Source organism: Bacillus salipaludis (assembly GCF_030938565.1).
In the GTDB taxonomy this organism is placed as follows: Bacteria; Bacillota; Bacilli; order Bacillales; family Cytobacillaceae; genus Neobacillus; species Neobacillus salipaludis_A.
This window is the reverse complement of record NZ_JAVGVR010000001.1, coordinates 4,954,955-5,012,625: the sequence shown is the minus strand read 5'-3', so window position 1 is coordinate 5,012,625 and position 57,671 is coordinate 4,954,955. Positions and strand designations below refer to the sequence as shown.

66 protein-coding genes and 2 pseudogenes (2 of these 68 running past the window's edge) are annotated in these 57,671 nt (G+C 37.7%); 61 read left to right on the top strand and 7 right to left on the bottom strand.

Annotation, left to right across the window (positions count from 1 at the left end):
• From RCG21_RS24915 to RCG21_RS24825, 19 genes are all read left to right on the top strand, one after another.
• On the top strand, positions 1-353 hold the 3' portion of the coding sequence (locus RCG21_RS24915; RefSeq protein ID WP_133335781.1) for an NUDIX hydrolase. It extends 199 nt beyond the left edge of the window; the window shows 353 of its 552 coding nt (coding positions 200-552); its start codon lies off the left edge, out of view; it ends in the stop codon at positions 351-353.
• Positions 353-1,519, top strand: a complete 1,167-nt coding sequence (locus RCG21_RS24910) for an endonuclease Q family protein (protein ID WP_133335783.1) — start codon at positions 353-355, stop codon at positions 1,517-1,519. The genes RCG21_RS24915 and RCG21_RS24910 overlap by 1 nt, the downstream gene beginning before the upstream one ends.
• Positions 1,520-1,640: 121 nt before the next feature.
• The gene (gene spoIIM / locus RCG21_RS24905; RefSeq protein WP_133335785.1) at positions 1,641-2,288 is read left to right on the top strand and encodes a stage II sporulation protein M; all 648 of its coding nucleotides are present in this window, start codon (positions 1,641-1,643) and stop codon (positions 2,286-2,288) included.
• A gap of 108 nt (positions 2,289-2,396) precedes the next feature.
• Positions 2,397-2,861 (top strand): ferric iron uptake transcriptional regulator, encoded by a 465-nt coding sequence (gene fur, locus RCG21_RS24900; protein ID WP_133335787.1) that lies wholly within the window; start codon positions 2,397-2,399, stop codon positions 2,859-2,861.
• 137 nt (positions 2,862-2,998) lie between these two features.
• Complete coding sequence (locus RCG21_RS24895; protein ID WP_026573361.1) at positions 2,999-3,226, top strand: YqzK family protein; 228 nt, start codon at positions 2,999-3,001, stop codon at positions 3,224-3,226.
• Between the two features lie 7 nt (positions 3,227-3,233).
• On the top strand, positions 3,234-4,127 hold the full coding sequence (gene xerD, locus RCG21_RS24890; RefSeq protein WP_133336195.1) for a site-specific tyrosine recombinase XerD: 894 nt from the start codon (positions 3,234-3,236) through the stop codon (positions 4,125-4,127).
• 210 nt (positions 4,128-4,337) lie between these two features.
• On the top strand, positions 4,338-5,522 hold the full coding sequence (gene deoB, locus RCG21_RS24885) for a phosphopentomutase (protein WP_133335789.1): 1,185 nt from the start codon (positions 4,338-4,340) through the stop codon (positions 5,520-5,522).
• A gap of 14 nt (positions 5,523-5,536) precedes the next feature.
• Complete coding sequence (locus tag RCG21_RS24880; protein ID WP_133335791.1) at positions 5,537-6,355, top strand: purine-nucleoside phosphorylase; 819 nt, start codon at positions 5,537-5,539, stop codon at positions 6,353-6,355.
• A 37-nt stretch (positions 6,356-6,392) separates the two neighbouring features.
• Positions 6,393-7,697, top strand: a complete 1,305-nt coding sequence (locus tag RCG21_RS24875; RefSeq protein ID WP_308913876.1) for a pyrimidine-nucleoside phosphorylase — start codon at positions 6,393-6,395, stop codon at positions 7,695-7,697.
• Positions 7,698-7,818: 121 nt separating this feature from the next.
• Positions 7,819-8,991, top strand: coding sequence for a D-alanyl-D-alanine carboxypeptidase family protein (locus tag RCG21_RS24870; RefSeq protein WP_133335795.1), 1,173 nt, complete (start codon positions 7,819-7,821; stop codon positions 8,989-8,991).
• A gap of 128 nt (positions 8,992-9,119) precedes the next feature.
• Positions 9,120-9,470, top strand: coding sequence for an anti-sigma F factor antagonist (gene spoIIAA / locus RCG21_RS24865; RefSeq protein ID WP_133335796.1), 351 nt, complete (start codon positions 9,120-9,122; stop codon positions 9,468-9,470).
• 2 nt (positions 9,471-9,472) lie between these two features.
• The gene (spoIIAB, locus tag RCG21_RS24860; RefSeq protein ID WP_308913875.1) at positions 9,473-9,913 is read left to right on the top strand and encodes an anti-sigma F factor; all 441 of its coding nucleotides are present in this window, start codon (positions 9,473-9,475) and stop codon (positions 9,911-9,913) included.
• A gap of 12 nt (positions 9,914-9,925) precedes the next feature.
• Complete coding sequence (gene sigF / locus RCG21_RS24855; RefSeq protein WP_026573353.1) at positions 9,926-10,684, top strand: RNA polymerase sporulation sigma factor SigF; 759 nt, start codon at positions 9,926-9,928, stop codon at positions 10,682-10,684.
• A gap of 103 nt (positions 10,685-10,787) precedes the next feature.
• Entirely contained in the window at positions 10,788-11,408 is a 621-nt protein-coding gene (locus RCG21_RS24850; RefSeq protein WP_133335797.1) for a stage V sporulation protein AA, read from the top strand.
• Complete coding sequence (locus tag RCG21_RS24845; protein WP_133335799.1) at positions 11,398-11,820, top strand: stage V sporulation protein AB; 423 nt, start codon at positions 11,398-11,400, stop codon at positions 11,818-11,820. The genes RCG21_RS24850 and RCG21_RS24845 overlap by 11 nt, the downstream gene beginning before the upstream one ends.
• A 32-nt stretch (positions 11,821-11,852) precedes the next feature.
• Positions 11,853-12,425, top strand: coding sequence for a stage V sporulation protein SpoVABEA (spoVAEA, locus tag RCG21_RS24840; RefSeq protein WP_133335801.1), 573 nt, complete (start codon positions 11,853-11,855; stop codon positions 12,423-12,425).
• Positions 12,415-13,893 carry a spore germination protein gene (locus RCG21_RS24835; RefSeq protein WP_133335803.1) on the top strand — a complete coding sequence of 493 codons (1,479 nt, stop codon included), beginning with the start codon at positions 12,415-12,417 and terminating at the stop codon, positions 13,891-13,893. Before spoVAEA ends, RCG21_RS24835 begins: the two co-directional genes overlap by 11 nt.
• Positions 13,894-14,055: 162 nt before the next feature.
• On the top strand, positions 14,056-15,360 hold the full coding sequence (gene lysA, locus RCG21_RS24830; protein ID WP_133335805.1) for a diaminopimelate decarboxylase: 1,305 nt from the start codon (positions 14,056-14,058) through the stop codon (positions 15,358-15,360).
• A 367-nt stretch (positions 15,361-15,727) separates the two neighbouring features.
• On the top strand, positions 15,728-16,078 hold the full coding sequence (locus tag RCG21_RS24825) for a GNAT family N-acetyltransferase (protein ID WP_133335807.1): 351 nt from the start codon (positions 15,728-15,730) through the stop codon (positions 16,076-16,078).
• Between the two features lie 19 nt (positions 16,079-16,097).
• On the opposite strand, the gene RCG21_RS24820 is transcribed toward RCG21_RS24825, so the two are convergent.
• Together RCG21_RS24820 and RCG21_RS24815 are read right to left on the bottom strand one after the other, a co-directional pair.
• Positions 16,098-16,625, bottom strand: a complete 528-nt coding sequence (locus RCG21_RS24820; protein ID WP_133335809.1) for a DUF309 domain-containing protein — start codon at positions 16,623-16,625, stop codon at positions 16,098-16,100.
• A gap of 137 nt (positions 16,626-16,762) precedes the next feature.
• Positions 16,763-16,849: a YjcZ family sporulation protein gene (locus tag RCG21_RS24815; protein ID WP_133336197.1), complete on the bottom strand. Its 87-nt coding sequence runs from the start codon at positions 16,847-16,849 to the stop codon at positions 16,763-16,765.
• A 203-nt stretch (positions 16,850-17,052) separates the two neighbouring features.
• Here RCG21_RS24815 and RCG21_RS24810 point away from each other — a divergent pair, with 203 nt between their 5' ends.
• The 17 genes from RCG21_RS24810 (at position 17,053) to RCG21_RS24730 (ending at position 33,376) form a co-directional block, all read left to right on the top strand.
• Entirely contained in the window at positions 17,053-17,826 is a 774-nt protein-coding gene (locus tag RCG21_RS24810; RefSeq protein ID WP_133335811.1) for a segregation/condensation protein A, read from the top strand.
• Positions 17,813-18,400 (top strand): SMC-Scp complex subunit ScpB, encoded by a 588-nt coding sequence (gene scpB, locus RCG21_RS24805; RefSeq protein ID WP_133335813.1) that lies wholly within the window; start codon positions 17,813-17,815, stop codon positions 18,398-18,400. The genes RCG21_RS24810 and scpB overlap by 14 nt, the downstream gene beginning before the upstream one ends.
• 91 nt (positions 18,401-18,491) lie before the next feature.
• Positions 18,492-18,905, top strand: coding sequence for a hypothetical protein (locus tag RCG21_RS24800; protein WP_133335815.1), 414 nt, complete (start codon positions 18,492-18,494; stop codon positions 18,903-18,905).
• Positions 18,906-18,931: 26 nt separating this feature from the next.
• Positions 18,932-19,420 carry a YpuI family protein gene (locus RCG21_RS24795; RefSeq protein ID WP_133335817.1) on the top strand — a complete coding sequence of 163 codons (489 nt, stop codon included), beginning with the start codon at positions 18,932-18,934 and terminating at the stop codon, positions 19,418-19,420.
• A 120-nt stretch (positions 19,421-19,540) separates the two neighbouring features.
• Positions 19,541-20,431 (top strand): superoxide dismutase, encoded by an 891-nt coding sequence (locus RCG21_RS24790; RefSeq protein WP_133335819.1) that lies wholly within the window; start codon positions 19,541-19,543, stop codon positions 20,429-20,431.
• Between the two features lie 355 nt (positions 20,432-20,786).
• Positions 20,787-21,929, top strand: a complete 1,143-nt coding sequence (locus RCG21_RS24785; protein WP_208025373.1) for a D-alanyl-D-alanine carboxypeptidase family protein — start codon at positions 20,787-20,789, stop codon at positions 21,927-21,929.
• Positions 21,922-22,509 (top strand): nucleoside recognition domain-containing protein, encoded by a 588-nt coding sequence (locus tag RCG21_RS24780; RefSeq protein WP_133335821.1) that lies wholly within the window; start codon positions 21,922-21,924, stop codon positions 22,507-22,509. The genes RCG21_RS24785 and RCG21_RS24780 overlap by 8 nt, the downstream gene beginning before the upstream one ends.
• Before the next feature lie 7 nt (positions 22,510-22,516).
• A complete protein-coding gene (locus RCG21_RS24775) occupies positions 22,517-23,053 on the top strand; it encodes a spore maturation protein (protein ID WP_026573338.1) in 537 nt (178 codons plus the stop codon).
• A gap of 428 nt (positions 23,054-23,481) precedes the next feature.
• Positions 23,482-24,219: a 23S rRNA pseudouridine(2605) synthase RluB gene (rluB, locus tag RCG21_RS24770; RefSeq protein ID WP_133335823.1), complete on the top strand. Its 738-nt coding sequence runs from the start codon at positions 23,482-23,484 to the stop codon at positions 24,217-24,219.
• 100 nt (positions 24,220-24,319) lie between these two features.
• Positions 24,320-24,844 carry a thiol-disulfide oxidoreductase ResA gene (gene resA / locus RCG21_RS24765; protein WP_026573336.1) on the top strand — a complete coding sequence of 175 codons (525 nt, stop codon included), beginning with the start codon at positions 24,320-24,322 and terminating at the stop codon, positions 24,842-24,844.
• Between the two features lie 20 nt (positions 24,845-24,864).
• Positions 24,865-26,496, top strand: a complete 1,632-nt coding sequence (gene resB / locus RCG21_RS24760) for a cytochrome c biogenesis protein ResB (RefSeq protein WP_133335825.1) — start codon at positions 24,865-24,867, stop codon at positions 26,494-26,496.
• Complete coding sequence (gene ccsB / locus RCG21_RS24755; protein WP_133335827.1) at positions 26,497-27,681, top strand: c-type cytochrome biogenesis protein CcsB; 1,185 nt, start codon at positions 26,497-26,499, stop codon at positions 27,679-27,681. It abuts the gene before it with no gap.
• Positions 27,682-27,854: 173 nt separating this feature from the next.
• Positions 27,855-28,571 (top strand): response regulator transcription factor, encoded by a 717-nt coding sequence (locus tag RCG21_RS24750; RefSeq protein WP_133335829.1) that lies wholly within the window; start codon positions 27,855-27,857, stop codon positions 28,569-28,571.
• Entirely contained in the window at positions 28,568-30,361 is a 1,794-nt protein-coding gene (locus RCG21_RS24745; RefSeq protein ID WP_133335831.1) for an ATP-binding protein, read from the top strand. The genes RCG21_RS24750 and RCG21_RS24745 overlap by 4 nt, the downstream gene beginning before the upstream one ends.
• A 396-nt stretch (positions 30,362-30,757) precedes the next feature.
• Positions 30,758-31,309: an RNA polymerase sigma factor SigX gene (gene sigX, locus RCG21_RS24740; RefSeq protein WP_133335833.1), complete on the top strand. Its 552-nt coding sequence runs from the start codon at positions 30,758-30,760 to the stop codon at positions 31,307-31,309.
• Positions 31,284-32,468, top strand: coding sequence for an RsiX family anti-sigma factor (locus RCG21_RS24735; protein WP_133335835.1), 1,185 nt, complete (start codon positions 31,284-31,286; stop codon positions 32,466-32,468). The genes sigX and RCG21_RS24735 overlap by 26 nt, the downstream gene beginning before the upstream one ends.
• A gap of 170 nt (positions 32,469-32,638) precedes the next feature.
• Positions 32,639-33,376 (top strand): peptidoglycan DD-metalloendopeptidase family protein, encoded by a 738-nt coding sequence (locus RCG21_RS24730; protein WP_133335837.1) that lies wholly within the window; start codon positions 32,639-32,641, stop codon positions 33,374-33,376.
• A gap of 88 nt (positions 33,377-33,464) precedes the next feature.
• Here the strand turns inward: RCG21_RS24730 and RCG21_RS24725 are convergent, their stop codons facing one another.
• A complete protein-coding gene (locus tag RCG21_RS24725) occupies positions 33,465-33,713 on the bottom strand; it encodes a ferredoxin (RefSeq protein WP_026573327.1) in 249 nt (82 codons plus the stop codon).
• 253 nt (positions 33,714-33,966) lie between these two features.
• Here RCG21_RS24725 and RCG21_RS24720 point away from each other — a divergent pair, with 253 nt between their 5' ends.
• From RCG21_RS24720 to RCG21_RS24700, 5 genes are all read left to right on the top strand, one after another.
• Entirely contained in the window at positions 33,967-35,013 is a 1,047-nt protein-coding gene (locus RCG21_RS24720) for a YpbB family protein (protein WP_308913874.1), read from the top strand.
• Positions 35,004-36,512: a RecQ family ATP-dependent DNA helicase gene (locus RCG21_RS24715; protein WP_133335841.1), complete on the top strand. Its 1,509-nt coding sequence runs from the start codon at positions 35,004-35,006 to the stop codon at positions 36,510-36,512. The genes RCG21_RS24720 and RCG21_RS24715 overlap by 10 nt, the downstream gene beginning before the upstream one ends.
• On the top strand, positions 36,509-37,111 hold the full coding sequence (locus RCG21_RS24710; RefSeq protein ID WP_026573324.1) for a CPBP family intramembrane glutamic endopeptidase: 603 nt from the start codon (positions 36,509-36,511) through the stop codon (positions 37,109-37,111). Before RCG21_RS24715 ends, RCG21_RS24710 begins: the two co-directional genes overlap by 4 nt.
• A complete protein-coding gene (locus RCG21_RS24705) occupies positions 37,108-37,821 on the top strand; it encodes a LysM peptidoglycan-binding domain-containing protein (RefSeq protein WP_133335843.1) in 714 nt (237 codons plus the stop codon). The genes RCG21_RS24710 and RCG21_RS24705 overlap by 4 nt, the downstream gene beginning before the upstream one ends.
• Before the next feature lie 93 nt (positions 37,822-37,914).
• Positions 37,915-38,370 (top strand): YpbF family protein, encoded by a 456-nt coding sequence (locus RCG21_RS24700; protein WP_026573322.1) that lies wholly within the window; start codon positions 37,915-37,917, stop codon positions 38,368-38,370.
• Between the two features lie 29 nt (positions 38,371-38,399).
• Here RCG21_RS24700 and cotJC read toward each other — a convergent pair whose 3' ends face one another.
• The 3 genes from cotJC to RCG21_RS24685 are packed head-to-tail and all read right to left on the bottom strand — an operon-like array spanning position 38,400 to position 39,481.
• Positions 38,400-38,969 (bottom strand): spore coat protein CotJC, encoded by a 570-nt coding sequence (gene cotJC / locus RCG21_RS24695; protein WP_026573321.1) that lies wholly within the window; start codon positions 38,967-38,969, stop codon positions 38,400-38,402.
• Between the two features lie 24 nt (positions 38,970-38,993).
• Entirely contained in the window at positions 38,994-39,254 is a 261-nt protein-coding gene (locus tag RCG21_RS24690) for a spore coat protein CotJB (RefSeq protein WP_026573320.1), read from the bottom strand.
• Complete coding sequence (locus RCG21_RS24685) at positions 39,251-39,481, bottom strand: spore coat associated protein CotJA (RefSeq protein ID WP_026573319.1); 231 nt, start codon at positions 39,479-39,481, stop codon at positions 39,251-39,253. Before RCG21_RS24685 ends, RCG21_RS24690 begins: the two co-directional genes overlap by 4 nt.
• 147 nt (positions 39,482-39,628) lie before the next feature.
• On the opposite strand from RCG21_RS24685, the gene RCG21_RS24680 reads away from it, so the two are divergent.
• The 17 genes and pseudogenes from RCG21_RS24680 (at position 39,629) to RCG21_RS24600 (ending at position 54,756) form a co-directional block, all read left to right on the top strand.
• Positions 39,629-40,264: a CBS domain-containing protein gene (locus tag RCG21_RS24680; protein WP_133335845.1), complete on the top strand. Its 636-nt coding sequence runs from the start codon at positions 39,629-39,631 to the stop codon at positions 40,262-40,264.
• 57 nt (positions 40,265-40,321) lie between these two features.
• Positions 40,322-40,687 carry a hypothetical protein gene (locus tag RCG21_RS24675; RefSeq protein ID WP_133335847.1) on the top strand — a complete coding sequence of 122 codons (366 nt, stop codon included), beginning with the start codon at positions 40,322-40,324 and terminating at the stop codon, positions 40,685-40,687.
• 25 nt (positions 40,688-40,712) lie between these two features.
• Positions 40,713-41,478 (top strand): annotated as a pseudogene (locus RCG21_RS24670) (metallophosphoesterase).
• Positions 41,479-41,563: 85 nt separating this feature from the next.
• A complete protein-coding gene (locus RCG21_RS24665; RefSeq protein WP_133335851.1) occupies positions 41,564-42,145 on the top strand; it encodes a genetic competence negative regulator in 582 nt (193 codons plus the stop codon).
• Between the two features lie 228 nt (positions 42,146-42,373).
• Positions 42,374-43,651 (top strand): Glu/Leu/Phe/Val family dehydrogenase, encoded by a 1,278-nt coding sequence (locus tag RCG21_RS24660; protein ID WP_133335853.1) that lies wholly within the window; start codon positions 42,374-42,376, stop codon positions 43,649-43,651.
• A 260-nt stretch (positions 43,652-43,911) separates the two neighbouring features.
• A complete protein-coding gene (locus RCG21_RS24655; protein ID WP_133335855.1) occupies positions 43,912-44,880 on the top strand; it encodes a YpdA family putative bacillithiol disulfide reductase in 969 nt (322 codons plus the stop codon).
• A gap of 85 nt (positions 44,881-44,965) precedes the next feature.
• Positions 44,966-45,655, top strand: coding sequence for a glutamic-type intramembrane protease PrsW (gene prsW, locus RCG21_RS24650; RefSeq protein ID WP_133335857.1), 690 nt, complete (start codon positions 44,966-44,968; stop codon positions 45,653-45,655).
• A 357-nt stretch (positions 45,656-46,012) separates the two neighbouring features.
• Positions 46,013-46,714, top strand: coding sequence for a spore cortex-lytic enzyme (gene sleB, locus RCG21_RS24645; RefSeq protein WP_235824836.1), 702 nt, complete (start codon positions 46,013-46,015; stop codon positions 46,712-46,714).
• A gap of 12 nt (positions 46,715-46,726) precedes the next feature.
• A complete protein-coding gene (gene ypeB / locus RCG21_RS24640) occupies positions 46,727-48,076 on the top strand; it encodes a germination protein YpeB (RefSeq protein ID WP_133335861.1) in 1,350 nt (449 codons plus the stop codon).
• 63 nt (positions 48,077-48,139) lie between these two features.
• A complete protein-coding gene (locus tag RCG21_RS24635) occupies positions 48,140-48,319 on the top strand; it encodes a YpfB family protein (RefSeq protein ID WP_133335863.1) in 180 nt (59 codons plus the stop codon).
• A 365-nt stretch (positions 48,320-48,684) separates the two neighbouring features.
• Positions 48,685-49,362: a (d)CMP kinase gene (gene cmk, locus RCG21_RS24630; RefSeq protein WP_133335865.1), complete on the top strand. Its 678-nt coding sequence runs from the start codon at positions 48,685-48,687 to the stop codon at positions 49,360-49,362.
• Between the two features lie 2 nt (positions 49,363-49,364).
• Positions 49,365-49,946 (top strand): lysophospholipid acyltransferase family protein, encoded by a 582-nt coding sequence (locus tag RCG21_RS24625; RefSeq protein WP_133335867.1) that lies wholly within the window; start codon positions 49,365-49,367, stop codon positions 49,944-49,946.
• 157 nt (positions 49,947-50,103) lie between these two features.
• Positions 50,104-51,243 carry a 30S ribosomal protein S1 gene (gene rpsA, locus RCG21_RS24620; RefSeq protein WP_133335869.1) on the top strand — a complete coding sequence of 380 codons (1,140 nt, stop codon included), beginning with the start codon at positions 50,104-50,106 and terminating at the stop codon, positions 51,241-51,243.
• A 12-nt stretch (positions 51,244-51,255) separates the two neighbouring features.
• Positions 51,256-52,314, top strand: coding sequence for a type 2 isopentenyl-diphosphate Delta-isomerase (gene fni / locus RCG21_RS24615; RefSeq protein WP_133335871.1), 1,059 nt, complete (start codon positions 51,256-51,258; stop codon positions 52,312-52,314).
• 306 nt (positions 52,315-52,620) lie between these two features.
• A pseudogene (locus RCG21_RS24610) lies at positions 52,621-52,800 on the top strand (transposase); the annotation flags it as partial.
• 165 nt (positions 52,801-52,965) lie between these two features.
• Complete coding sequence (locus tag RCG21_RS24605; RefSeq protein WP_268884105.1) at positions 52,966-53,724, top strand: pyridoxal phosphate-dependent aminotransferase; 759 nt, start codon at positions 52,966-52,968, stop codon at positions 53,722-53,724.
• Positions 53,725-53,754: 30 nt separating this feature from the next.
• Positions 53,755-54,756 (top strand): C-terminal binding protein, encoded by a 1,002-nt coding sequence (locus RCG21_RS24600; RefSeq protein WP_133335875.1) that lies wholly within the window; start codon positions 53,755-53,757, stop codon positions 54,754-54,756.
• Between the two features lie 317 nt (positions 54,757-55,073).
• Here RCG21_RS24600 and RCG21_RS24595 read toward each other — a convergent pair whose 3' ends face one another.
• Positions 55,074-55,217, bottom strand: a complete 144-nt coding sequence (locus RCG21_RS24595) for a YpzI family protein (protein WP_081810677.1) — start codon at positions 55,215-55,217, stop codon at positions 55,074-55,076.
• 109 nt (positions 55,218-55,326) lie between these two features.
• On the opposite strand from RCG21_RS24595, the gene RCG21_RS24590 reads away from it, so the two are divergent.
• The 3 genes from RCG21_RS24590 to RCG21_RS24580 all read left to right on the top strand — a co-directional run.
• On the top strand, positions 55,327-55,935 hold the full coding sequence (locus tag RCG21_RS24590) for a YphA family membrane protein (protein ID WP_133335877.1): 609 nt from the start codon (positions 55,327-55,329) through the stop codon (positions 55,933-55,935).
• Positions 55,936-56,118: 183 nt separating this feature from the next.
• The gene (gene der, locus RCG21_RS24585; RefSeq protein ID WP_133335879.1) at positions 56,119-57,429 is read left to right on the top strand and encodes a ribosome biogenesis GTPase Der; all 1,311 of its coding nucleotides are present in this window, start codon (positions 56,119-56,121) and stop codon (positions 57,427-57,429) included.
• A gap of 18 nt (positions 57,430-57,447) precedes the next feature.
• Positions 57,448-57,671, top strand: partial view of an NAD(P)H-dependent glycerol-3-phosphate dehydrogenase gene (locus tag RCG21_RS24580; protein ID WP_133335881.1) — the 5' end (the start) only. Its footprint extends 826 nt past the window's final position; 224 of the gene's 1,050 nt are visible here — the first part of the coding sequence; its start codon is at positions 57,448-57,450; its stop codon lies off the right edge, out of view.

Below are 57,671 nucleotides of genomic sequence, written 5' to 3'. Positions count from 1 at the left end.
TGGAAAGAACGATTGTTGAAATTCCTGCGGGAAAGCTTGAAAAAGGAGAAGACCCGGCCCTTTGTGCCCACAGGGAACTTGAGGAAGAAACAAGCTATGTATGTGAAAGCCTTGAACTGCTGACATCTTTTTATACTTCACCAGGTTTTGCCGATGAAATCATTCATGTTTACCTTGCAAAAGGACTTTCGAAAAAAGAGAATTCAGCTGCTCTCGATGAAGATGAATTTGTAAATATTGAAGAATTGACCCTCGATGAGGCCATTCAATATATGAAAGATCAAAAAATCTACGATGCCAAAACAATTTATGCCATTCAATATTTGCAATTACAAGAGGCTCTAGCAAAATAATGAAAAATTATTATGTGGATTTACATATTCATATTGGCAGAACCTGGACGGGTAAGCCTGTCAAAATTACTGGTGCCAAATCGTTAACCTTTACAAATATCATTGAACATGCGAGGCATGAAAAGGGTTTGAATATGGTGGGGATTATTGACAGCCATTCCCCGGAGGTTATTTTAGAGATGGAAAACCTCATTGAAAGCGGAGATCTTGTCGAGCATCCTGATGGCGGTTTAGTATTTGGAGATTTAACAGTGATTCCTGGGTCAGAGTTGGAAATTTATGATGAGGGATGCAACGGGCCAATCCATTTACTAGGTTTTTTTCCGACTCTAGCCATCATGAGGGAATTTTCATCCTGGCTTTCAAAAAATCTAAAAAATGTTCAGCTAAGCTCACAGCGGGTATATGTAACGGGCCTCGAACTGCAAAAAAAGATTAAAGACTTAGGAGGGATTTTTATCCCCGCCCATGTTTTTACTCCGTTTAAAAGCTTATATGGGAAAGGGGTTAACCGTTCCTTAACAGAGGTATTTGACCCAAACCTAATTGATGGGATTGAGCTTGGTTTAAGTTCAGATACTGACATGGCGGATCAAATTGGGGAAATTCACAAATATACGTTTGTAACAAACTCGGATGCCCATTCCCTCGCAAAGATTGCCCGAGAATATCAAGTAATCGCGATGGAAGAGCCGACCTTTAAGGAATTGCAAAAAGCATTAAACGGTGAGGATGGTCGTGGAGTTGTTGCCAATTACGGGCTTGATCCGCTCCTAGGCAAATACCACAAAACTGTTTGTGCAGAATGCTTAAATCCGGCGGGTGAAGATGATCAAATATGTACACTTTGCGGGAACAAAAAAATCATTAAAGGTGTAGCAGATAGGATTTTAGAATTAAAAACAGCAGAGGAGGGTCCTTCAAACAGACCGCCATATGTTCACCAAGTACCGCTGGAGTTTATCCCAGGGTTAGGGCCGAAGCTGCTTGAAAAACTTGTCAATCATTTCGGAAGTGAAATGGCGATTTTGCATGAAGTCCCGGCAGAATCATTAAAAGAAGTCGTTCCGCCCAAAATTGCTGAATTAATTATGAAGGCGAGAGAAGGAGAAATTCACCTATCTGCAGGCGGCGGTGGCAAATACGGGAAAATCGCGGATCAATAATAATTAGGGTTTGACTCCATAGAGTCAGACCCTTTTATATTATCTATTAATTTTTGGTCATAGAAAAGATAGACAAGCATAGTATGTAATAACTGATTGTCCGAATAGGGAGGAAACGCAAATGAAGAAACGATTGTACCAGTCCGATGCCGCCAGTTATTTCCGTGAGCATTCCTCAATTTTTTTATTTATTATCGTGTTATTTTTAATGGGTGTTATTTTTGGAGCTATTGTCGTAAATAGCATGGGAATTACGCAAAAAGAAGATCTATTCTACTATTTGTCGCAATTTTTTGGCCAGATTTCTAATGGAAAAGTGGCAGAAACAAATGATTTATTTTTCCAAAGTTTCTTTCATAACAGCAAATTTATTGGACTGATGTGGATTCTGGGGATTTCCATTATTGGTTTACCAATTATTCTTATTCTTTTATTTTTAAAGGGTATGGTAGTTGGTTTTACGGTTGGTTTTTTAGTCAGTCAAATGGGCTGGAATGGATTTTTACTTGCATTTGTATCCATCCTTCCGCAAAATTTGATTATCATTCCGGTATTTATCATAATGGCGGCATTTTCAGTTATTTTTTCAATTAGGATGATTAAAAAGCAGTTCTTAAAAAAGTATGGGCAGCCGATTATGCCCTTTTTCAAACGCTATATTTTTGCTTTACTGGCAGCTGTCATTTTCATCTCCGCCGCTTCTGGAATTGAAGCTTATATGTCGCCATGGTTAATGAAAACAATCATCAGTACTGCTAATTTAAAATAATTATATAATAATAATTAATATAAACCCTTGTTTATAATGATTTTATTTTGAATCTCTTTTCCCATCTGTTATAATGAGAATTAACAGTGGCGAGGGAGGGACTTCGGGATGGAAACTAGAATAGAAAGAATAAAAAAACAGTTGCACTCATCGAGCTATAAGCTTACACCTCAACGAGAAGCAACCGTTCGAGTTTTACTTGAAAATGAAGAGGATCATTTGAGTGCGGAAGATGTGTACCTCCTCGTTAAAGAAAAATCGCCGGAAATTGGCTTAGCAACTGTTTATCGGACTTTGGAACTTCTAACGGAATTAAAAATTGTCGATAAAATTAATTTTGGTGATGGAGTATCACGCTATGACCTTCGTCAGGAGGGGGCAGCACACTTTCATCATCATCTAGTATGTATTGAGTGCGGTGCAGTGGATGAAATTCAAGAGGATCTTCTTGAAGATGTTGAAGAAACGGTTGAACGCAGATGGAATTTTAAAATTAAAGATCATCGCCTCACCTTTCATGGCATTTGCTATCGCTGCCAAGATAAAAAAACGGAACAAGAAGAAACAGAATAAGAATAAACGAGTCCTTTTTTATGAAAAGGACTTTTTCTATTATAAATAAATTTCCCCTTTTCTTACTGTAAAGGTATAAAACTTGTACAATTTGGCATACCTTTTACTATTATGAAGCAATTTGGGGGAAGAAGAGAATGGTTTCTTTTATAAAAGTCGCACTTCAAACCATAAAGGTTTTTATCATTTTCACTGGATGCACGATTCTCTTTTATTATGGTATTATGTGGGTAAGTCAGGAATACCAAAGTTACCATCGCTATGATGCGCCGGAGGGAGCTGCGTTAAAGGTATCCAGCGAGGTAAAGGATGAAAATCCAGGCTGGTTAAACCGGTTGATTTTGTTTTATTTAAATGGGGAGTAAATAGATGATGGAGAATCAATTAAAAGATTTTATAGAATTTTTAATAGTAGAAAAAGGCTTGGCTAAGAATACGATTATGTCTTATGAACGAGATTTGAAGAGTTATATCCGCTTTTTACAACATGTTGAAAGGATCTCCTCTTTTAATCTTGTCCAGCGTGTGCATATTGTTCAATTTCTGGGTTTTTTAAAAGAACAAGGGAAATCATCAAAAACCATTGCGAGACATATTGCCTCCGTAAGAGCCCTGCATCAATTTCTATTAAGGGATAAAGCAACAGACCAAGACCCCTCTGTGCTAATCGAAACTCCAAAATTAGAAAGGTCGCTTCCGAAAGTATTAAGTCTGAAGGAAGTAGAAAAATTGTTGGATTCGCCTAAGGAAAATAATCATTTTGGAATAAGAGATAAGGCCATGCTGGAACTCCTCTATGCAACCGGGATCCGTGTCAGTGAACTGATTAATCTTGATATTGACCATGTTCATTTAACAATGGGATTTGTTCGATGCATCGGAAAAGGGGAAAAAGAACGGATTATACCAATCGGCAAAACAGCTGCAGAAGCTATTAAGCGTTACCTAGAATATGGGAGAGGGCATTTTGTTACCCCAAAAAATCAGGATAGCGCATTATTTTTAAACCATCAAGGGAAACGATTAACACGGCAGGGTTTTTGGAAAATATTAAAAAAGCTCACAAAAGAAGCGGGAATTGAGAAAGAGTTAACCCCTCATACACTTAGACATTCTTTTGCAACACACCTGCTTGAAAATGGTGCAGACTTAAGAGCGGTGCAGGAAATGCTCGGACATGCTGATATATCCACCACACAAATTTATACAAATGTAAGTAAAACAAGATTAAAGGATGTTTATAGTAAATTCTTTCCCCGTGCATAATAGAATTATAGTTTCATGTTCAAAAAACTGTCTAATTTTAGGCAGTTTTTTTTCTTGTATTTTCCTAATCTTTTAGTAAAATAGAGATGTCAGACTTCTGACAAATGAATGTGCTTTCATGGTTAATCTGGATGAAAAGGGGCAACATATGATTGCTTATTATTTTGTTTTGAGTGTAACCGTTTACCACGAAACAAGGAGGAAAAATTTATGAATGCAAATACATATAAACGGATATTTTTAATCGTGATGGATTCAGTAGGAATTGGCGAAGCTCCCGATGCCGAACGGTTTGGCGACAAAGGGGCTGACACCTATGGTCATATTGCAGAAAAAATGAACGGTCTTCATATGCCAAACATGGCAAAGTTGGGTTTAAGCAACATCCGCGAAATCAAAGGTATCCCAAAAGCGGAAAAACCACTTGCTTTTTATACAAAGATGATGGAAGCTTCTAACGGTAAGGATACGATGACAGGACATTGGGAAATCATGGGCTTAAATATACAAACCCCCTTCCGTGTATTTCCTGAAGGTTTTCCTGATGAACTTGTTTCAGAACTAGAAAAACGAACCGGAAGAAAAGTAATTGGAAATAAACCTGCAAGCGGAACAGAAATTTTAGTTGAACTTGGGGAAGAGCATATGAAAACGGGAGCATTAATTGTCTATACCTCTGCTGATTCCGTGCTTCAAATAGCTGCCCATGAAGAGGTGGTTCCTCTTGAAGAATTATATAAAATTTGTAAAATTGCCCGCGAATTAACTCTCGATGAAAGATATATGGTGGGCCGGGTCATTGCTCGTCCGTTTATAGGCGAACCTGGTAATTTTAAGCGTACCGCAAATCGCCATGACTATGCATTAAAACCATTTGACCGAACCGTGATGAGTGAGTTAAAAGACTCTGGGTTTGACGTAATTGCAATTGGGAAAATTTCCGATATTTATGACGGGGAAGGAGTAACTCAATCCTTAAGGACCATTTCTAACATGGATGGAATGGATAAGTTAGTTCAAACCCTGGATATGGAATTTACCGGAATTAGTTTTTTGAATTTAGTTGATTTTGATGCCCTTTTTGGACACCGCCGTGACCCTGAGGGATACGGTAAAGCATTAGAAGAGTATGATACACGTCTGCCTGAAGTGTTTGCCAAAATGAATGAGGGGGATTTGCTCATCATTACAGCAGACCATGGAAATGATCCAACAGCACCCGGAACAGACCATACAAGGGAATATGTCCCATTACTTGTATACGCTAAGAACATGGAACAAGGAAGGGAACTTCCATTAAGGAAAACATTTGCAGATATTGGGGCTACGGTTGCTGAAAACTTCAATGTGAAAATGCCGAAGTATGGTCATAGCTTTTTAAGCGAATTGAAATAGAAGGGGAATGAAAAATGGAATTTGAAAAGATTCAAAATGCAGCAGGATTTTTAAAAGGAAAATATTCAAAAACCCCAAAAATTGGCCTTATTTTGGGTTCAGGTCTTGGTGTATTAGCAGATGAAATCGCCGAGCCGGTTAAAATACCCTATCATGAGATTCCAGATTTTCCGGTCTCGACGGTTGAGGGGCATGCAGGACAATTAGTTTTTGGTTCCCTAAGCGGGGCAGAGGTTGTCGCCATGCAGGGTCGTTTTCATTTTTATGAAGGATACAGTATGGATAAAGTGACATTTCCAGTGAGGGTGATGAAAGAACTTGGAGTGGAAATGCTGATTGTGACAAATGCAGCGGGTGGTGTCAATGAAAGCTTCTCCCCAGGAGACTTAATGATTATTACGGATCATATTAATTTTATGGGAACAAATCCGTTAATTGGTCCGAATGACTCCAAGCTTGGGGTTCGTTTCCCGGATATGTCTGAGGCTTACACAAAAGAATTAAGGGCGATTGCAAAGGAAATTGCTCGAGGCCTAAACATCGAGGTCAAGGAAGGTGTTTATGTTGGCTTTACTGGCCCTGTCTATGAAACCCCTGCCGAAATAAGAATGGCTAGGGTGCTTGGCGGTGATGCAGTTGGAATGTCGACAGTTCCAGAAGTAATTGTGGCACGCCACGGCGGCTTAAAGGTTTTGGGAATTTCTTGTATTACTAACATGGCATCAGGAATCCTAGATCAGCCATTAAGCCATGATGAAGTAATTGAGACGACTGAAAAGGTAAAAGCAAACTTTCTTTTATATATAAAGGAAATTGTGAAAAGGATCGCTTAATTTCCTGAAATTTAAACTGGTAAAGTGGTGATGAATAATGAGAATGGTCGACTTAATTGAAAAAAAACGCGATGGGCATGAATTATCAACAGCAGAAATTAAATTTATTATAAATGGCTACACGGATGGCTCTATCCCCGATTATCAAATCAGTGCATGGACAATGGCCATCTATTTTCAAGGAATGACGGAAAAAGAACGAGCAGATTTAACCATGGCGATGGTGGAATCCGGTGATCAAATTGATTTATCGAAAATAGAAGGAATTAAAGTAGATAAACACTCCACTGGCGGTGTTGGTGATACCACGACACTCGTCCTTGGTCCGCTTGTGGCTGCCCTTGGAGTACCGGTTGCCAAAATGTCCGGGCGTGGCCTTGGCCATACAGGAGGAACCATTGATAAATTGGAGGCCGTTAAGGGTTTCCATGTGGAAATTGAAAACAAGGAATTTATTGATCTCGTCAATCATAATAAAATCGCGGTAATTGGTCAAAGTGGAAATCTGACCCCTGCTGATAAGAAGCTGTATGCTCTTCGGGATGTAACAGCTACAGTCGACAGCATTCCTCTTATTGCAAGTTCCATAATGAGTAAGAAAATGGCGGCAGGTGCTGATGCGATCGTCCTTGATGTAAAAACAGGTGCAGGCGCATTCATGAAAACACTGGATGATTCCAGAGAATTGGCCAAAGCAATGGTTCGAATTGGAAATAATGTTGGTAGAAGAACAATGGCAGTTATTTCAGACATGAGTCAGCCGCTTGGATATGCCATTGGAAATGCGCTTGAAGTAAAAGAAGCCATTGATACGTTAAAAGGGGAAGGTCCTGATGATTTAACAGAACTTTGTTTAACACTTGGAAGCCATATGGTTTATTTGGCTGAAAAGGCAGATTCTTTGGCAGAAGCTCGGGCCATGCTTGAAAACGTGATTAAAAATGGAGAGGCACTTGAAAAATTAAAGGTATTTTTAAGTTCCCAAGGCGGGGATGCATCCGTCGTAGATGACCCTTCCAAATTACCTCAGGCAAATTTTACTTTTGAATTGGAAGCAAAAGAAGATGGATATGTATCCGAAATTATTGCTGATGAAGTTGGAACAGCTGCGATGCTGTTAGGTGCCGGCAGAGCAACAAAAGAATCTGTAATTGATTTAGCCGTCGGGCTAGTCTTAAGGAAAAAAATCGGCGACCAGGTGAAAAAAGGTCAATCCTTGGTTACGATTTACAGCAATTTTGAAGATGTGCGTGAAGTGAAAGATAAACTTTACGAAAATATCAAGATTTCATCTTCAATAATAGAAGCGCCAATCCTGATTCACGAAGAGATTACTGAATAATGAATGCTTTGAAAAGTCCGGGGGAACCCGGACTTTTTTTATTGTATTCATAGGAAATTATTGTATAAAGTTGTTTGATTTGGAAAAAATGTTATCTATATAAAGAATGGAGGGTTATGCGATGAAACGAATCGTCTCATTAATGATGATATCTTTTTTAGTTACAAGTTTATGGATTCCTTCCGCTTTTGCGGCTGAAGAAAAGAATAGCACCGAGCTCGTTAATAATGTTAGATCAGCAGTATTAATTGAACGCGATACGGGGAAAGTCCTTTTTGAGAAAAATAGTCAAGAAGAACTACCGCCGGCAAGTATGACAAAAATCATGACAATGCTGTTAATTATGGAAGCAATTGATCAAGGAAAATTGAGCTGGAATGAAAAAATTCGAGCAAGTGAATATGCTGCCTCTATGGGAGGTTCACAAATTTTTCTTGAGCCAGGCGAAGAAATGACTACAAAGGAAATGTTGAAAGGAATTGCAATTGGTTCCGGAAATGATGCTTCTGTAGCAATGGCCGAAAGAATCGGAGGGTCTGAAGAAGCATTTGTGGATATGATGAATAAAAAAGCTAAAGAGTTAGGTTTAAAACATACTTTCTTTAAAAATACCACGGGGCTTCCAGTAAGCGGTCATTATAGTTCAGCACATGATATGGCTATTATGGCAAAAGAACTATTAAAATATGAGGACATCACGAAGTTCACGGGAATGTACGAGGCATACCTTCGCGAAAATACGGACAAAAAATTTTGGCTCGTTAACACGAACAAACTAGTCCGCTTTTATCCCGGCGTGGATGGCTTAAAAACTGGCTTTACCGGAGAAGCAAAGTATTGTTTAACAGCAACAGCCCAAAAGGATGGAATGCGCGTCATAGCCGTTGTATTTGGTGCTCCAACATCGAAGGATAGAAATGCTCAGGTAACAAAAATGCTAAATTATGCTTTCAATCAATATCAAACCCATCCAATGTATAAGCGGAATCAGGTTATAAGCAAAACACATGTAAGCAAGGGAAAGGAAAAGACGGTGGATGCCGTTACAAGTGAACCACTTTCTTTATTGACGAAAAAGGGTGAAAAAACGAAAGATGTAAAACAAAAAGTCATTCTAGAGAAAGGTTTAGATGCTCCTATCCATAAAGGTGACAAAATAGGAACCATTAAACTGATTAAGGATGGAAAAGTAGTTTTGGAAAGTCCATTAGTGGCTAAAACGGATGTTAAAGAAGCAAGTTGGTGGACCCTTTATAAACGTGCATTTGGGATGTTTACAAAATCCGGTAAATAAACATATGTCGAAAATAAAGAATTATTCACTAGTTTTGGCGAATTACGACTAGTTTTGTCCCGATAGGAGGAAATGTATGCCCCTCCATCGAATTGACTCACTATACCAGATTAAGGAGGCCAGGGATAGTGAGTCTTAACATTGAATTAGAAATAAAACATGATGTTTTATGTATTCGATTAAGCGGTGAGCTAGATCACCATACAGCAGACGAACTCCGTGAGCAGGCTGCAAATGCGATTGATAGAAATGAAATTCGTCATATTGTTTTAAATTTAGAACAGTTGACCTTTATGGATAGCTCAGGACTTGGAGTTATTTTAGGAAGATACAAACAAATTAAGCAGGTGCACGGTGAAATGGTTGTTTGTGCAATCTCCCCTGCAATACAAAGGTTATTCGATATGTCGGGTTTATTTAAGATTATTAAAATGGAACCGACTGAAAACTGCGCATTGCAAAAATTGGGGGTTGCATAAAAATGAAAAATGAAATGAATCTTCAATTTAGTGCGTTAAGTCAAAACGAATCTTTTGCGCGTGTAACGGTTGCCGCGTTCATTGCTCAGCTTGACCCGACAATGGATGAACTGACTGAAATTAAAACAGTTGTATCAGAAGCGGTAACAAATGCAATTATTCATGGATATGAAAATGATTCAAAAGGAATTGTCTATATTGACGTTAGTATCGAGGATAATGTAATTGATATGACGATTCGAGACGAAGGAATTGGAATTGTAGATGTGGAGGAAGCTCGTCAGCCATTATTTACAACAAAACCGGACTTGGAAAGATCCGGTATGGGATTCACCATCATGGAAAATTTCATGGATGAGGTCGAGGTTCTCACGCAGCCAGGTAAAGGAACCGAAGTAAGATTACGAAAGCATTTACAATCTCGCAAAATGCTGTGCAATTAAGGAGACTTGCCGATGGATGTGGAGGTCAAAAACGATAAAAGCAGGCCGTATTTAAAGGATCACGAAGTAAAAGAACTGATTAAAAAGAGCCAAGATGGGGACCAGGTATCCAGGGAGTTAATTGTTGAAAAAAATATGCGTCTTGTCTGGTCTGTTGTTCAGCGTTTCTTAAATCGGGGCTATGACCCGGACGATCTTTTCCAAATTGGTTGTATTGGCTTATTGAAGTCAGTAGATAAATTCGACCTTTCTTATGATGTAAAGTTTTCAACTTATGCTGTTCCGATGATTATTGGCGAGATTCAACGATTTATCCGCGATGATGGAACGGTTAAAGTGAGCCGATCATTAAAAGAAATGGGCAACCGAATTCGAAAGGCAAAAGACGAATTATCAAAGACGCTTGGAAGGATTCCGACCGTAAATGAAATTTCGGAATATCTTGAATTATCACCGGAGGACGTCATTCTTGCCCAAGAGGCCAGCAGAACACCATCTTCCATTCACGAAACGGTCTATGAAAATGATGGTGATCCCATTACGCTTTTAGATCAAATTGACGATGGCAATGACGGTAAATGGTTTGATAAAATCGCTTTAAAAGAAGCGATTCGGGAATTGGATGAACGTGAAAGATTAATTGTTTATTTAAGATATTATAAGGATCAAACTCAATCGGAAGTCGCATTAAGGCTGGGAATCTCTCAGGTTCAAGTTTCAAGGCTCGAGAAAAAAATATTGATGCAAATGAAAGACCGAATGGATCTATGATTCATCCGGTCTTTTTTTTGTACCATTTTTTGGGTTTCATTAAAAGGATAACAATTAACCATACTACTTATACGAGGAAATCAATGTGTGGGAAGTGAATGTTTTGGAAAAAACAATCTACATCCGCATGCGGAATCGTGTGAAAACTAATCCTGAAGATGTGATTATGCTGAAAGATGTGGCTCAAATCATTGCCCCGGAAACTGATATGACTAAATTGGAAAATACCGTCATACATCGAATATCTGATAAAGATCGGAATATCGTCGTTATTGATGTAATGAAAGTGATTTCTAAAATAATGGCAAAATTTCCTGAAATGGAAGTCCAAACTGTCGGACCAGCACAAACGATTATCGAAGTGATTACAAAGAAAAAAGGAGTGTCTCTTCCTTTATTTCTGTTAATTTGGTTTTTATTATTCTTTGGTTCAGCCATGGCCATCATGAATTTTCATGATGATGTCAGCATGAGAAGTGTTCAGGAAAAAATTTATACCATTATTACCGGTAGAAAAGTGGCAAAGCCATGGTTATTTCAAATTCCTTATTCCATTGGTTTAGGATTGGGGATGATTTTATTTTTTAATCATGTGTTTAAAAAGCGAATCAATGATGAGCCCAGTCCACTTGAAGTCGAAATGTTTAATTATCAAATGGATTTAGATAATTACTTAGTCATTCATGAAAACAAAGAAAGTATGAAGAAACTTGATGACAATTAAAATTTTAGCCATACTCTTTTTTGGTTTAGCAAGCGGATTGGCTGTGGGTTCGGGCTTTGTAGCCTTTTTAACTGTACTTGGGATTATTCCAAGATTAACACAATTATCAAAAACACAAAAAATGATACAACAATATGAATGGGCTGTTGTCATCGGTGCCCTTGTAGGGGTTGCTATAAGTCTCAGAGATCCAACTTTAGGAATTTCAGCTTATTTTTTGATTCCTCTTGGTTTAACTGAGGGAGTCTATGTGGGAATGCTTGCAGGTGCATTAACTGAAGTATTAAATGTGCTTCCAATTCTTGCAAAAAGAATCCGGTTGGATGAAGAAATTATCTATTTAATAATGGCTATAGTTCTTGGGAAAGTTGCAGGCTCCCTATTTCAATGGGTTTATTTTATTCATCATTAACATGAATCTAGCCATGAAAGGACATCACAATCATGAGCATTCGGAGGCGTGTCATTTTAATTACTGATGGAGATGATTATGCGAGAAGAGCTGTCGAGCATGTTGCTAAGGAAGTGGGCGGTCGCTGCATTTCTATGTCTCATGGGAATCCTTCCAAATTAAAAGGTCCTGAACTTATCCATTTAATAAAAAAAGCTCCAAATGATCCGGTGTTGGTGATGTTTGATGATAGTGGAATTGTGGGTGAGGGTGCGGGTGAAAATGCCCTGAAATTTGTTGCATTACATAAGGATATTGAGGTACTGGGTATTATCGCAGTAGCTGCAAAGTCAAGACATGAAGAATGGGCGAGGATTGATGTAAGTATTGACCGCGATGGTGAAATAACTCCCTATGGGGTAGATAAATTTGGTATACCGGAACTTGAAATTGGCAGAATAAATGGAGATACCGTTTACTGTCTTGACGAATTGGATGTCCCGCTAATTGTTGGAATCGGCGATATCGGAAAAATGGCAAGGCGGGACGACTACAGGATCGGCTCACCGATTACGAAAAAAGCGGTGGATCTTATTCTCGAAAGGAGTGGTTTTCATGACAAATAGTACGGAGCAACAATGGCCAATCCCAAAATCAGTGAGTGAAGTTGAACATTATATGAAACAAAAGGTTGGTTTAGGAGTAAGCTTCGATTTAAATATTCGAAAGTTAAAGGTTTTGAAAAAAGATGTACACATATATTCTGTAAGTGGATTGGTTGATACCCGATTTGCGATTGAATTGGTTGAAGAATTAGTTGAAATTAATGACCATGAAAAATTATCTACAGATCTTTTTAAAATTATTGAAAACAGACTCGTTAACCAATCGGTACAACCAATCACATTACTAACCGAAATGGTCGACTATATCCTTTCTGGATTAATTGTTGTAGTAATCGATGGGGAAAGTACCGGATTTGTTGTCGATGTAAGAAGTTACCCTGGACGCTCTCCGCAGGAGCCAGATACAGAAAAGGTTGTAAGGGGAGCACGGGATGGCTTTGTCGAAAATATTATTCTTAATACTGCTTTAATTAGAAGGAGAATAAGGGACGAACGTCTTCGATATGAAATGATTAAGGTTGGGAAACGTTCAAAAACAGATGTTTCTTTATGCTATTTAGAAGATGTGGCAGACTCTGATTTATTAAATATTCTTAGAAAAGAATTAAAGTCGATTGACGTAGATGGAATCCCAATGGCTGATAAAACGATTGAAGAGTTTATCTTAAAGCAGGGGTGGAACCCTTTTCCACTTGTACGGTATACTGAGAGGGCTGATGTGGCTGCTGCACATGTATTAGAAGGTCATGTAATTATTATTGTAGATACATCACCTAGTGTAATCATAACGCCAACTACTTTTTTTCATCATGTGCAGCATGCTGAAGAATTTCGCGAATCTCCTGCTATGGGTACCTTTTTAAGGTGGACCAGGTTCTTAGGTGTCCTGACATCTATTTTCTTACTGCCTTTGTGGCTGCTTTTCGTACTGGAGCCATCATTATTGCCTGAAAAGCTTTCGTTTATTGGTCCCAATGATCAGACCAATATTCCAGTAATTATTCAAATATTTTTAGCGGATTTTGGGATTGAATTTTTAAAGATTGCTGCCATACATACTCCGACACCGCTATCAACAGCAATGGGTTTAATTGCAGCTGTGTTAATTGGACAAATTGCAATTAGTGTCGGTCTGTTTGTACCGGAAGTTATTCTTTATGTAGCGGTCTCAGGGATAGGCACGTTTACGACACCTAGTTATGAATTAAGCGTTGCGAATAAAATTGGTAGGCTTACGCTACTGTTGCTGGTTGCTTTCTTTCATACACCCGGGTTTGTTATTGGTGCAACACTTTTATTTCTTTTCCTTGTTAAAATGCGTGCGTTTAATACACCATATTTCTGGCCATTCCTGCCATTTGAACCTAAAGGGTTTTTACAAATTATTTTACGAAGGGCCGTTCCAGGTTCATTACTTAGACCAAGTATTGTTCATCCGCGCAACAGATATCGCCAGCCACCGGAGTGAAGGAAAGTGTAAATTAAAATAAAAATTGCAGATTTTCCGCTGTTATGCTAAAGTAATTTTAATTTAAAATTATAAAGATAGGCAGTATCTTTTAGATTCTGTCTATTTATTTATTGATGCCATTTGTATTAAATTTGAGTCATTGCGGGGGAGAGGGAAATAATGCATTTTTATGGTTCTACAGGAATAAATAGCAAGGGGAATTTAGAAATTGGCGGCCTCGATGCAATTGATTTGGCAAGAGAGTACGGTACCCCTCTATATGTTTATGATGTAGCATTAATTAGAGAAAGAGCCAGGGGATTTAAGCAGGCCTTTGATGAGCAAAAGGTCCAAGCTCAGGTTGCTTATGCCAGCAAAGCTTTTTCAACGATTGCCATGCTTCAGCTTGCAGAGGAAGAAGGCTTATCACTTGATGTTGTCTCAGGTGGTGAATTGTATACAGCTTTAGCCGCCGGGTTTCCCGTTGAACGAATTCATTTTCACGGAAACAACAAAAGTAGAGAAGAATTGGAAATGGCTTTGGAAAATAGGATAGGCTGCATAGTTGTCGATAATTTTTATGAGTTGAATCTCTTGAAATTAATTTGTAATGAGAAAAATACGATGGTCAAGATTTTATTAAGGGTTACCCCGGGTATTGAAGCACACACACATGATTATATCTTAACAGGGCAGGAAGATTCTAAATTTGGGTTTGACCTCCAAAATGGGCAAGCAGAGGAGGCATTATCTGCAGCACTTCAATTTGAAAACTTCGATGTTTTAGGAATCCATTGTCATATTGGCTCACAAATTTTTGAGACAACGGGATTTTTATTGGCAGCTGAAAAATTAATTGAAAAATTAAATAAGTGGAAAAACAAATTATCTTTCGAAGCAAAGGTTCTGAATTTAGGTGGAGGCTTCGGAATTCGCTATACGAAGGAAGATGAACCATTACTTCCTTATCAATATGTTAGTGAAATTATTAAAGAAGTAAAAAGCTTAGTAAGCAGCTTTTCGCTCAGTATGCCGGAAATATGGATTGAACCGGGGCGATCACTTGTAGGAGATTCTGGGATTACGTTATACAAAATCGGATCCTCAAAGGAAGTTCCGGGAGTTAGAAAATATTTGGCTGTTGATGGGGGAATGAGTGATAATATTCGCCCTGCACTTTATCAAGCCAAGTATGAAGCGGTGCTGGCAAATAAACCATTGGAAAAAGCGGATGAAACCGTGTCTATTGCTGGAAAATGCTGTGAGTCTGGTGACATGCTTATCTGGGATTTACCACTTCCAAAACAGGGGGATGAAGACATCCTTGCAGTTTTTTGTACAGGTGCTTACGGCTATTCTATGTCAAACAATTACAACCGTCTGCCAAGACCGGCCGTTGTATTTGTTGAAAATGGCAAATCTGCACTTGTTGTTAAAAGGGAAACCTATGAAGATTTAATCAGACTGGATTTGCCGCTCAAGTGATAAGCTGCCCATTTCGGGCGGCTTATTCCTTTATCAGTTCAAAAGAGAAATAGATTATTTTTGTCAAATAGTGTAGAATGTAGAAAGCATCTTCAATCCTTTGGGGGAAGTCTTGAATGAAAAAAAGTAATTGGCTTTTGTTTGTTATCCTAATTGCCCTATCCATTATATGGGGGATTATTTATTGGGTTTTTATTGGTCCTAAGCATTCCTAAATTTTGGGATTGATGAATAAGCATTTATTTTGTATGATTGACAAGAGCGCAACTAGGGCTGTTAAGACATATAATACATAAATTGTAATTAGTAAATCTATGTAGAGATAGAACATTATGGCGGGGTTTATTTAATATAATGAGGGATCAATATGTTAATTCGGTATAAAAAAGCTTTCGAAAAAATTGCAATGGGTTTATTGTCCTTTATGCCAAATGAAAAGGACTTGAAAAAACTCCAGCAAACAATGAAGGAATATGAGACAGAAGAATTTAGGCAGTTGTTTTTGTGGAAGGAAGAAGATATTATTGGTCTTCTTGGGGTAATTAATCTTGATGCTTCAAATGAATTAGAGATACAGCATATTTCAGTGAACCCTTCTCATCGTTATCAAGGGGTCGGTAAAAAAATGGTTAAAGCACTTAAGGAAATGTACCCTGAAAAAAACATTACTTCTAATGAACAAACTCAAGCTTTTGTTGAAAAATGTGATATATGTTAATTGTCAAAAAAGGCAACGATTACATTTTATCGTTGCCTTTTTTTAATTTAATTGCATGTTCTCGTTCAGCAATTACACTTGATCGATCACGCAATTTATGCCGATCGACCAATGAAGCTTTTGTAAGATCACTATGTCTCCCCCAGTGGAATCCTGTTTGTTTACATAGAAGGATACATTGATTCAACAAGTTGGAATCCTGAATAGGAAGCAGCATGCTAACATAGGGCGATCTTTTTTCAATCTCTGATAAGCGATCAGTCAATTCCTTAATCAAGAGGGAATATTTCAAGCCCGCTTGGGTAATTGATTCTGGTTGGCTTTTAAAAATAGAAATGGCTTTTTCCAAAGTTCGTTTTGCTCCAATAAAATTGGTCCTTCGATGGTGGTAATTTGCTACTGCCAGTTGGATAAATCCAACCCAAATGGATTCTTTATTCCCCGGGTCTTTTCTTTTCCAATATTCTTCAAGAATTTCATGGCATTCAAAATAATCACGGTCCCCATGGAAATGGACCAAATATTCAATAAATTCTTTTGGGTACACCTTTCTTCCCCCCTTAGCCTTTTTCGTCTTTTTAGTTTATCATATTTAAGGTTATCCTTGCTTTTTAGAAGCATTAAAAGGTTAAAATAAAAAAGCCTGCCAAAAGGCAGGCTGGGCGCTTCCGCTATTCTAATTCATTACCAACACCAAGAAGCACCAACAATAATTAATAAAATGAATAGAACTACGATTAACGCAAATCCGGCACCAAAACCGTCAGCCATATTCAATACCTCCTAAATATTATTTGCTTTGTTCATTGACATCATATGTAGAGAATTTGTCCAGTGTTTGGGCAAACATCACATTTTGGTTAATATCGAATCTAGAAGGGGGATTTTTCTATTGGATAACGAAACTGATTCCTCTATACTTATAATAGTCGAAAAAAGTCCGACGAATTTTTCAGGAATACTGGTGAATAACAATGCCATACAAGGTTAAAATTGATGCGTTTGAAGGGCCATTGGATTTATTACTGCATTTAATAAATCGGCTCGAAATTGATATATATGATATCCCTGTTGCCCAAATTACCGAGCAGTACTTAATCTATATTCATACAATGAAGGAACTGAAACTTGATATAGCAAGTGAATTTTTAGTAATGGCTGCTACATTGTTGGCAATCAAGAGCAAGATGCTCTTACCAAAAAATGAAGAGACAATGGAAGATATGGATATCGAAGCACACTATGATGAAGAAGATCCAAGGGACGAACTTGTTGAACGGTTGATTGAATATCGAAAATTTAAAGAGGCAGCCAATGATTTAAAATCAATGGAAGAAGAACGCGGCCTCATGTATACTAAGCCGCCTAGTGATTTGTCGGATTTTGCAAAAGAAAAACAGCCCGAAAAAGCAGAACTTAATGTTTCGCTATATGATATGCTGGCAGCGTTTCAAAAACTGCTAAGAAGAAAAAAGCTTCAGCGTCCAATGTCAACAAAAATTACACGTCAGGAAATTTCGATTGAAAAAAGAATGTCCGAAATCATGGATGAGTTAAAGCATTTAAAAGGGCGCAAAAACTTTAATGACCTTTTTCCCTACCCGGAAAAAGAGCATGTTGTGGTAACTTTTTTGGCTATCTTAGAACTGATTAAAAGAAAAGAAATTGATGTTGAACAACAGGAAAACTTTGGTGATATTTTTGTAGAGGCAATTAAGGAAGGAAGAGAAGTGGTTGGAAATCATTAATTGGAGCAGTATTTTAGAAAGTCTATTGTTTGCAGCCGGTGATGAAGGACTGACATTAAAACAAATTGCCGAGGTTTTAGAGGTGGACGATCTAAAGGCCGGTGAAATAATAGAAGAGTCGATCCGAGAATATGAGCGTAACGAACAAAGAGGAGTTACGATTGTACAGCTTGCAGGAACGTTTCAGCTTGCTACCAAGAAAGAAAATGCCTCATATTTAAAAAAATTGGTTGACTCTCCAAATACGTCCGCGCTATCACAGGCAGCATTAGAAACACTTGCAATTATTGCCTATAAACAACCGATAACCCGTGCTGAAATCGAAGAAATTCGTGGGGTAAAAACAGAGAGGCCGCTTCATACACTTGTGTCAAAGGCACTTATAAAAGAAGTAGGACGGGCAGAAGGTACAGGCAGAGCCATATTATATGGAACGACGAAGGAATTTCTCGACTATTTTGGATTAAAGAGTCTTAAGGAATTACCAAAGCTTCCTGAAAAAGCAGAAGAAGAATATGTCCAAGAGGAAGCGGATTTGTTTTTTGAGAAGTTTCAAGAAACACTTGAATCATAGAATAAATAGGAAACATAAAGGAATATTTATGTTAAAATAGAAATAGCTTTCAAATTTCATTAATTTCTAATTGTTTAGGAGTGGGATTAAGGTGCTAATTAATCAATGCAGCGGGTATGAATTAGAGAAGGAAAAATCAAATACCTCTGAAGATTTCTTTAACAGAAGTGAAGTAACTTTTGAGGATGAAGGAGAGGAAAAAACCCTACACGTTCTCTATCTAAGGTACTTTGATGAAATGTTCAATGAATTCACTCCCTATCTACAGGACCCGATTTTTGATGAAGTAGAATTCAAGGATATTGTTGCCCTTGTTTGCTTGATTAAAAATCCAGGACTGCGCCATCGTAAACGTGTATACATTAATTCTAAGCATGAGTTTGCAGCCTATTTCCAGGAAATTGATTTTAATAAGCTGCCTGAAATTTTTCAATCCCTTAAACAAAACAAAAGTTATGAATTAAAATCACCGCTTGCTTTTATAATGCAGCCAAAATTATATTAGATTGGACTAAATCCGGGGGTGTAAATATGGGGAATACTTTAGTAGAATCACAACTTAATGATGTCAAGGGGTTTTTAAAAGAAACTATCCAGACACTGGAAGGTTTCTTAAATGAAACAACGATTTCACAATTAAATCCTGAAACTGAGGAAAAACGAAATTACCTTAAATTAATTGTTGCAAATATGCGGAAACTGCTCGTTTACAGTGAGGAAAGCATTGAGACATGTGCGTTAATCCTTCAAAGTGAGCCGTTTCAAAAGGCTGCAGCAGAAAAAACATTGTACCGTATTTATCATCAATGCATCGAAGAATTCTTTTCTCCAAAAAACGATGCATGGTATGAGGACAGCAGGTCTGCGTATACAGGAAAAAATTCAATTAAATATTATCAGCCCGTCCCGGAAACCATTCAAAATCTTATTAAAGGTTTAGAAGGCGATTTCCAACGGATTCGAGAAGAACTGGAATTTTACGAGACAGATTACCGTACAAAAATGGCCCAGTCTAAATAAAAGAAAAGGTTATTCCTTATAGGAATAGCCTTTTTTTGCATTATTAAGAGTTTCGGAACATACCATTTAGATAGACTTTGGTTCGATCCTAAAAATGATCTGTCTGAAATGAGGGAGACCGTGAGCAAATTTAGAAAATATGTAAATGAGCTCTTTCAATGGAATGAGCAAATGAGAGATTTTTTAGAAATGGAAGAGGTTGAAGCAGATTCAGACTTATGGAAGAATCTTGATGAATTTAGTGATTTAATCGAGAATACAAATCGGGAGTTATCGGATGCTGAACTTCTTAGTTTACAGTCGAAGGCTGAGTCAATTCATGAAGAACTGGAAAGTTATTTTCAAAGAAAACAAGATGTCGGAAATATTTGGTTATTAGAGAAGTCGCTCGCTCCTGGAGGCCATTCACTTCCGGAACTGTCCTACCCCTATAATGCACTTGAGCCATATATTTCTGAAGAGATTATGAGGCTGCATCATGGAAAGCATCATCTATCATATGTGAATGGCTTAAATAACGCTGAATTAAATCTAAAAAAAGCACGGGAAAGCAATGAGTTTTCTCTAATTAAGCATTGGTCAAGAGAACTTGCCTTTCATGGTTCGGGGCATTATCTTCATACGATTTTTTGGAAGAATATGAGACCGAATGGTGGGGGTACACCACAGGGACCTCTAAAGGATGAGATTGAGAACTATTTTGGGAGTTTTTCAAGCTTCCAGAAACATTTTAGCGAGGCAGCAAAACAGGTTGAGGGATCAGGTTGGACCTTGCTCGTTTGGTCCCCGATGGCAAGGCATCTCGAAGTACTGCAAACTGAAAGACACATGCTTTTAACTCAATGGAATACCATTCCATTGCTCGTTCTTGATGTATGGGAGCATGCATATTATCTACAGTATAAAAATAACCGTGCTGAGTATGTGGAAAACTGGTGGAACATCGTAAACTGGCATGATGTAGGAATGCGCTTCGAAAAAGCGGCAGATATTAAATGGACAGCAATTTAATTTATAGAAGCAATCGCTTAATCCAGCGATTGCTTTCGTTTTTTTTCTCATTAATGCATAACAAGCCTTGTCCTGCATAAAATTGTAAAAGAAATAAGGAAAAGCGGAAGCGCCCTGATCAGCCAAAGGCAAGTGCTTTAGGTCCTGACAGTGAAGTCGTTCTTTGACTTCAGTGGCATGCCCACATCACTGCTAATCATCCTTGCAGGCATGCGACGAGGTGAACAGTACTTCTTCGAATTTGCTTTGACGCAGGAGCAGATTGGAAACCTAGAGGAGCTAGGCGCTGGAGCTGGACAGTTCTCAAAGTTCAAGGGATATAATTTTTGATTCAGAAGGGGACGAGGTAAATCTAATGAGAATGATATGGAAGCTAGTTATTTTTTCCCTCGTGGTCACACTATTCATTGCTAACATTCCTCAAAAGGTGGATGCTTCCGTTTCCGTAGGTGCTGCCAGTGCGGTTTTAATGGAACAAAAAACGGGTCGAGTCCTTTATGAAAAGGATGCACACACAAAGAGAAGGATTGCCAGTATAACCAAGATTATGACGGCGATTCTAGCGATCGAATCAGGAAAAATGGATAAATATGTGAAGATAAGTGATCAGGCTGTAAGGACAGAAGGATCATCTGTTTACCTAAAACCGGGCGAAAAAATAAAATTAAAGGATTTAGTCTATGGTTTAATGCTTAGGTCCGGGAATGACACAGCTGTAGCAATTGCAGAGAATGTTGGTGGGAGCGTTGAAGGCTTTTCACTCTTAATGAACGAAAAAGCAAGAGAAATCGGCATGTATGATTCCCATTTTTCGAATCCACATGGACTCGATAATTCTCCAGAACATTATTCATCTGCCTACGATATGGCATTGCTTATGCGATACGCAATGAACAATAAACAGTTCAGAGAAATTTCCGGTACAAAGGTACATCGGGCGCCCAATCCAACAGAAGACTGGGACCGCGTATGGAAAAACAAAAATCGTTTGTTAACAAAATACAAATATTGCACAGGAGGAAAAACCGGGTATACAAAGCTCGCGAAAAGAACGCTGGTTACATCCGCAACAAAAGGAGATATGGACCTCATTGCAGTAACATTGAATGACTCAAATGACTGGAACGATCATATCGCCATGTATGAGAGTGGTTTTAAAGGCTTTGATATGGCAGAGGTTATCTCTAAAGGCAAGCTTGATATTTCTACTAATAAAATCTACAAGAACCATTTGTATATAAAAAATTCAGTTGTCTATCCAGCTACAAGTGAAGAAATGGATTTATTTAGTGTTAAATATAAATTGAACAAGCCATCTAAAAAATGGGGAGATTCGAAGAAAACCAGGAAGGTTGGTAAAGCGATGGTTTTTTTGGATGGCAAGGTTGTCAAAGAAGTACCAATCTATTATAAGGGTATCAAGGTTAATAAGGATGGTTTATTCGAATTTGTGAAAGAAATCTTTCTCTCGATTATTGGTGTGAAAACTAATGGTTAATTATATATGGGTTGGTATGACCATCATTGGTATTGTGTTTGCTTTGATCAACGGGAAAATGGAAGATGTAAATAAGGCGATCTTTTCAGGTGCGCAAGATGCTGTAACTCTTTGTATTGGTCTAATTAGTATCCTCGTGTTTTGGCTCGGAATGATGCGGATTGCACAGGAAGCAGGACTTCTAGAGAAGCTTTCTAAATTATTCCGGCCGTTGGTAAAACGCTTGTTTCCCGAGGTTCCAGTTAATCACCCGGCGATGGGATATATATTGTCCAATATGATTTCCAATATGTTTGGACTGGGCAATGCGGCTACTCCCCTTGGAATTAAAGCAATGGAGGAGCTAAAGAAGTTAAATGGCGGCAAGAATTCAGCCAGCAGGTCTATGGTTACCTTTTTAGCAATAAATACAGCAAGTATCACGATTATACCCACCACAGTTATTGCCATCAGAATGACCTACAACTCAGCATCCCCTACGGAAATAGTTGTTCCAACATTAATTGCCACTATTCTATCAGCATTAGGTGCAATCCTGATTGACCGTTATTTTTATTATCGAAGAAGCCGAAAAGGATGAAAAGAACATGGAGCTGATCTCTGGTATCTCTCTTGGTTTTATTCCTATTTTAATAGGTTTTATTTTACTCTATGCAACATTCAAACAGGTTCCTACCTATGAAAGCTTTGTAGAAGGGGGAAAGGAAGGAATCAAAATTGCTGTTTCAATTATTCCTTTCCTCGTAGGGATGCTCGTTGCCATTACGGTATTCCGGGCATCAGGTGCACTGGATGCCTTAATGAAATGGATTCGACCGGCGATGGAAGCAATCGGAATCCCTGCCGAGATTGTTCCCTTATTGTTTATCAGACCCATTTCGGGAACAGCAGCGCTGGGAATGACAAGTGATTTGATTAAAGTTTACGGTCCTGATTCCTTTATTGGCAGACTGGCATCCGTATTGCAAGGAAGTACGGATACTACTTTTTACGTTTTAACCGTCTATTTCGGTGCGGTTGGGATTAAAAAAATGGGGGATGCCTTAAAGGTCGGTCTATTAGCGGATATAGTTGGAATTGTTGTCGCCATCATTGTGGTTGCTTTTGTTTTTGGAGCAAAATAGGAATAAAATAAAAATAAAGAAAGCAAGTTCCTACGAGAGGAGCTTGCTTTCTTTATTTTGGTATATCATTAGCTTTGAAAAATGTCGAAGTTATGTCATAATTCATTAGGATGGAATAAAACTAATTGTTTTCTTATTTAATGTTTTGGCTGTGTTAAAGGACAATGTTGATTTTTTAACCCAGTTGATTGGAGCGGAAGGCGCGAAGACTCCTCGAAAATGCTATCGCATTTTCTTCGTGCGTGGGCGGATTCAAGGAAGCAATTCACTGTCCTGCGGGAGTACGGGGCAGGGGAGACCCCACAGGAGCGAAGCGACGAGGAGGCTCCCCGGCACGCCCGCGAACCGCTCGCGCCTGGAGCGGAAATCAACAGACAAATTTAACAAAACCAATGTTTAAAAGAAAAATCCCCGAGGTGAAATATAAAATGGAACGATTGCAAAAAGTAATGGCCGCAGCAGGCATCGCATCAAGAAGGAAATCGGAAGAATTAATCAAAGAAGGAAAAGTGAAGGTAAATGGGAAAATTGTTACCGAGCTTGGTTTAAAGGTCTCAGCAAACGATAAAGTAGAAGTTAATGAAATACCGATTGAAAGAGAAGAACCAGTTTATTTTCTATTGTACAAACCGCGCGGAGTAATCTCAAGCGTAAGTGATGATAAAGGAAGGAAAGTGGTTACCGACTTCTTTTCAGAATTTAAAGAAAGAATTTATCCTGTCGGGCGGTTAGATTATGATACATCTGGTCTTTTGCTAATGACGAATGATGGGGAATTTGCTAATTTATTGATGCATCCGAGGAATGAAATTGAAAAAGTATATGTTGCAAAAGTAAAAGGGATTCCACAAAAAGAAAGTTTAAGAAAATTGGAAAAAGGCATTCGGCTTGAGGATGGAAAAACCGCACCTGCAAAGGTAAAAATGCTCTCATTGGATAAAAAGAAACAAACAGCCATTGTTGAAATTATTATCCATGAAGGCAGAAATCGCCAAGTTAAAAGAATGTTCGAAGCCATTGGCCATGAGGTAATAAAATTGAAGCGTGAACGTTATGGCTTTCTAACATTAAATGGACTAAGTGCTGGTGATGCAAGAGAATTAACTCCGCATGAAGTTAAGCAGTTAAGAGCACTTGCGATGGAATCTACCAAAAAAAATTCATAGAAGTTTCACAATTGCCCGTTTTTGTTAATAATATGGCGGTGTTGGAAAATGGTATAATTTAGACAAACTGTGTTAAAAGGGGTTTTCTGGAGGGGTATAAATGAAAAAACGGCGTTTAGTGATGAGAACGATTATATTGCTTGTACTTGGGTTAGCTGTTGCTTATACGCTATATCAAAATTTAACTAAGGATGATCAGCAAAAAGTAGCAATCGGAAAACCGGCACCGGATTTTGTTTTAACCGATATGCAGGGGAAAAAGCATCGTTTATCCGATTATAAAGGACAGGGAGTATTTCTAAATTTCTGGGGAACTTGGTGCAAACCCTGTGAAAAAGAAATGCCTTACATAAATAATCAATACCAGCAATTTAAGGATAAAGGTGTGCAGGTTCTCGCGGTTGATATTAACGAGTCAAATATTGCCGTTAACCAATTTGTGGACCGATATAGTCTTGATTTCCCAATTGTCATTGATAAGGATAAACAAGTGATGAATGTCTACGGTATTGATCCGCTTCCAGCGACATTTTTAATTGATAAAAATGGCAATGTAGTAAAATATTTTACTGGTCAATTAACGGAAGACAGGGTAAGGGAATTTATGGAGAAAATTAAACCTTAAGGTTGTTGGGAGTTTTTATCATGAAAGATGCAAAATGTGAATGTGGACATGTGAATCCCCATGGAACCGTGCTATGTGAAGCGTGTGGAAAGGTATTGGATGAACAGGAGAAAGAAAAACAATTAGTTGACATGCGCTATGAGGGAAGTGCACGACGTTCACAAACCTATAATAAAACCATTATTGATAAAATATGGAATTTTTTCTCTTCTGTAAAGGTTGGGGTGTGGCTAATTGTCATAACCTTAATAGCCTCTGCAGTAGGGACGATTTTTCCACAGGAAGAATATATACCGCAAATAATGCCTGCAGACGAGTATTATCAGAAGGAATATGGCTGGTTGGGGAAATTATATTACCAGCTTGGCTTTAATGATTTATATGGTTCATGGTGGTATTTATTATTGATTGCGATGATTGGAATTTCCTTGGTTATTTGCAGTCTTGACAGGGTTGTGCCTTTATATAAAGCTTTAAAAGCTCAAAATGTTACAAGACATGAAGGTTTTTTAAAACGTCAGCGTGTTTTCGGAGTCAATCCATCCATTAATACAGATGATTTCACAAAGGTAAAAGAACATTTAAAGGCGAAGCGCTATCATGTTCGTGAAGAAAATGGGGATTTGTTAGCGGAAAAGGGTCGTTTTTCCCGCTGGGGCCCATATGTAAACCATGTAGGTTTGATCATTTTTTTAATTGGTGCAATGCTTCGTTTTGTTCCTGGAATGTATATTGATAAATCCTTGTGGATTCGTGAAGGAGAAACTGCTGTTATTCCTGAAACTAATGGTAAATACTACCTGAAGAATGAAAGATTTATCTTACAGCTATATGATAAGGACAAAGACAAAAAATTTGATCAGGCTCTTAATAGAGTCAACCAAGTGGCTAAAAATTATCAATCTAATGTTGTTCTCTACGAAAGAGTCGGCGAAAACATTCCTGGTGAAAAGCCGAAGCTAAAAAAGGTTAAAGACTATGGTATTCGTGTTAACGATCCATTATCCTTTAACGGGTATTCAGTCTATCAAGTCGATTACAAGCTTGATGAACTGCAGTCTATGTCTTTTGCGTTGACGAATAAAACGACTGGAAAATCCTATGGGGATTTAAAAATCAATCTTTATAATCCTAAGCCTGTTTATGATCTTGGTAATGGGTATTCTGTGAAAGTTCTAAGCTATTTTCCCGATTTTGAGTTTGAAAAAGGCGGAGAACCTACTACAAAATCGAGAGTACCCAACAATCCTGCATTTGTATTTCGAATGATTACACCAGATAAACCAAAAGGGGAAACGAGTTTTGTTGCAATCCGACAAAATATTGAGCCTTTTGGTAATAATAAGTATAAAATGACATTTAGAGGCATCGAGACAAAAAATGTTTCTGGTTTAACAGTTAGAAAGGATTTAACGATTTGGGCCATCATCTTGGGCGGTATTGTTTTTATGATTGGGGTTGTCCAAGGCGCTTATTGGAATCATCGTAGAATCTGGATTCAACATAAAAATGGCGAGGTATGGGTTGCAGCCCATACAAATAAAAACTGGTACGGTCTGAAACGAGAAATGGAAACGGTTTTAGCGGATACGCATTTTACCATGCCTGAGGATCAGCTGCAAAAAGATAGGACGGAGAAGGAGGAAGCATAGTTGGTATCACTTAGTAGTAATTTGCTGTTTATTGCTTTTATTCTTTACTTAATTGCTACCTTATTTTATGGAGGAGCGATTAAAGCGAAAAAAAATATAGATGAGAAAAAAGGAACCAACAAGTGGGGGAAAATTGCTGTATTTTTAACGATTATTGGTTTCATCTCTCAATTGGGTTACTTTATTCTAAGATGGATTGCTTCTGGACATGCACCAGTAAGTAATATGTTTGAGTTTACAACCTTTTTTGGTATGGCTCTTGTCGGGGCATTTATTGTTATCTATTTTATTTATCGAGCCGTCCTTCTTGGATTGTTTACCATGCCCGTAGCTATTCTAGTCATTGCTTACGCAAGTATGTTTCCGCGTGATATAACGCCATTAATACCAGCATTGCAAAGTTATTGGCTCTATATCCATGTGACCACTGCTGCAATTGGTGAAGCGATATTAGCCATTAGCTTTGCGGCAGGTTTAATCTATCTTGTAAAGGCGGTTAATCAATCGAAATCTAGTAAACAAACCTTTTGGCTTGAAATTGTCATGTTTGGTCTTGTTACCACATTGGGATTTGTTTTAGTTTCTTCCATTTTTTCCGGAATCGGTTATCATGAGAAATTCAACTGGGTTGATAAAAATAAAAATCAAGTGCAAGTTGAATACACAATGCCCGCTGTTATTGGGCCTCATAAAGGAGAATTAGTAACAAAGGGTGGTTTTGAACCGGTTGTGGAAATGCCGGCAATGATCAATGCTAAAAAAATGAACACGGTCATGTGGTCCTTTGTTGGAGGACTGATTCTTTACGGTATCATTCGCTTAGTGCTTCGAAAACGAATTGCCGCAGCTCTTCAGCCGTTTGTAAGAAATATTAAACTCGATTTTGTTGACGAAATTAGTTATCGGTCTGTAATAATCGGTTTTCCTGTATTTACACTTGGTGCTCTCATCTTTGCAATGATTTGGGCGCAGGTTGCATGGACAAGATTCTGGGGCTGGGACCCTAAGGAAGTATGGGCTCTAATTACCTGGTTGTTCTATGCCGCCTTTTTACATCTCCGTCTGTCAAAAGGCTGGCATGGTGAAAAATCAGCATGGCTTGCAGTCATCGGCTTTGTAATTATCATGTTTAATCTAGTTGCGGTTAACTTAGTCATTGCTGGTCTTCATTCATATGCTGGATAATAGATAAGAATAGATTTAATCTTATAGCCTTCACAATTGGTTAGTGAAGGCTATTTTTAATAATAATTATTATACCCTGTCATAATTTTGACACTTTTAGGAAAGCATTTCTTTTGAAAATATAGCAAAAAATAAACTCATTTTGTAAAATAACAACATGGGGGGATTATTTAATGGAAAAAGACGTAAAAATCTTAGTTGTAGATGATGAGGAAAGAATTCGCCGACTTTTAAAAATGTATTTAGAGCGTGAAAATTATATGATTGACGAAGCTGAAGATGGAGAAGAAGCTTTATCTAAAGCGATAGAGAATGATTATGACTTAATTCTTTTGGACCTTATGATGCCTGGTAAGGATGGTATCGAGGTCTGCCGTGAACTGCGGGAAAAGAAAGCGACCCCTATCATTATGTTAACGGCGAAAGGTGAAGAGATCAATCGAGTGCAAGGCTTTGAGGTTGGTACAGATGACTATATTGTAAAACCTTTTAGCCCTAGGGAAGTTGTCCTGCGTGTAAAAGCTTTATTGAGAAGATCGTCTCAAACAAGTTTTTTACAAACTGAAACGACGACAAAAGACGTTATCGTATTTCCATTTTTAACAATTGATAATGATGCACATAGAGTTACTGCAGAGGGAAAAGAAGTAAGTTTAACACCAAAAGAGTATGAATTGCTATATTTCCTGGCAAAAGCTCCCGATAAAGTTTTTGACCGAGAACAATTATTAAAAGAAGTATGGCATTATGAATTTTTTGGAGATTTGAGGACGGTAGATACCCACGTAAAACGTCTTCGAGAGAAATTAAACAAAGTATCTGAACAGGCTGCCAGAATGATTGTAACCGTTTGGGGTGTCGGATATAAATTTGAGGTTGTAAATGGATGACCTTTCTACGAAGTGTAGTAGGTAAACTATGGATTACCATTCTATTACTGGTATCAGTTGTACTGTTTATTCTAACAGTGATGCTCCTCGAATTTTTTCAAAACCAAAACATTCTTGAAACAAAAGATAAATTAACTCATTCTGCAGAAAAAATTGCCCGTGTGTTGGAAGAGCATCCGAATGATCAATTTTCGCTTGCATTGGAGATATCATGGGAAATAATCGATGACGTTACAAAAGTAGTCATTGTTAAAAATGACGATGAGATTTACTACTCACCAAATACAAAAAAAGCAACGAAATTGACCATTTCAGATATTAAAAAAGACACTGAATTGGCAAAGGTTTTTAAAGAAAATAAAACGGTAGAAAAGGTTTCGGATTTTGCAGTAGACCAAAGTGACGGTAATCAAGAAGCAAGCTATTCTATTATTGGAGTGCCGCTTCATTTACCAAATGGAAAAATGGGCGCAGTTTTCATCTATCAGTCCTTAAAGGACATGCAGGAAACAACCCATTCGACAACACGATTTATTTTACTTGTCGCTGGAGTTGCTATTATCTTAACTACTATATTTGCCTTCTTTTTATCAACGCGAATTACAGCGCCACTACGAAAGATGCGAGAGGCGGCATTTGAAGTGGCGAGAGGGAAGTTTGATACAAAGGTTCCAATACTCACCCATGATGAAATTGGTGAGTTAGCAACGGCTTTTAATCAGATGGGAAGACAATTAAAATTCAACATGAATGCACTTAACCAAGAAAAAGAACAGCTTGCAAGCATCCTGAGCAGTATGGCAGACGGGGTTATTACCTTTAATCGTGATGGTACCATCTTAATTACTAATCCACCTGCAGATCGGTTTCTTCAATATTGGTACTATGAAAAAGGCCTATCGTCCCATTCAGAGGCAATTCCATCGAAAGTCATGGAACTATTCCAACAAGCTGTTGATACCGAAAAAGAGAAAATTGGTGAAATTTCTCTTCAGGGGCGTCATTGGGTCATTTTAGTGAGTCCGCTTTACAGCAACCGGTTTATACGGGGGGCTGTCGCGGTTTTACGTGATATGACGGAAGAACGGCTGCTTGAAAAAATGCGAAGAGATTTTATTGCCAATGTATCACATGAACTAAGAACACCTATTTCGATGCTGCAAGGATATAGTGAAGCAATTGTCGATGATATTGCGGAAACACAGGAAGAGAAAAAAGAGATGGCAAAAGTAATCTATGACGAATCATTAAGAATGGGACGCCTTGTGAATGAACTTCTTGATTTGGCAAGGATGGAAGCGGGACATATTCAATTAACGGTGGAGGAAGTTAATCTTTCTTCCTTTATAAATAGGATTATTCATAAATTCCAAGGTCTTGCCAAAGAGCATGAAATCTTATTAAGTTCATATATCGGGAATATAGTCAGTCCAATTTCTTTCGACCCAGATCGCATTGAACAGGTGTTGACCAATCTGATTGATAATGCCATTAGGCATACCCCAAAGGATGGAAGAGTGACATTAAAAGTTTCCGAGGAGAATAATAGAATTGTCATGGAAGTTGCTGATTCAGGTTCTGGTATTCCTGAGGAAGATTTACCGTTTGTATTTGAACGTTTTTATAAGGCAGATAAAGCCCGTACTCGGGGAAGGTCTGGGACTGGTTTAGGACTTGCTATTGCCAAGAATATTATTGAAGCCCATCGCGGACATATTTCCGTTCATAGTAAAATCGGTCAAGGAACGACATTTTCCTTCTTTCTTCCTCGAAAACAGGGAAAAGAGTGAATATTTTGACGATTGTTCTTGATACACAAGAAACATTTCAACTCATCCAATCAAAAATGGATGAGTTTTTTGTTTTAGGCAATGTTGTTAATTTCTTACCTATAAAGATTGGAGCGCAAATCAACCGAAATCACCTCTAAGAAATTCCTTCCTTTTTAACGGAAAAAAGTCTATATTTAGAGGAATAGAAAAATATTTTGGACTTTGAGAATTGTCCAGCTCCAGCGCCTAGCCCCTATAGGATGCTTCAGCCCTGCCGATGAAGTCAAAGAGCGACTTCACCGTCAGGGCCTCCAGCACTTGTCGGGGCTTACCAAGGCGCTTATGCTTTTCTAATAAAGTTGAAACTTTTTATACATAAATGTCGACTAATCTTTTGAACGGGGAGGGGAATAGATGGACTCCGTTTTCGATGAGTTATATCATAAATATCATCATGACGTATTTCAATTTCTATTTTATATGGTTAGAAATAAAGAACATGCCGAGGATCTTGTCCAAGAGGTCTATATTCGCGTATATAAATCTTATAGCCATTTTGAGGGGAAAAGCAGTGAAAAGACATGGCTATATTCAATTGCCAGAAATGTTGCCATCGACTTTTTCCGTAAGCAAAAAGGTTGGAAGGACCGTTTATTAGAAAAGTTTGATTGGTCCACAAGTCAAGTGAGGGACGAATACCCTATTCCAGAGGAAATAACGGTTCAAAAAGAAGAAATTATGAGTGTATACAAATGTTTGGAATATTGCACTGTAGATCAAAGAGCTGTTATTATTCTTCGTTATATCCACGATTTATCAATTGCAGAGACCGCCGAAACACTTGGCTGGACGGAAAGCAAGGTCAAAACTACCCAGCACCGTTCCTTAAAGATATTAAAGAAACAGATGGATTTACTTTCTGAAAAGGAGGGATTAAAAAGTGAAAAAGTCAGAGTGGAGCGATAAGCAGCTCGAAGAACTACTACGGCAAATGCCTAAAATTAAAGATCATCGCAATCCTCGTGACATTTATCAAAACCTTTCTTTAAAAAGGCGGAAGAAGCCAGCTTGGATTTTACCCGCAATAGCTTCAGCAGCTGCAGTACTTCTCATCGTAATTTTAATTCCAAAAATTCTTGTTAGTAATCAGATTTTCATGGATCAAGCAGATGAAAAGTCTAACAAAAAAATGGAACTTTTATCAGATAAACAAGAAAAAACAATAGAGATGAAAAAAGGCGAATCTTCTTCGAAAGCATTAGATTCATCAGGGACAGAGAAGTATGGACTTATGAGAGGGATGAATCAGAATACAGCTGCATATGAAGGGGATGTTGGAAATAGAAAGGTTTTAACCTATTGGATACCAGACCATCAAGGTCAGATTTTGATTCCTGTTTCCACGATCGTCAATCGAAAGAATAATCAATCATGGATGAGCCTATTCAATGAATATATGGTTCAGTTAAAAGAGGAAAAATGGGGGTTAAGTGATTTTTACCCTATGAATGCAACGCTATCCTTAAATGCAAAGGGCGATAGTGTGAATGTAGACGTTCCGAAAGACCATCCATATGGCCAAGGGGCAAATGAAACTATTTTTGTAAACGCAATAAAAAAGGATATTTCCACGAACAGTCATGTAAAAAGAATAAGGTTTTCAACCAATCGTCAACCCGGCATTGAATTAGGGGATTATGGTCATTTGGAAGAACTTAATGCTGAAAATGAAAGGCAAAGGGCTTTTTTCCTTTTTGTTCCCAGAAATCAGGATAAACCTTTTTTAGTTCCGTCACAAGATAAATATAATACCTTAAAAGCGGCCTTTGTGGCAATGAAAAAGGATCAATCTGAAGGGGGATTAAAAGCTTCTATTTTACCTGCAATAAAATTTAAGAAGATGTTAATAAGAAAGAATACCCTTTTTCTAACCCTAAAAGAAAAATCAATGATGGAGGATTCACAGAATACGATTTATTCGATTGAGGCTTTATTATTAACGGCAAAAGAGTTTGGAATAAAATCCGTTTTCATTCTTAATGCGCCATTAAAACGGGTAGGCAACTTTGATTTAACAAAAGAAATTAAAGTGCCCCTGGCACCCAATCTCCGATCTACCCCTTAATGTATGAAAGATCAACCCAATAGGTTGATCTTTTTCAATGTATAAAAAGATAAACCAATCCAAATTATAACAAGTATGCTTTACCATTCCTCTCCCAAGGAGGTTCTAAATGGAATCTAAATAACATATGGTGTGTTGGAGAGGAACAGATTTAAGGAGGAAAGTTAGTAATGTTGGATTATGTTAAAAGGTTTTTGATTGCTGCTATTTTGGCGGTTTGTGTCAGTTTGTTATTTTTAGGGGGAAGGCATACTGAAGCTAGCATGCTAAAGGCAAACGAAGTAAAAATTGATTGGATTTGGCCAGCAGATGGTGTTATTTCTGATACATATGGAACAAGATTTGGGAAACATAAAGGGATTGATATAGCAGGAAAATTAAATTCTCCTGTTTTAGCTGTTGACGATGGAGTAGTGGTCAAATCCTACTACTCTAATACATATGGAAATGTGGTTTTTATTAAACACCCAAATCAATTTGTTACCGTTTATGCTCATTTATTACAGCGTTTTGTAACAGAAGGACAAGCGGTCAAACAAGGAAAAATGCTTGGGAAAATGGGTAGAACGGGGCAGGCTACTGGTGTTCACCTTCATTTTGAAACACATGAATCAGCCTGGACCTATGATAAAAAAAATGCTTTTGACCCTGAAAGGCTATTAGGAAAGGCGGAGGTAGGGGAAACCGTCCAAGGGGGAATTGCAAGCAGTCGGGACAGTATCGTAGCCGCAAGCTCGAATTATCTGCGTGAATCACGGATAAATGTAAATCAATATATTGTTAAGAAAGGTGACACCTTGACCTCGATTGCCAAGAAAAGCAACCTTTCCATTGAAAAAATTAAAAATCTGAATCGGCTTAAATCTGATTTAATTAAACCAAAACAAATATTGATTGTTCCTGAATAAAAAAAACCCGCAAACCAGCGGGTTTTTTTTATGCATTAAACCCTCTCTGTTCTAAAGAGGGTTAGTAGCTTAACCAATGTTAGCTGGTTTATTCAAATTTAGTTGGATTACCATCGAATGGCTCTTCAGCAACCTTGATTGAATCAGTTGGACAGCCTTCAAATGCATCCATCATGTCATCGATTAATACGTCCGGAATTTCAACAATCCCTTCGTTATCGTCAAGAGTTACAAATGCAATGCCTTCATCATCATAATCATAAATGTCTGGTGCAGCTGCCCCGCAAGCACCACAAGCAATGCAAGTCTCTTTGTCAACAATTGTGTACTTCGCCATGAAAAAAAACCTCCCAAAAAATAACAAAAATTAATATTACTCTTTTCCACTATAAATGGAAAAGCATTTCTCTTACCTATTGTAAAACTGTATGTGTAACTTTTCAATAGAAAAATGGTTACAAATCAATGGCTGTTTTAGCATGCCCAATATTCTTCAACATTTTCATGAAACCAGATTGTTCATTTCATGGTAGAATATAATAGAAAAATGACTGAAATTGTCGATGAATTCAAAAAAGTGGTGGAGCCGGATGCAATCCTTAGAAAACATTATTCTTTATTGCCTAAAGCAATTAAATGGGGAACGGACAATTTATTCCATTTACCATCTGTTAAATGGAAAAAAATCGTCACAAACTATCCAAGATGCACACCTATATTCACTTAAAAATTTTTTTCGGATTATTGAACCTTTCCCAAGAGAATCCTTTGAAAGCATCATTCAAAGGATTCTTGATACAGGATGGATTAATCCCAGTGGCGACCATCATTTTTTACTTACACCCACAGGTGAACTTCATTTGAATAATCATCCCTTGCCTCGCTATTTGAAAGGCTGGGAATATCAACATTTTGCTAATCCTTTTTGGGAAAGACTTTCTTTACTTGTTCAGGTTATTTCCAATTTAGTTCATCAAGAAAGCCGGTATATTCCTATACAAAAAAACAAAGATACTCATTTATGGTTGAAAGAGGTTGTAAAAAAATTCAAACATTCTCGAGATGACTTAGGAAGATTGCTTTTTATAGAATTAACCGATGTCTTTGATACAACGCCGGACGTCAATCCCGATGTACTGATATATCGATTAACTGGTTATCGGCAAATTGGTTTAACAGAGGGACAAAACGCAAAAATGTTAAATATGGAAAACCCTGAGTATCATATTGAATTTATCAATATCATTCATTATTTAATCCAAACGATAGAGGCCAATTTTGAACGTTATCCACTTTTATCATCCATTTTTCATGGACGTAGGAAAAATGATTCATTAACAATCTCTGCACGAAAAACTTGGGACTTATTGAAAAAAGGGTATAGCATCGAAGAAATTGTACAGATGCGCCATTTAAAACAAAGTACAATAGAAGACCATCTTGTGGAATTTGCCTTAAATATAGATGATTTTTCAATCGAAAAATATGTAGATAAAGAATTGCAAAATAAAATCATGAATCTTGCTTTTCAATTGCACACAAGGCAATTGAAAATAATCAGGAATAGTTTGACTCAGGCAAGTTATTTTCAAATTCGCCTTGTGTTGGCAAAGTATGGTGAATTGCGATGGAATTAGAAACATTATTAAAAAAGCATTTTGGGTTTGATACTTTTAAAAACGGACAAAAGGAAGTTATTTCATCGATTTTAGCCGGCAATGATACTTTAGCTATTCTTCCTACTGGTACGGGAAAATCTCTTTGCTACCAGTTCCCAGGATATGTCCTACACGGACAAATTATTATTATTTCGCCGCTTTTATCGCTTATGCAGGATCAGGTAGAACAGTTAATGCAGATGGGTGAAAAACGTGTAGTAGCTTTAAATTCCTTTCTTTCCTCTGAAGAGAGAAAAAATGTTCTGCAAAACCTAAGGAAATACAAGTATATTTTTATTTCACCGGAGATGCTCGGTATTGATTTTATGATTCGTAAACTTCAAGAACTTTCGATTTCGCTGTTCGTTATTGATGAAGCACATTGTATTTCCCAATGGGGCTATGATTTTCGACCTGATTACTCAAGAATAGGTTATATTCGTAAGAGATTAGGAAACCCCCTTACGCTTGCCCTCACTGCTACTGCTACCAGGAAGGTTAAGGAAGATATCGTCCAATCCCTGAATCTTCAAGAGGTTGAAATAATTGAGTCCACCGTAGATCGCCCTAATATTGCCTATTATGTAGAAAAACTAGCAGATATCCCCGAAAAACAACGGCGGGTTCTGGAGCTCGTTTCAAAACTGCAAACACCAGGTATCATTTATTTTTCAAGTAAAAAAGCTGCAGAAAAAATGGCGTCATATTTGGTGGAGAATGGTGTATCAAAAGTGATGGCTTACCACGGTGGACTGGATCACGAGCAGAGAATTTTAATACAACAGCAATTTATTTACGGTCAATTAGATGTCATCTGTGCTACGAGTGCATTTGGAATGGGAGTAAATAAAGAAAATATTCGGTTTATTATACACTTTCATATGCCTATGCAGCTTGAGTCGTACCTGCAGGAAATCGGCAGGGCAGGGAGAGACGGTTTACCAAGTGTTGCGATATTTTTATACTCCCCTTGGGATGAACAGCTTCCGTTACAGCTCGCAGAAGGTGAACTTCCTTCAGAACAGCAGCTGGACTGGCTGTTCACCAGAATAAGACAAGATTTTAATACTTATCAAGATTTTTCCGATAAGAGTCATCAATTTATTGAAAATGGCGGATTTTCAGAAATTCAGTGGCGAATCATTCAAACCTTCATTAAGCAATACAAGGAAGTAACAGGACCGGAAGAATTAAAGGAAATCATCTCGGATTATGTAATGGAAAGACGTTCAATTAAAAAAAGTAATATTTACTTAATGAAAAAATGGGTGGAAACCGACACCTGCAGAAGGGAATTTATTTTAAACTATTTTGAGGAGACATCGATTCAAAACAATGTAAAGCTTTGTTGTGATTGTTGTGGGATGGATCTTTTTAATTATCAATCCTTTAATAAAAAGGATTCTAAGGACAAAAACCCAAAGAAATGGAAAGAATATCTTGAGAAAATTTTAATCAATTGTGAGATGAGTGAATGAAAAATAAGTATAATGATTTAATTAGGGGGTTAACAGATCGAGAATTATTATTCCATCTGTATATGACTCAAATTATTCTAATAACCATTTCTATTATTTTAGGTATTTTATTATTTGATCATTTTTCTTTTTTACGCTATTTCCGCCTGAATGATATTAGGATTGTAAATATAGGCCTGCCTGCCGGAATCCTGGTTGTAATCGTAGATATTACCTTAATGAAATGGCTGCCATCTTCTTTTTATGACGATGGCGGGCTCAATGAGCGTATATTTAAAAATAAAAATATACTTCAGATTATCTGGATTGCCGCACTTGTGGCTTTTAGTGAGGAATTATTATTCAGAGGGATCATTCAAACAAAGATTGGATTGATTTTTGCAAGTGTTATTTTTGCCGTGATTCACTATCGGTATCTATTTAATTGGTATTTGTTTTTTAATATAGTATTGTTAAGCTTTTTTATTGGATTTATATATGAGTGGACAAATAATTTTGCGGTTACAATTGTGATGCATTTCGTAATCGATTTTTTATTGGGGATGTATATAAAAATTAGACAAAAGAAGTATGACGAATGGGAAGGGGACGCACCATGAATCCAGAGGAACCATATAGAGATCAGGCTGAGCGATTAAAACGCCGAATTGAAAAAATAAATGAAAAGCCGGAAAATGGTGAACGGTTACCTCCAAGAGGCCAGCTTCACCGTCAAAAACCGAAAAAAACCAAGGTGAAATTAAAATATCCGATCATCCGACTATTGGTTTTATTGTTTATCCTTCTGCCAATCACCTGTTTCAGCATCATCTCTTACTATCATGGAAAAAAGATAACCGGAGCAGAGAAAGTCTCAGGGAATCAATCAGGGTATGAATCCATCAAACTGGAAACGTCACAGCAAGATAAAGAGGCTGGCTCGGACATTTCTGAGTCTGAAAAGAAGGAAGTAAAACAAGATAGCAGTGACTTAAATGCTAAAAGTGATGATAATAAAACGGAACCAGCATCCAGCCAGCTGCCGGAAAAAAGTGAAGAGCCCAAAAAACCTGAACAGAACAAAACAGTCAAGCGTCAAACTGGGCAAAATGAAATGGAAAAAAGTAAAACCGATCAGCTTAAAACGGCTGCTCCAGCTGAGAAACGTAAATTAGTTTATCATACCGTTCAACCAAAGGAAACATTATTTAGAATTGCGATGAACTATTATCATTCTAAGTCCGGGATTAACATCATTCGAGATGCAAATCATCTTCAGAATAATCAAATTTATACGGGACAGGTTCTAAAAATCCCCTTAAATAACTAACCGATCAGACAAAAAGTGATCGGTTTTTTAATATTTTAAACATAATTCACCGGACAAGTTCATATCGTTATAAGGAGAAATGGAGGGGGATGAATGGATACTCCAATCCTTAAATTACAATATACGGATGAAACCACGAAACATATTCTAGAAAATGTCCGAAAAAGAAAGAAAAAGTTTGACGATGCAAAAAAACTGCATAATTATTGGATCATGGCAACCCTTGTCGTGTCATTTATATATCTGTATTACTTCTATATTACGATAGGAAAACAATATTCTTATTCCTTTTTTGCCATGTTTTCTGTTTCAGTGAGCGATTTAAAAAATTTAATTTTATTAGCCATGACCATCTTAATGTATGGGTGGATGAATGTATTAAAGCAAAAAAAAGACAAGTTCGAGAAAGAATATCATGATTTACGATGTGAAATTGTAGATAGAAGTAAGGATTTATGGAAAAAGGAAGAACAATGGAAAAATCGCCATGTTGATTTTGAAATCATAAAAAAAACCTATGACATTAATCTCTATCATGCGAAAAAATAAGAAGCAGCCTATTGGCTGCTTCTACTAGATTAGAAAATCTTCTTACGGTCACGTTCTTCTTTAAGGATTTCTACTGCTTCTCGGAAACGCTGGGAGTGCACAATTTCCCGTTCACGCAGAAAACGAAGACTGTCGTTAATATCCGGGTCATCACTTAAATTAATTAACCATTGATAGGTAGCCCGGGCTTTTTCTTCTGCAGCAATGTCTTCATACAAATCTGCAATTGGATCTCCTTTTGCTTGGATATATTGAGTGGTAAAAGGTATCCCTGCAGCATTATGGTAGAATAATGCCCCGTCGTGATCCGCATAATGAGCACCGAGCCCGGCTGCTTTTAATTGTTCAGGTGTGGCATCTTTTGTTAATTTATACACCATTGTGGCAATCATTTCAAGATGGGCAAATTCCTCTGTTCCAATATCCGTTAAGAGGCCAATTACTTTATCGGGAATGGTATACCGTTGATTTAAGTATCTTAAGGCAGCAGCTAATTCCCCATCAGCGCCTCCGTATTGTTCAATTAAGTACTTTGCTAATGTTGGATTACAGGTACTTACTCTTACGGGGTATTGTAATTTTTTCTCATAAATCCACATGTAATCACCCTCTCTTTATCTGTTCTAAACCTGCCAAGGCCAAGGTGTATCATCCCAATTCCAAGGGTGACTGGAGTAGCTGTTGCCAAATTGCAATAGTGGGCCAAACTGGCTTTCGAAGGCTTTTTTCAAACGCTTCCTTTCTTTTGCATAGTGATTAAATTGGTTAATGGCCTCAAGATCGTCATTGTGTGTATCAAGGTAAAGTGTGAGCTCTACTAAAACAAAATCCACTGCTTGCAGCTGCTCCATCAATTGATAGTATTCAGGAGGAACCTGTTTCATGAAGGTAAGCCTCCTTTAGATTTTTCATAAGAGTTATAGTATGGGTCATAAAAATCTTTCCATAATGTCCCTGCCCTAAGGGCCTCCATGGGTGAAAATTGTGGTAAATTTGGCGGTTGAAATCCCATATATAAATGGGGAGGGGTCGAATAAGTTTTTACTGTAATCGGCTTACAAGGGTCGAATGGGCTTGCATAAGGATGATAGGTTTTGTTATGAGTATTCATATTAAACCTCCTTGTTTTAACATCATAGATAAATATATGATGTTAATTGGGAAACATGACACTAAACTTTAACAACAAAGTGGGGTTTTGGACGAGATTGTTGAACTATAATAAGGATGTAGGATTAAAAGTCTAGAGGTGATGGAATTGTTCGTAAAAAACATGATGATACCTAAGCACGAGTGTTTTACAGTTCAACATAATCAAACATTGAAACAAGCATTGACACAATTAGAAGAACACCAAATTGATGGTTTACCGGTACTCAATGGAGCAAAGTATGTAGGTGTTGTCACTCGATATGGGATATACGAAAACTTTTTTAAATCCAATCAACAGCGTGATGACTTTCTATCTACCACAACCGTAAATGAAGTTGCAACACACCATGATGATTTCTTAGAAGGTGGGGAAGTATTTGAAAAGACACTTCTGGAACTTAAAGATTTTCCACTGCTGGCAGTTGTAGATTCAAGTGGTAACTTTCTTGGTGTCGTAACACGTTCAGATGTGTTAAGTGCATTTGAAAGTGCATTTGGCGTACATCGCCCAGGTGTCCGAATAGCCTTTACTTCGGTTGAAACGGAGGGCCGAATCGCCCGCCTTTCGGAAATTGCCCATCATTTCCACGAGCACATTATCTCTCTGGTTACATTTGATGAAACCGATAAACTTGTTCGTAGAATAGTAATGAAGGTTGAAAAGAAGGATAATATAGATAAGTTTACAAAGAAACTGGAAGAGCATGGGTTTAGAATTTTAAATATTCAAGAAGATGAATAATATGGTCTTAGGAAAGAAATTATTTCCCTCTCATACATTTGTATGGGAGGGATTTTTTTGGCAGCGAGTATTTGGAAACTTTGCATAGTCTTTTTATGTGGATACCTTATAAATAAATGGATTCCAATCAACCACCCTTTTATTTTAACTGATTTCCTTATTCGATTTATCGTTAAGCCATTAGAATTTTTTGCGGGATCGATTGCATTTTTTATTGGGCTCGTTGTGAATGCTCGATACATACGTGAAACTATTTTGAAGAAAAAACATCTTCAAGAGCAAAAGCGCCGGGGATGGGAAGTACTTGCTGCATTATCAGGCTTACTACTGATTTTTTCAGTGCATTTTTATATAGGACCTGAATTGACACTTCTCTTTTTTAGTTTAAGTTTTCTTTATGGTATTATTTCCGTAGAACGTTAGAACGTGTAAAGGGGAAACTTTGAAAATGGTTATAATCATCATTGTTTTATTGGTAGGTATTTGCCTTTTGTTTTATATGATCAGAGAAGCATTTCTAAATCAAGTAAGGGAAGAGGAAATTGAATTTAGTGATTTTCCAAAATCATTTGGTAAGGTTTCTCTTTTTTATCTCCGATATACACCGGCGCAGTATTTCGGACAAAATTATTCATGCAGTAAAAGGTAGAACCGATATCGTCATTATCGGAGGGGATTTAACAGAAAAAGGTGTACCATTTTCAAAAGTAAAGGAAAATCTGAAAAAATTAAAAAGCCTTGGACCTGTTTATTTTGTTTGGGGAAATAATGATTATGAAGTGGATTATCATGAGTTAGATGCGATCTTCTTGGACTTTGGGGTTAAGGTTCTCGATAATACAGCTGTAACCTTTGAATCAGGGGAAGGCGATAAATTATGTTTATTAGGAGTTGATGATTTAAGTCAAGATCGGGACCGGCTCGATTTCGCGCTTATGGATGCGGATCCAAATAGCTTTAAAATTCTTGCCAGTCATTATCCTAATATAACAGATAAAATTAAAGCCCAAGATGAAATTAGGCTGGTGTTAAGCGGACACACACATGGAGGGCAAATTCATATTCTTGGATATAGTCCATTCAAAAAAGGGCAATTGAAAAAGTTAGAGAATACCACGCTCCTGATCAGTAACGGTTACGGGACAACAACTGTTCCGTTAAGGCTGGGGGCACCTGCAGAAAGCCATTTAATTACACTGAAAAAAGGAATCTAAGCGATTGGTGAGGTAGACAATTCACCATTAAACGGCGATGACATACACTAAACACAAGAGTTAGGTCACGGCAGGGGGCAAAAGCATGCGCTTAGAACGCTTAACAGCCAATAAAATTAAAATTTTCTTAACCTCTGATGATTTATTTGAAAGAGGCCTCTCCAAGGAGGATATTTGGAAGGATTCGATAAAATGGCATCAGCTCTTTCATGATATGCTGGAAGAGGCAAGTGAGGAATTTGATGTTGAGATACAGGGTTCAGTTGCAGTGGAAATTTTTTCTTTACAGGCTCAGGGAATGATTATGATTATTACCGTCGATGAAACGGCTGAAGATGAGGAATCCTTATTCGATGGCTTTATTGAAATGCAGGTTAGGGTTGAAGGTTCTGAAGATCTTTTGTATGAGTTTGCAAGTTTTGAAGATATCATAAATCTTTCGAAAAGGCTTAGTTTAATTAATATTTTGGCTGGTACATTGTTTTCGATGAATGACCGTTATTATTTACTTATCAATAAATTGGATGCTATAACAAACGAACGAGCAGCATCTCTGCTATCTGAATATGGGGAGCCTTCTATACTTAGTCCATACATGCTTGAGGAATATGGCAAAAAAATAATTGAAAAAAAAGCGGTGGAAACCATCCTCCATTTTTTTAAATAGGTTTTTAGCCTGTTTAGGAGGGGGCCACCGCTTCTTTCTGCCCAAATTATGAATTGGATATTCAGATTCCAGAGAATCCCTTATACATAAGAGTGGCAGCGTTTACACAAAATTTTTTTAAGAAAAAGGAAAAGTATATTTTTCTTCTTGCATTAATCATTTAAAAGTGTATACTTGTGTCTGAAAGCGGACAACATTCGTAAAAGAGATATCTTAGGAGGTTTACAAATGGTAGCCGAAAATGGTACTGAAAAGACTAATCAAGAGGAAACGAATAATGTGTTAAAATCTACACAAACCGTTATTCATAAAGCCCTTGAAAAATTAGGTTATCCTGAAGAGGTATATGAACTATTAAAAGAACCGTTACGCATGATGACAGTGAAAATTCCAGTTCGTATGGATGACGGTTCAATAAAAATATTTACTGGCCATCGTGCCCAGCATAATGATGCTGTTGGTCCTACAAAGGGCGGTATTCGTTTCCATCCTGGTGTGACAGAGACAGAAGTAAAAGCCCTTTCGATTTGGATGAGTTTGAAATGCGGTATTGTTGACCTTCCATATGGCGGCGGTAAAGGCGGAATCGTCTGTGACCCTCGCGATATGTCTTTTAGAGAGCTTGAAAGATTAAGCCGTGGCTACGTGCGTGCTATCAGTCAAATCGTTGGACCTACTAAAGATATTCCTGCTCCAGACGTATTTACAAATTCGCAAATTATGGCTTGGATGATGGATGAATATAGCCGAATTGATGAATTTAACTCACCTGGATTTATTACAGGAAAGCCACTTGTTCTAGGAGGATCCCATGGCCGTGATTCTGCTACAGCGAAGGGCGTAACAATCTGTATTCGCGAAGCTGCGAAAAAGAAAGGTATCCAAATCGAGGGTGCAAGGGTTGTCGTTCAGGGCTTTGGTAATGCAGGAAGCTATTTGTCTAAATTTATGCATGATGCGGGTGCAAAAGTAGTAGGGATTTCAGATGCATATGGAGCACTTTACGATCCAAATGGACTTGATATTGACTATTTATTGGATCGCCGTGACAGCTTTGGAACAGTGACTAAATTATTTAATAATACGATTTCAAATAAAGAATTGCTTGAACTTGAATGTGATATTCTTGTTCCTGCTGCAATTGAAAATCAAATTACCAAGGATAATGCACACGATATTCGTGCTAAGATTGTTGTTGAGGCAGCAAACGGTCCGACAACACTTGAAGCAACTGAAATCCTTACAGAGCGCGGTATCCTGCTTGTACCTGACGTATTGGCATCTGCCGGCGGTGTAACAGTTTCTTACTTTGAGTGGGTGCAGAATAACCAAGGTTACTACTGGTCTGAAGAAGAAGTAGAAGAAAAACTTGAAAAAATAATGGTAAAATCATTTAACAGTATTTATGATACAGCACAAACACGCCGCGTCGATATGCGCCTTGCAGCCTATATGGTTGGCGTAAGAAAAATGGCAGAGGCAAGCCGTTTCAGAGGCTGGATTTAAGTTAAAACATTGAAACCTTATAAAAAAACTCCTATCATAGTGGTGGGAGTTTTTTTTTATTTATAAATCATTGTTGAATTTCAAAACTAGTTGATTGGAGAGGAAGGCGCGAAGACTCATGCGGGGACGGGAAAGGGAAGACCCCACAGGCGCTTAAGCGCCGAGGAGGCTCCCCAGACCGCCCGCGAACCGCTCGCGCCTGGAGCGGAAATCAATAGCCATGTATAAACATATACAATTCATTAAGGAGTGCATTCGTTATGCAAAATGAAGATATAATCATTGTCGGAGGCGGACCATGCGGCCTAGCTGCAGCCATCTCTTTAAAAGAAATAGGAAAAAACCCACTTGTTATTGAAAAGGGAAATGTTGTGAATGCTATTTATCATTATCCAACACATCAGACTTTTTTTAGTACGAGTGAGAAATTAGAAATTGGAGAAGTCCCTTTTTTAACAGAAAATTATAAGCCTCGCCGTAATCAAGCATTGGTTTATTACCGGGAGGTTGTAAAAAGAAAAAAATTACGTGTTCATGCATACGAAAAAGTAGTGGAAGTAATGAAACAGGGGGAAAGGTTTGTCGTAAAGACGGATAAACGCACCTACGAGGCTCCTTACGTAATAATTGCAACGGGGTATTACGATCACCCCAACTATATGAATGTGCCTGGTGAAGATCTTTCAAAGGTTTTTCATTATTTTAAAGAAGCACATCCTTATTTTGATAAAGATGTTTGCGTAATCGGTGGTAAAAATTCCAGTGTGGACGCTGCGATTGAACTTGAAAAGGCTGGGGCAAGAGTTACGGTTTTGTACAGAGGGAATGAATATTCTCCAAGTATTAAACCCTGGATACTTCCTGAATTCGAAGCATTGGTTCGTAATGAAATGATTTCGATGGAATTTAGGGCACATGTAAAAGAAATTACTGAAAAGCAAGTGACCTATGTAAAGGATGGGGTAGAGCATACAATAGACAATGATTTTGTTTTTGCTATGACCGGTTACCATCCGGACCATCATTTTCTAAAAACGATGGGGATTGATATTGATCGGGAATCTGGGAGGCCTTGCTATAATCCAGATACGATGGAAACAAACATAAGCGGTATTTTTATCGCTGGAGTTATTGCTGCGGGTAACAATGCAAATGAAATATTTATTGAAAATGGACGTTTCCACGGGGGTCTCATTGCAAAATCCATCATGGAAAAAGAAAACAAATAATTATATTTAACTAGAAGAATCTTTCATTTCATTTAAGTTCGTTACATGATACGATATAAAAAACGGATTGAAAAGAGGATCCTAGATGCTGGCAATTTTATCAGCGGGAATTGCTCCCGGGTTAGCCTTATTAAGTTATTTTTATTTAAAAGATGAATATGAAACGGAACCTATTTCTGTTGTTCTGAGAACCTTTATGTATGGAGCCCTTCTTGTTTTCCCAATTATGTTTATCCAGCATGTATTTGAAACGGAACACCTCATAAAGTCTGAAGTGATTGATGCTTTCTTGACCTCAAGCCTATTGGAGGAATTCTTCAAGTGGTTTATTCTTTTTTATGCCATATACTCACATGTTGAATTTGATGAACCCTTTGATGGAATTGTTTATGGAGCTGCAGCTTCTTTAGGGTTTGCCACTGTAGAAAATATTTTTTATTTAGTTGCTAATGGAATTGAGCATGCTGTAACAAGGGCATTACTCCCCGTTTCAAGCCATGCCCTTTTTGGTGTTATTATGGGTTTTTATATTGGAAAGGCAAAATTTACAGAAGGTTTAAAGATGAAATGGATCATTCTTTCACTGCTCTTACCTTTTATTCTCCATGGTGTTTATGATTATATTCTAATAACCCAAGAAAATTGGATTTATATTATTTTCCCTTTTATGATTTTTCTTTGGTGGTTTGGATTAAGGAAGGTTAAAACGGCGAAAATACTTAGTGCAAATCATTTTAAAAAGAAATACTCTGTTGAAAAATCCCTTCAGTCTTAATGAAGGGATTTTTTTTGCATAGGCTTTGTTAAAGAACAATGTTGATTTTTAAACAGCGTTGATTGGAGCGGAAGGTGCGAGACTCCTGCGGGAGCAGCGGGACAGGTGAGACCCCACAGGCGCTTTAAGCGCCGAGGAGGCTCACCGCCCGCCCCGCGGAAAGCGAGCATCCTGGAGCGGAAATCAACAACCAAGTTTAACACAGCCTTTGCATAAAAGTAGCCAAACAATTGTATGAATAAAATTTCCATGAAAACAAAAAATAGGGTTACTGTAAAAAGATTTACATCTGGGGGTTACAATTCCATGAAAAAGAAAAAAATCCTAATGAAAATTTTCATTTTTAGCTCTTTTTTGATGATGATATTTTCGTTGGTGGAACCGAACAAAACGAAAGCTTTTAGCAACCAAGTCATCCAGCGAGGAGCGGTAGGCGAAGATGTAATTGAGCTTCAATCACGGCTTAAATATATCGGTTTCTACCATGGAAAGATTGATGGGGTTTTTGGATGGAGTACATATTGGGCATTAAGGAATTATCAATATGAATTCGGGCTTCCTATTGATGGGTTTGCAGGTGAATCAACGAAGGCTAAATTGCTCAAATCAACCAAATATAATCGATCGAATGTTTCTCAGAATAATACACCAGCCAAAAAAGCTGCTTCCAAAAAGCCAGCTGCATCGAATACTCCAAGTGGATTTTCTCAAAATGATATACAGTTGATGGCGAATGCTGTACATGGCGAATCACGGGGAGAACCCTATATAGGTCAGGTTGCAGTTGCGGCTGTCATATTAAATCGAGTGAACAGTGCGAATTTCCCTAATACGGTTTCAGGGGTAATATTTGAACCCGGGGCCTTTACGGCAGTAGCAGATGGCCAGATCTGGCTAACCCCGAATGAAACATCGAAAAAAGCGGTTATCGATGCAATCAATGGCTGGGACCCAACAGGCGAAGCTTTGTATTATTTTAATCCTGCAACGGCAACGAGTCCGTGGATTTGGTCTCGGCCACAAATTAAGAGAATTGGGAAACATATTTTTTGCAAATAAGGAGGTGTAGAGATGATTAGAGGAATCTTAATCGGGGTTTTGACCATTGGTGTTGCCGGAACCGCCTTTTGGGGGTATCAAGAACACCAAGAAAAAAATGCAGTCCTTTTAAATGCTGAAAACAACTACCAACGAGCATTTCATGGTCTTACCTATCAAGTAGATTTATTGCACGATAAAATCGGAACCACACTGGCGATGAATTCAAGACACTCATTATCACCATCTCTTGCAGAGGTATGGAGAATTACTTCAGAGGCCCATAATGATGTTGGTCAATTGCCGCTAACATTGCTTCCCTTCAATAAAACGGAGGAATTCTTAGCGAATATTGGGAATTTTAGTTATCGTACAGCGATAAGAGATTTAGATAAGGAACCGCTGACGGATAAAGAATATAACTCCTTGAAGGTTCTTTATAAACAGTCAGGAGAAATTCAAAACGAACTTCGGAATGTTCAAGCAATGGTATTAAAAAATAACCTACGCTGGATGGATGTTGAACTCGCATTAGCTTCAGGCAAGGAAATGACAGACAATACCATTATTGATGGTTTTAAAACGGTAGAAAAAACGGTAACAGGCTACGACGAAACGGACTTTGGGCCAACCTTTGCCAATATGCAAAAAAAAGATGAAAACTTTAAAAATATTAAAGGAAAGAAAATTACACGGACTGAAGCAGTAAGCGAAGCAAAAAAATATATGAAGTTTGATGGGGATTCTAAAGTAAAGGTTACTGAAAATGGAAAAGGTTCGGATTATGGATTTTATAGTGTTTCGATTAAAAATAGCAAAACAGGTCAAGAGGCAAGTATGGATGTTACCAAAAAAGGCGGATTTCCAATTTGGTTTATTAATCACCGGGATGTAAAAAAACAAACGATCAGCTTAAATGATGCGGGAAATCGAGCAGCAAAATTTTTAAAGGATCAGGGCTTTGAAGATCTAGAGTTGTTTGAAAGCACACAATATGATAATATCGGTGTTTTAAATTTTGTAACAACTCTTAACAAGGTTAGGGTTTATCCAGAATCCATTAAAGTTAAGGTTGCTCTTGATAATGGTGATATTATCGGTGTTTCTGCTGAAGAGTATTTAAAGACACATCATGATTGGAAAATCCCTTCACCTGTGATTACAATGAAACAGGCCCGTTCAAAGGTCAATCCTAAATTTAAAGTAATGGAAGACCGTGAGGCAATTATAGTGAACGATCTAAATAAAGAGGTATTGTGTTATGAGTTCCTCGGCACCATTGGGGAAGACACGTACCGAATTTTCATCAATGCGCAAAATGGAATTGAGGAAGATGTAGAAAAGCTCAAAAATGCTGAAGCCATTTATAGCGATGTTCTTTGAGTTCGTGAATAAAAATTAAAAATCGCTCCAATAATAGGAATAATTTATTATTGGAGTGATCCTATGAAAGTGTTAGAAAGAGTACTTATAAAAATGGTGATAATCCAATTTGTTTTTCTCATTTTAACTCAGATTTTATTACATCAACATGGTATTTTTCCAGAGTTAACACAATTAACAAAATATGAAGGTGTTAGTGAAAATTCATTTACTGAAATCATCCAAACCCTTTCCGGAAAATGAAAGCAGGTTGACTTTCTTCTCAGGCTGTCGAAAAATATTCGATAGTCTTTTATTTTATTCCTCTTATTTAATAATACACCGCGTTAATTTGTTATATTTTTATTAATATATGAGCTGTTTAACAGGTGTTAGCATGTACATATATTTATTAAAATTACGTTAGTTTGGATTCAAACATAATAAAAAATTCCCTTTCTCGAAACTCTGTGAAAGCAGGTTTACCAGCTTTCTTTTTCTTTTTTATAAGAATAGCTCTAATAAGAAATTCAAATATTAAGGAGTAAAAAAGGGAAGTATCCCAATTTCTTATGGTAAAATAAATAATAGAAGAGGTCCTAACGGATCATGAAGTTTTAGGAGGATTTATGGACAATAAGAAGATTTCAATCGCAATTGACGGTCCTGCTGCAGCCGGAAAAAGTACAGTAGCAAAAATTGCAGCGGAAAAATTATCGTATATATACATAGATACGGGAGCAATGTACCGGGCTTTAACATATAAAGCAATCCAGAAAAAATTAAATTTGGAAGATGAAGAAGCCCTATACGATACACTTCTCACAACCGAAATTGTATTGGCGCCGTCTGAAAATGGACAATTAGTTTATCTTGACCAAAGCGACGTTACAACCGCCATTCGTTCTGCCGAAGTAACTAACTCGGTTTCAATCGTTGCGAAACAACAAAAAATTCGTGAAGAAATGGTAAAAAGACAACAGGCACTTGCTTCAAATGGCGGTGTTGTGATGGACGGAAGAGATATAGGAACACATGTATTGCCCCACGCAGAAGTAAAAGTATTTTTACTGGCAAGTGTGGATGAAAGAGCTGAAAGACGTCATGCTGAAAATCTTGAAAAGGGATTTCCTTCCGATTTGGAAAAATTAAAGCAAGAAATTGCTCGTCGAGATAAAATTGATTCTGAAAGAGAGATTGCACCACTGAAAAAAGCGGATGATGCAGTTGAAATAGATACGACCTCAATGACCATTCCTGAAGTAGTTGAAAAAATAATGGAACTAGTGCAGGAGAGGGTTGGTTAAAAGTGAAATTTTATACTTTCGCTAAGTCTGTCGCCTATTCAATTTTAAAGCCTTTATATCGGATAGAAGCGATTGGGACCGAAAACTTTCCTAAAGAGGGTGGTGTTCTTTTATGTTCTAATCATATTAATAACTTTGACCCACCCGTTGTCGGTATTATGATTCCTAGAACGGTTTATTTTATGGCAAAGGAAGAATTATTTGCGGTTCCAATATTAGGGGATATTATTAGGAGATGTAATGCCTTTCCGGTGAAAAGAGGTATGAGTGATCGAGATGCCTTAAGAAAAGGGTTAAGTGTTTTAAAAGACGGTCATATTCTAGGGATTTTCCCTGAGGGTACAAGGAGTAAAACAGGGGAATTAGGAAAAGGTCTGGCTGGAGTCGGTTTTTTTGCCCTAAGATCGAATGCACAGGTTGTGCCATGTGCGGTAATTGGTCCATATAAAGCCTTTCGGAAATTAAAAGTTGTTTATGGAAAACCAATGCAAATGGATGAACTCAGAAAGGCAAAAGCATCCCCAGAAGAAGTGACTGATTTGATTATGGCGGAAATTCAGAAACTTATTACAGAGTACCGATAGGTTCTACTTGACAAAACAAGCTATTTATAAGAAGTTAAATAAAAGAGATTTTTTTAGAATATTCTCAAGCTTATCTTATGAAGTGTTTTTTTAATGGGATGGAGTAAACACCCCAATCTATAGATTTTTGCAGTAATTGGATTAAGGAGGAATACATATGTCGGAAGAAATGAATCAAGTAGAAGTAAGATCTTTTGAAGTTGGTGATAAAGTTACAGGACAAGTTTCAAAAGTAGAAGAAAAGCAGGTAGTGGTAAATCTTCAGGACAGTAAACTTGATGGAATTATTCCAATAAGTGAGCTCTCTAGCCTGCATATTGAAAAAGCTTCAGATGTTGTTTCAGAAGGCGATGAACTCGAACTAGAGGTACTGAAAGTGGAAGAGGATGCCTTGATTCTCTCCAAAAGAAAAGTAGATGCTCTGAAAGCCTGGGATCAACTCGAAAAGCAATTCCAAAATGGCGAAATTATTGAAACCGAGGTTAAAGATGTTGTTAAGGGTGGACTTGTTGTTGACCTTGGAGTTCGTGGTTTTGTACCAGCTTCATTAGTAGAGGCTTACTTCGTAGAAGATTTTTCGGATTATAAAGGAAAAAATCTAACCTTTAAAATTGTTGAACTTGATAAAGAAAAGAACCGCTTAATCCTTTCCCATCGTGCTGTGGTAGAGGAAGAAAAAGGGAAGAAAAAGCAAAATCTTCTTGACTCCTTAACTGCAGGACAAGTGATTGATGGAACAGTTCAAAGAATTACTGATTTCGGGGCTTTTGTTGATATCGGTGGTATTGATGGACTTGTTCATATTTCACAATTGTCGCACGAACATGTTGACAGACCAACAGATGTTGTTCAGGAAGGGCAAAAGGTCCAAGTTAAGGTACTAAACGTTGATCGTGATAATGAACGAATTTCTTTATCCATTAAAGAAACATTGCCTGGACCTTGGGCTAATATTTCAGAAAGAGCGCCAAAAGGTAGTGTTTTTGAAGGTATAGTGAAGAGAATTGTATCTTATGGTGCATTTGTGGAAGTTTTTCCTGGGGTGGAAGGCCTTGTCCATATCTCCCAGATTGCCCATAAGCATATCGCCACACCACATGAAGTATTAAAAGAAGGCCAAGAAGTGAAAGTTAAGGTTCTTGAAGTAAATGAACAAGAACAGCGTCTATCTTTAAGTATTAAAGAACTTCTTGAGAAAGATGTAGAAGAAAACTTCGACTATGAACTTCCTGAGGAGTCAAAAGGTTTTCAGCTTGGAGAAGTAATTGGTGAACAATTAAAGAATCTTAGAAAATAATGGTGATTTTACGTGTCTAGATTTGAACGAAAATGGGACCACATACGCTACGCCTTAGATAACAGGCAGGAACGCTCAGCAGCATTTGAAGATATTCATTTTATTCACCAGAGCTTACCGGATATTAATGTGTCCGATGTTCGAATAGACCATTCAATTGGCGAACTTTCTTTAAGTTCGCCAATTTTTATCAACGCAATGACGGGCGGCGGCGGTGAAAAAACCTTTGAAATTAATAAAGAGCTCGCTGCTGTTGCAAAAAATACTGGTATTGCAATGGCTGTAGGATCGCAAATGTCTGCGTTAAAAGACAAACAGCAGCAATACACGTATGAGGTTGTTCGAAGGGAAAATCCAACAGGGATTATTATTGCCAATCTTGGCAGTGAAGCTACACCGGAACAGGCAAAAGAAGCTGTTGAAATGATTGATGCAAATGCCTTGCAAATTCATTTAAATGTTATCCAGGAATTAGCCATGCCTGAAGGAGACCGGGATTTTTCTGGTGCAATGAAACGGATTGAAATGATCGTGGATGCGGTTGATGTACCTGTTATTGCAAAAGAAGTTGGCTTTGGAATGTGTAAAGAAACAGTTGAAAGGCTTTCATCTATCGGGGTTTCAGCTGTAGATGTAGGCGGTTTTGGCGGGACAAATTTTGCAGAAATCGAAAATAAGCGTAATAGGAAGCCGCTTGCTTTTTTTAATGAATGGGGGATTCCTACGGCTATCTCAATCCTTGAAGCATCAAACCATTCAAATCCAATTTCTATTATTGGCTCGGGTGGTTTTCGTACCAGTCATGACATTGCAAAAGGGCTGGCCATTGGAGCTAATGCAGTAGGGATGTCAGGTCATTTTTTGCGATTACTCGTAAAGAACGGAAGAGATGCATTACAAGAAGAGATTCATCGCTTTCACCAGGATTTAGTGATGATTATGACCGCAATAGGGGCAAAATCTATTTCAGAATTACAACGTGCTCCTGTGATGATTACCGGGTATACCTACCATTGGTTAAACCAAAGAGGATTTGATACAAAAATATTTAGTCAGCGCCGAATAAAATAAAGCTCTCGCTTTTCAGCGAGAGCTCAGACTGTCGACAAATCCGAAGAATTTTGGGTTTATCAACAGTCTTTTTTGTTTGGCTGCGTTATACTCGTCTGTTGATTTCCGTTCCAGGCGCTTCGCTTTCCGCGGGGCGGGCGGTGAGCCTCCTCGTCGCTAAAGCTCCTGCGGGGTCTCACCTGTCCCGCTGCTCCCGCGGGAGTCTTCGCGCCTTCCACTCCAATCAACAGTGTGTAAATATAAATATAGTACATTAACACAGCCCTTTATATAATTTAGGTAAAAGGTTTAAATGAGGTATATGAAATGCTTACTAAAAATACACAGATCAATCGTGATCAAGTAGAGATGATAGCCCTAGATCAACTTGTACCTGCTGATCATTTAGTTTGTAAAATGGAGGCTACAATAGATTTTTCATTTATCTATTCGATGGTTGAAGATTTATATTCAACTGAACCTGGACGCTCAAGTATTGACCCTGTGAAAGGCAGCCAATTATATCCTGAATCAACATGCAGGGAACTATGTGAAAAATTAGGAAAATTCTATAAAATTGATCCTGGACAATTTCTAATAGCAAACGGTGCCGGATAATATCATTTCTTTGATTGGTAATGCCTATATTAACCCTGGTGATGAAATTATCTATTGTACCCCTACTTCCCCCCATATAGAACTATTACTTTGCTTATGGAAGGAACTACTATTGAGGTCCCATTGCTTGAGAATCATACCTATAATCTCGAAGGAATTCTTACAGCAATAAATGAAAATACTAAACTTATTTTTATTTGTAATCCCAATAACCCGACTGGTACGATTTTGGCAGAAAATGAATTGGAATTATTTCTAAAAAGCATTCCACCACATGTGATTGTGGTGTTAGATGAAGCATATGTCGAATTTATTGATCGTGAAAGGTATCGGACTGGAATCGATTATGTAAAGGAAGGTTACCCTGTTATTTTTGTTCGGACTTTTTCAAAATTGTACGGATTGGCGGGTACTAGAATTGGATATGCAGCTGCACGTGTTGAATATATAGAAACTATCCAAGCGGTAAGGGAACCTTTTTCTGCTAATCGTATTGCTCATGCAGGTGCTTTAGCTGCACTTGATGATCAAGAGTATATAAATAAAAGTTTAAGAGAAAATAAGCGTGAGATGCTTGAGCTTACAAATAAACTAAAGACTTTGGGGTTTGATGTGATTGAATCACACGCTAACTTTCTGTTCGTGGATATGAAAGAACATGTTATGGTGCTTTCCCAGGCACTGATGCAAGAGGGAATTCTTATACGCCCATGTATTGCTTGGGGGTTACAATCACATGCCCGTATTTCAATTGGTACTTCGGAACAAAATAAACTTTTAATAAAATCATTAAAAAAATTAGAAAAAATCTAACTTTTATAGGAGCAAAAGGAGAGAAGTAGAGTGAGAGCAGGCAAGTACTTAGTTTGGATATTAGATGATGAATGGAATGATCATAATTTAGAAATGAATATGTATCAACAACATGATATAGAAGTAAAAGTTACCCGTTCAGAAACGCTAGAGGAAGATTTACCGATTTTTGCTCCTATCGCTGATGGAGTGGTAGCACAGGTGGGTTTTCAATGCCGAGCTAATATCATTGAAAAGTTAGATTCTTGTAAAGTTATCTCTATACCTGGAGTTGGCTATGATCATGTTGATGTGGACGCAGCTACTAAAAAAGGGATAGTTGTTTCACATGTTCCTGATTATTGTGCTGAGGAGGTTTCTGATCATACGGTTGCCCTAATTCTTGCGGTTACTCGTAGATTATCAGCGTATAGTCGTAAAGTAAAAGAAGGAAAATGGGATCCGATGGATACCCTTCCGATTCAGCGCTTTAGTACAAATACTGTAGGCTTTCTCGGGTTTGGCAAAATTGCCCGCAGAGTGGCTGAAAAACTAAAGCCGTTTGGAGTTCGCTTGATTACCTATGCTCCAAGTGTGCCTAAAGAAATATTTTCAAAATACACGGTGGAATCGGTTTCGTTTAACGAATTGTTAAGGCAATCGACTATCTTAAGTTTGCATATACCTTTAAGACCGGAAAATAAGAACATCATTGGGTACGAACAACTAAAACAGATGCCTAAGGGGTCTTTTATTGTCAACACCAGCCGGGGCGGGCTTATTAATGAAGAAGATTTGTATCAGGCTATAGTGGAAGGACATATTGCCGGTGCTGGCTTGGATGTACTGTTGAATGAACCACCTGATCCAAACGATCCATTGCTAAGTTTGGATCAGGTTTATATTACTCCGCATTCCGGATATATTTCGGATGATGCTCTTAGGGAATTAAAACATAAAACATGCCAAAATATTATCGATGGTGTAGCCGGCAGGCCTTTAGTTAAAGTCTTAAACCAAGAAGCATTAAACAATTTTAATCGTGTAGTTTAAAAATTCAATAATAAAGGAAAGCATCATCGGACAAGAAAATGTCCATTGATGCTTTTTTACTTTGGCTCTATAAACTTTGTTGTTGATTTCCACTCCAGGCACAAGCGGTTCGTGGGCGGTCTGGGGAGCCTCCTCGTTGCTTTGCTCCTGCGGGGTCTCCCTTTCACCGTACTCCCACAGGACACTGAATTGCTCCCTTGAATCCGCCCACGCACGAAGAAAATGCGTTAGCATTTTCGAGGAGTCTACGTGCCTTCCGCTCCAATCACCTTTGTTTATTAATCAACATTGTTCTTTAACATTGCCATTACTTTAAATTAATCATATTTGGAGTCGTTTAAACTCCTAGCCTCTTCAGGGCTTTGTAATTTGGTGGCACCTGGGTAATGCAATGCTTGATCCCTGTCAGATTCCACTCTTCTGCTTGCCTTTAGTTTTTTTTCTTGACGGTCTTTTCCCATTCTTTCTACACCTCCTCTTAATAAGATGAATCATCAGGTAAAGATTATGCAGGTTAGTATGAAAATACATAGTATTAACCAATAATGAAGATAATAGGAGGTGGTAAAGGTGGAAGGCTCCATATTTTATTGGATTTGTTGGTCTTTTTGGGTCTATCTAACTTTCTTTTTAAAAAAGCAGAATCCATATCGTTTAAAATTAGCTGCAGCCATTTTACTCGTCATTATTCTTTCACCTACTCATTATAAGCTTGGAAATATCGAAATATATGCAAGCGGTGTATTCATTTTAAGTCTTACCTTTATAATGATTAGTAAGGAAAAGCTTAGAGCAATCATCTATTATTTTATTTGTTCCTATATTATGGGAATTGCGTATGTTACCTTTCATTTGTTTGAAATTTTCGATCCGATTTGGATTATTATTAAAAAGGAATGGATGATGGGAATTCTATTGGGGTATTTAGCCATAATTCTGCAAAAAACACTCAGAGGAAGATTATTAATTGTTATAAATGGAACGATGCAAGGAGAATTCTTATATGCGTTTATTTTAAATAAATATCATTTTCCATACTCAATTGGTGCATTAGCCTATCTTGATGTTTGTACATTAATCAGCTTTTTGCTTGTTGGATGGAGCTTTTTTGAAAATGCAGGTGCGATATTTCAAAATCATTTTAACTTTACTGAAAAAGCAAAGCAAAAATCATCTTGACTTCGGAGGTTTCCATTGCGGGAAAGGATTAACATTTGTTAAACTAATTAAGTTGGCCCTTCTTATGGATAGAAGGGTTTTATCATTAGCACTTATTACTGAATGATTTGGCCTGAGTATATTGCTTAGAGAATTAAACATAAATAAGTTGTTGATTATATATTGGAAAGGATGGGAATGTAAATGGTAAAACCAGTTATTGCCATTGTGGGCCGTCCAAATGTAGGTAAGTCCACTATTTTTAACCGCATTGTCGGTGAACGTGTTTCGATTGTAGAAGATATCCCAGGCGTGACAAGGGACCGTATATATAGTTCCGGTGAATGGCTGAATCATGATTTTAATGTGATTGATACTGGAGGGATTGACATCGGTGATGAGCCTTTCTTGGAGCAAATTCGCCAACAGGCAGAAGTAGCGATTGATGAAGCCGATGTTATCATTTTTTTAACTAACGGAAGAGAAGGGGTAACTGCTGCGGATGAAGAAGTAGCGAAAATCCTCTATAAATCAAAAAAACCGATTGTTTTAGGAGTAAATAAAATTGATAATCCCGAAATGCGGGAACAAATTTATGATTTTTATGCATTGGGTTTTGGTGAACCTATTCCAGTTTCCGGGTCACATGGTCTTGGACTTGGTGATTTGTTAGACGCTGCTGCGAAACACTTTCCAAAAGACAGCGGAGATGATTATGATGCGGATGTCATTAAGTTTTCATTAATTGGACGTCCTAATGTTGGGAAATCCTCCTTGGTTAATGCTATATTAGGAGAAGACCGTGTTATTGTCAGCGATATTGCTGGTACAACACGGGATGCAGTAGATTCACCCTATACATATAACGACGAGAAATATGTCATTATTGATACGGCGGGTATGCGTAAAAAAGGTAAGGTTTATGAAAGTACCGAGAAATACAGTGTCCTAAGGGCATTAAGGGCGATTGAACGTTCCGATGTTGTCTTAGTCGTTTTAAATGCGGAAGAAGGAATCATTGAACAGGACAAAAAAATTGCCGGGTATGCTCATGAAGCGGGAAGAGCAGTTGTTATTGTCGTCAATAAATGGGACGCTGTTGAAAAAGATGAAAAGACTATGAAGGAGCTTGAACAAAAAATAAGGGAACATTTCCTATTCTTAAGTTATGCGCCAATCGTCTTTTTATCTGCTAAAACCAAAAAGCGGATCCATACCTTGCTGCCAATGATTAATTTGGCCAGTGAAAATCATTCAATGCGCGTTGATACTAGTGTGTTAAATGATATTATCATGGATGCAGTTGCGATGAATCCAACCCCAACAGACAAAGGCAGACGCCTGAAAATATATTATGCAACCCAGGTTGCTGTTAAGCCGCCGACCTTTGTTATCTTTGTCAACGAACCCGAGCTATTGCATTTTTCGTATGAGCGTTTTCTGGAGAATCGAATTCGCGATGCTTTTGGATTCGAAGGAACCCCGATAAAAATCTTTGCCAGAGAAAGAAAATAAGAAAGGCCGGTGTAGTAAATGGGGCAAAAATCTGAAACCATCGCTGTTTTAGGTGCAGGCAGCTGGGGAACAGCCTTGGCATTGGTTCTAGCCGATAATGGTCACCATGTCCGTTTGTGGAGTCATAACGAAAATCAAGTCACAGAAATCAATCAATTTCATACAAATAAAAAGTATTTACCGGGTATCAATCTGCCGGAGTTGATTGTAGGTTATGCCTCTTTAAGTGACTCATTATCAGG

Excerpts from the sequence above, each read along its gene's own strand:
- RCG21_RS24910 (WP_133335783.1), top strand. The coding sequence starts at position 353 with ATGAAAAATTATTATGTGGATTTACATATTCATATTGGCAGAACCTGG.
- spoIIM (WP_133335785.1), top strand. The coding sequence starts at position 1,641 with ATGAAGAAACGATTGTACCAGTCCGATGCCGCCAGTTATTTCCGTGAG.
- fur (WP_133335787.1), top strand. The coding sequence starts at position 2,397 with ATGGAAACTAGAATAGAAAGAATAAAAAAACAGTTGCACTCATCGAGC.
- RCG21_RS24895 (WP_026573361.1), top strand. The coding sequence starts at position 2,999 with ATGGTTTCTTTTATAAAAGTCGCACTTCAAACCATAAAGGTTTTTATC.
- xerD (WP_133336195.1), top strand. The coding sequence starts at position 3,234 with ATGGAGAATCAATTAAAAGATTTTATAGAATTTTTAATAGTAGAAAAA.
- deoB (WP_133335789.1), top strand. The coding sequence starts at position 4,338 with ATGAATGCAAATACATATAAACGGATATTTTTAATCGTGATGGATTCA.
- RCG21_RS24880 (WP_133335791.1), top strand. The coding sequence starts at position 5,537 with ATGGAATTTGAAAAGATTCAAAATGCAGCAGGATTTTTAAAAGGAAAA.
- RCG21_RS24875 (WP_308913876.1), top strand. The coding sequence starts at position 6,393 with ATGAGAATGGTCGACTTAATTGAAAAAAAACGCGATGGGCATGAATTA.
- RCG21_RS24870 (WP_133335795.1), top strand. The coding sequence starts at position 7,819 with ATGAAACGAATCGTCTCATTAATGATGATATCTTTTTTAGTTACAAGT.
- spoIIAB (WP_308913875.1), top strand. The coding sequence starts at position 9,473 with ATGAAAAATGAAATGAATCTTCAATTTAGTGCGTTAAGTCAAAACGAA.
- sigF (WP_026573353.1), top strand. The coding sequence starts at position 9,926 with ATGGATGTGGAGGTCAAAAACGATAAAAGCAGGCCGTATTTAAAGGAT.
- RCG21_RS24845 (WP_133335799.1), top strand. The coding sequence starts at position 11,398 with ATGACAATTAAAATTTTAGCCATACTCTTTTTTGGTTTAGCAAGCGGA.
- spoVAEA (WP_133335801.1), top strand. The coding sequence starts at position 11,853 with ATGAGCATTCGGAGGCGTGTCATTTTAATTACTGATGGAGATGATTAT.
- RCG21_RS24835 (WP_133335803.1), top strand. The coding sequence starts at position 12,415 with ATGACAAATAGTACGGAGCAACAATGGCCAATCCCAAAATCAGTGAGT.
- lysA (WP_133335805.1), top strand. The coding sequence starts at position 14,056 with ATGCATTTTTATGGTTCTACAGGAATAAATAGCAAGGGGAATTTAGAA.
- RCG21_RS24825 (WP_133335807.1), top strand. The coding sequence starts at position 15,728 with ATGTTAATTCGGTATAAAAAAGCTTTCGAAAAAATTGCAATGGGTTTA.
- RCG21_RS24815 (WP_133336197.1), bottom strand. The coding sequence starts at position 16,849 with ATGGCTGACGGTTTTGGTGCCGGATTTGCGTTAATCGTAGTTCTATTC.
- RCG21_RS24810 (WP_133335811.1), top strand. The coding sequence starts at position 17,053 with ATGCCATACAAGGTTAAAATTGATGCGTTTGAAGGGCCATTGGATTTA.
- RCG21_RS24795 (WP_133335817.1), top strand. The coding sequence starts at position 18,932 with ATGGGGAATACTTTAGTAGAATCACAACTTAATGATGTCAAGGGGTTT.
- RCG21_RS24785 (WP_208025373.1), top strand. The coding sequence starts at position 20,787 with ATGAGAATGATATGGAAGCTAGTTATTTTTTCCCTCGTGGTCACACTA.
- RCG21_RS24780 (WP_133335821.1), top strand. The coding sequence starts at position 21,922 with ATGGTTAATTATATATGGGTTGGTATGACCATCATTGGTATTGTGTTT.
- RCG21_RS24775 (WP_026573338.1), top strand. The coding sequence starts at position 22,517 with ATGGAGCTGATCTCTGGTATCTCTCTTGGTTTTATTCCTATTTTAATA.
- rluB (WP_133335823.1), top strand. The coding sequence starts at position 23,482 with ATGGAACGATTGCAAAAAGTAATGGCCGCAGCAGGCATCGCATCAAGA.
- resA (WP_026573336.1), top strand. The coding sequence starts at position 24,320 with ATGAAAAAACGGCGTTTAGTGATGAGAACGATTATATTGCTTGTACTT.
- resB (WP_133335825.1), top strand. The coding sequence starts at position 24,865 with ATGAAAGATGCAAAATGTGAATGTGGACATGTGAATCCCCATGGAACC.
- RCG21_RS24750 (WP_133335829.1), top strand. The coding sequence starts at position 27,855 with ATGGAAAAAGACGTAAAAATCTTAGTTGTAGATGATGAGGAAAGAATT.
- RCG21_RS24745 (WP_133335831.1), top strand. The coding sequence starts at position 28,568 with ATGACCTTTCTACGAAGTGTAGTAGGTAAACTATGGATTACCATTCTA.
- sigX (WP_133335833.1), top strand. The coding sequence starts at position 30,758 with ATGGACTCCGTTTTCGATGAGTTATATCATAAATATCATCATGACGTA.
- RCG21_RS24730 (WP_133335837.1), top strand. The coding sequence starts at position 32,639 with ATGTTGGATTATGTTAAAAGGTTTTTGATTGCTGCTATTTTGGCGGTT.
- RCG21_RS24725 (WP_026573327.1), bottom strand. The coding sequence starts at position 33,713 with ATGGCGAAGTACACAATTGTTGACAAAGAGACTTGCATTGCTTGTGGT.
- RCG21_RS24720 (WP_308913874.1), top strand. The coding sequence starts at position 33,967 with ATGCAATCCTTAGAAAACATTATTCTTTATTGCCTAAAGCAATTAAAT.
- RCG21_RS24715 (WP_133335841.1), top strand. The coding sequence starts at position 35,004 with ATGGAATTAGAAACATTATTAAAAAAGCATTTTGGGTTTGATACTTTT.
- RCG21_RS24710 (WP_026573324.1), top strand. The coding sequence starts at position 36,509 with ATGAAAAATAAGTATAATGATTTAATTAGGGGGTTAACAGATCGAGAA.
- RCG21_RS24705 (WP_133335843.1), top strand. The coding sequence starts at position 37,108 with ATGAATCCAGAGGAACCATATAGAGATCAGGCTGAGCGATTAAAACGC.
- RCG21_RS24700 (WP_026573322.1), top strand. The coding sequence starts at position 37,915 with ATGGATACTCCAATCCTTAAATTACAATATACGGATGAAACCACGAAA.
- cotJC (WP_026573321.1), bottom strand. The coding sequence starts at position 38,969 with ATGTGGATTTATGAGAAAAAATTACAATACCCCGTAAGAGTAAGTACC.
- RCG21_RS24690 (WP_026573320.1), bottom strand. The coding sequence starts at position 39,254 with ATGAAACAGGTTCCTCCTGAATACTATCAATTGATGGAGCAGCTGCAA.
- RCG21_RS24685 (WP_026573319.1), bottom strand. The coding sequence starts at position 39,481 with ATGAATACTCATAACAAAACCTATCATCCTTATGCAAGCCCATTCGAC.
- RCG21_RS24665 (WP_133335851.1), top strand. The coding sequence starts at position 41,564 with ATGCGCTTAGAACGCTTAACAGCCAATAAAATTAAAATTTTCTTAACC.
- RCG21_RS24660 (WP_133335853.1), top strand. The coding sequence starts at position 42,374 with ATGGTAGCCGAAAATGGTACTGAAAAGACTAATCAAGAGGAAACGAAT.
- RCG21_RS24655 (WP_133335855.1), top strand. The coding sequence starts at position 43,912 with ATGCAAAATGAAGATATAATCATTGTCGGAGGCGGACCATGCGGCCTA.
- prsW (WP_133335857.1), top strand. The coding sequence starts at position 44,966 with ATGCTGGCAATTTTATCAGCGGGAATTGCTCCCGGGTTAGCCTTATTA.
- sleB (WP_235824836.1), top strand. The coding sequence starts at position 46,013 with ATGATGATATTTTCGTTGGTGGAACCGAACAAAACGAAAGCTTTTAGC.
- ypeB (WP_133335861.1), top strand. The coding sequence starts at position 46,727 with ATGATTAGAGGAATCTTAATCGGGGTTTTGACCATTGGTGTTGCCGGA.
- RCG21_RS24635 (WP_133335863.1), top strand. The coding sequence starts at position 48,140 with ATGAAAGTGTTAGAAAGAGTACTTATAAAAATGGTGATAATCCAATTT.
- cmk (WP_133335865.1), top strand. The coding sequence starts at position 48,685 with ATGGACAATAAGAAGATTTCAATCGCAATTGACGGTCCTGCTGCAGCC.
- rpsA (WP_133335869.1), top strand. The coding sequence starts at position 50,104 with ATGTCGGAAGAAATGAATCAAGTAGAAGTAAGATCTTTTGAAGTTGGT.
- RCG21_RS24595 (WP_081810677.1), bottom strand. The coding sequence starts at position 55,217 with ATGGGAAAAGACCGTCAAGAAAAAAAACTAAAGGCAAGCAGAAGAGTG.
- der (WP_133335879.1), top strand. The coding sequence starts at position 56,119 with ATGGTAAAACCAGTTATTGCCATTGTGGGCCGTCCAAATGTAGGTAAG.